Source organism: Zoogloea sp. (assembly GCF_041914405.1).
Classification (GTDB): domain Bacteria; phylum Pseudomonadota; class Gammaproteobacteria; order Burkholderiales; family Rhodocyclaceae; genus Zoogloea.
In genome coordinates this window covers 1-56,456 of the sequence record NZ_JAYSDK010000016.1, presented here as the reverse complement: position 1 = coordinate 56,456, position 56,456 = coordinate 1, and the positions used below count along the sequence as shown (strand labels likewise).

The 56,456-nt window shown below is 61.6% G+C and carries 55 protein-coding genes and 1 tRNA gene (1 of these 56 running past the window's edge); 25 read left to right on the top strand and 31 right to left on the bottom strand.

Annotated elements, in window-relative coordinates; all coding sequences use genetic code 11:
* From ACE3RX_RS11650 to ACE3RX_RS11580, 15 genes are all read right to left on the bottom strand, one after another.
* Window positions 1-595, bottom strand: partial view of an McrB family protein gene (locus ACE3RX_RS11650; RefSeq protein ID WP_374483578.1) — the start only. It extends 1,421 nt beyond the left edge of the window; 595 of the gene's 2,016 nt are visible here — the first part of the coding sequence; it begins with the start codon at window positions 593-595; the stop codon falls past the left edge of the window.
* 297 nt (window positions 596-892) lie between these two features.
* Complete coding sequence (locus tag ACE3RX_RS11645; protein WP_374483667.1) at window positions 893-2,848, bottom strand: ATP-dependent DNA helicase; 1,956 nt, start codon at window positions 2,846-2,848, stop codon at window positions 893-895.
* Between the two features lie 23 nt (window positions 2,849-2,871).
* Window positions 2,872-3,660, bottom strand: a complete 789-nt coding sequence (locus ACE3RX_RS11640; RefSeq protein ID WP_374483576.1) for a hypothetical protein — start codon at window positions 3,658-3,660, stop codon at window positions 2,872-2,874.
* A gap of 8 nt (window positions 3,661-3,668) precedes the next feature.
* Complete coding sequence (gene zapE / locus ACE3RX_RS11635) at window positions 3,669-4,787, bottom strand: cell division protein ZapE (protein ID WP_374483574.1); 1,119 nt, start codon at window positions 4,785-4,787, stop codon at window positions 3,669-3,671.
* A gap of 140 nt (window positions 4,788-4,927) precedes the next feature.
* Window positions 4,928-6,349: a dihydrolipoyl dehydrogenase gene (lpdA, locus tag ACE3RX_RS11630; protein ID WP_374483572.1), complete on the bottom strand. Its 1,422-nt coding sequence runs from the start codon at window positions 6,347-6,349 to the stop codon at window positions 4,928-4,930.
* A gap of 80 nt (window positions 6,350-6,429) precedes the next feature.
* Window positions 6,430-7,614 carry a 2-oxoglutarate dehydrogenase complex dihydrolipoyllysine-residue succinyltransferase gene (gene odhB, locus ACE3RX_RS11625; protein ID WP_374483570.1) on the bottom strand — a complete coding sequence of 395 codons (1,185 nt, stop codon included), beginning with the start codon at window positions 7,612-7,614 and terminating at the stop codon, window positions 6,430-6,432.
* Between the two features lie 39 nt (window positions 7,615-7,653).
* Entirely contained in the window at window positions 7,654-10,479 is a 2,826-nt protein-coding gene (locus ACE3RX_RS11620) for a 2-oxoglutarate dehydrogenase E1 component (protein ID WP_374483568.1), read from the bottom strand.
* Window positions 10,460-10,597 (bottom strand): hypothetical protein, encoded by a 138-nt coding sequence (locus tag ACE3RX_RS11615; RefSeq protein ID WP_374483566.1) that lies wholly within the window; start codon window positions 10,595-10,597, stop codon window positions 10,460-10,462. Before ACE3RX_RS11615 ends, ACE3RX_RS11620 begins: the two co-directional genes overlap by 20 nt.
* Window positions 10,598-10,640: 43 nt before the next feature.
* Window positions 10,641-11,936, bottom strand: a complete 1,296-nt coding sequence (gltA, locus tag ACE3RX_RS11610; RefSeq protein WP_374483563.1) for a citrate synthase — start codon at window positions 11,934-11,936, stop codon at window positions 10,641-10,643.
* 57 nt (window positions 11,937-11,993) lie between these two features.
* Window positions 11,994-12,230 (bottom strand): succinate dehydrogenase assembly factor 2, encoded by a 237-nt coding sequence (locus ACE3RX_RS11605; protein ID WP_374483561.1) that lies wholly within the window; start codon window positions 12,228-12,230, stop codon window positions 11,994-11,996.
* Window positions 12,227-12,940 carry a succinate dehydrogenase iron-sulfur subunit gene (locus tag ACE3RX_RS11600; protein ID WP_374483559.1) on the bottom strand — a complete coding sequence of 238 codons (714 nt, stop codon included), beginning with the start codon at window positions 12,938-12,940 and terminating at the stop codon, window positions 12,227-12,229. Before ACE3RX_RS11600 ends, ACE3RX_RS11605 begins: the two co-directional genes overlap by 4 nt.
* A 19-nt stretch (window positions 12,941-12,959) precedes the next feature.
* Window positions 12,960-14,753, bottom strand: a complete 1,794-nt coding sequence (sdhA, locus tag ACE3RX_RS11595) for a succinate dehydrogenase flavoprotein subunit (protein ID WP_374483557.1) — start codon at window positions 14,751-14,753, stop codon at window positions 12,960-12,962.
* Entirely contained in the window at window positions 14,754-15,101 is a 348-nt protein-coding gene (gene sdhD, locus ACE3RX_RS11590) for a succinate dehydrogenase, hydrophobic membrane anchor protein (RefSeq protein ID WP_374483555.1), read from the bottom strand.
* Window positions 15,095-15,484 carry a succinate dehydrogenase, cytochrome b556 subunit gene (sdhC, locus tag ACE3RX_RS11585; protein WP_374483553.1) on the bottom strand — a complete coding sequence of 130 codons (390 nt, stop codon included), beginning with the start codon at window positions 15,482-15,484 and terminating at the stop codon, window positions 15,095-15,097. Before sdhC ends, sdhD begins: the two co-directional genes overlap by 7 nt.
* 120 nt (window positions 15,485-15,604) lie before the next feature.
* Window positions 15,605-16,333 (bottom strand): GntR family transcriptional regulator, encoded by a 729-nt coding sequence (locus ACE3RX_RS11580; protein ID WP_374483665.1) that lies wholly within the window; start codon window positions 16,331-16,333, stop codon window positions 15,605-15,607.
* A gap of 224 nt (window positions 16,334-16,557) precedes the next feature.
* On the opposite strand from ACE3RX_RS11580, the gene ACE3RX_RS11575 reads away from it, so the two are divergent.
* Window positions 16,558-17,550: a malate dehydrogenase gene (locus ACE3RX_RS11575; protein ID WP_374483551.1), complete on the top strand. Its 993-nt coding sequence runs from the start codon at window positions 16,558-16,560 to the stop codon at window positions 17,548-17,550.
* A 114-nt stretch (window positions 17,551-17,664) separates the two neighbouring features.
* Window positions 17,665-18,660, top strand: a complete 996-nt coding sequence (locus ACE3RX_RS11570) for a CoA ester lyase (RefSeq protein ID WP_374483549.1) — start codon at window positions 17,665-17,667, stop codon at window positions 18,658-18,660.
* Window positions 18,661-18,727: 67 nt separating this feature from the next.
* Here ACE3RX_RS11570 and ACE3RX_RS11565 read toward each other — a convergent pair whose 3' ends face one another.
* Window positions 18,728-19,990: a nitronate monooxygenase gene (locus ACE3RX_RS11565; RefSeq protein WP_374483547.1), complete on the bottom strand. Its 1,263-nt coding sequence runs from the start codon at window positions 19,988-19,990 to the stop codon at window positions 18,728-18,730.
* Window positions 19,991-20,246: 256 nt separating this feature from the next.
* On the opposite strand from ACE3RX_RS11565, the gene ACE3RX_RS11560 reads away from it, so the two are divergent.
* Entirely contained in the window at window positions 20,247-21,140 is an 894-nt protein-coding gene (locus ACE3RX_RS11560) for an adenylate/guanylate cyclase domain-containing protein (RefSeq protein ID WP_374483545.1), read from the top strand.
* Here ACE3RX_RS11560 and ACE3RX_RS11555 read toward each other — a convergent pair.
* Together ACE3RX_RS11555 and ACE3RX_RS11550 are read right to left on the bottom strand one after the other, a co-directional pair.
* The gene (locus tag ACE3RX_RS11555; protein ID WP_374483543.1) at window positions 21,137-22,096 is read right to left on the bottom strand and encodes an alpha/beta hydrolase; all 960 of its coding nucleotides are present in this window, start codon (window positions 22,094-22,096) and stop codon (window positions 21,137-21,139) included. The genes ACE3RX_RS11560 and ACE3RX_RS11555 overlap by 4 nt on opposite strands.
* A gap of 483 nt (window positions 22,097-22,579) precedes the next feature.
* Window positions 22,580-22,664 (bottom strand) — tRNA-Leu (locus ACE3RX_RS11550).
* Window positions 22,665-22,710: 46 nt separating this feature from the next.
* On the opposite strand from ACE3RX_RS11550, the gene queA reads away from it, so the two are divergent.
* The 7 genes from queA to ispH all read left to right on the top strand — a co-directional run bounded on the left by queA (window position 22,711) and on the right by ispH (window position 30,578).
* Complete coding sequence (gene queA, locus ACE3RX_RS11545) at window positions 22,711-23,739, top strand: tRNA preQ1(34) S-adenosylmethionine ribosyltransferase-isomerase QueA (RefSeq protein ID WP_374483541.1); 1,029 nt, start codon at window positions 22,711-22,713, stop codon at window positions 23,737-23,739.
* Entirely contained in the window at window positions 23,736-24,848 is a 1,113-nt protein-coding gene (tgt, locus tag ACE3RX_RS11540; RefSeq protein WP_374483539.1) for a tRNA guanosine(34) transglycosylase Tgt, read from the top strand. Before queA ends, tgt begins: the two co-directional genes overlap by 4 nt.
* Before the next feature lie 75 nt (window positions 24,849-24,923).
* Window positions 24,924-25,856: a bifunctional riboflavin kinase/FAD synthetase gene (locus tag ACE3RX_RS11535; protein ID WP_374483537.1), complete on the top strand. Its 933-nt coding sequence runs from the start codon at window positions 24,924-24,926 to the stop codon at window positions 25,854-25,856.
* 15 nt (window positions 25,857-25,871) lie between these two features.
* Window positions 25,872-28,676: an isoleucine--tRNA ligase gene (gene ileS / locus ACE3RX_RS11530; RefSeq protein ID WP_374483535.1), complete on the top strand. Its 2,805-nt coding sequence runs from the start codon at window positions 25,872-25,874 to the stop codon at window positions 28,674-28,676.
* A gap of 27 nt (window positions 28,677-28,703) precedes the next feature.
* A complete protein-coding gene (gene lspA, locus ACE3RX_RS11525; RefSeq protein WP_374483532.1) occupies window positions 28,704-29,198 on the top strand; it encodes a signal peptidase II in 495 nt (164 codons plus the stop codon).
* Window positions 29,195-29,626, top strand: coding sequence for a peptidylprolyl isomerase (locus ACE3RX_RS11520; RefSeq protein ID WP_374483529.1), 432 nt, complete (start codon window positions 29,195-29,197; stop codon window positions 29,624-29,626). The genes lspA and ACE3RX_RS11520 overlap by 4 nt, the downstream gene beginning before the upstream one ends.
* A 19-nt stretch (window positions 29,627-29,645) precedes the next feature.
* Window positions 29,646-30,578: a 4-hydroxy-3-methylbut-2-enyl diphosphate reductase gene (gene ispH / locus ACE3RX_RS11515; RefSeq protein ID WP_374483527.1), complete on the top strand. Its 933-nt coding sequence runs from the start codon at window positions 29,646-29,648 to the stop codon at window positions 30,576-30,578.
* A gap of 129 nt (window positions 30,579-30,707) precedes the next feature.
* On the opposite strand, the gene ACE3RX_RS11510 is transcribed toward ispH, so the two are convergent.
* Window positions 30,708-31,811, bottom strand: a complete 1,104-nt coding sequence (locus tag ACE3RX_RS11510; protein ID WP_374483524.1) for an aromatic ring-hydroxylating dioxygenase subunit alpha — start codon at window positions 31,809-31,811, stop codon at window positions 30,708-30,710.
* A gap of 126 nt (window positions 31,812-31,937) precedes the next feature.
* Here ACE3RX_RS11510 and ACE3RX_RS11505 point away from each other — a divergent pair, with 126 nt between their 5' ends.
* The 4 genes from ACE3RX_RS11505 to folE2 all read left to right on the top strand — a co-directional run bounded on the left by ACE3RX_RS11505 (window position 31,938) and on the right by folE2 (window position 35,894).
* Window positions 31,938-32,168: an exodeoxyribonuclease VII small subunit gene (locus tag ACE3RX_RS11505; RefSeq protein ID WP_374483522.1), complete on the top strand. Its 231-nt coding sequence runs from the start codon at window positions 31,938-31,940 to the stop codon at window positions 32,166-32,168.
* The gene (locus ACE3RX_RS11500) at window positions 32,165-33,061 is read left to right on the top strand and encodes a polyprenyl synthetase family protein (protein WP_374483520.1); all 897 of its coding nucleotides are present in this window, start codon (window positions 32,165-32,167) and stop codon (window positions 33,059-33,061) included. The genes ACE3RX_RS11505 and ACE3RX_RS11500 overlap by 4 nt, the downstream gene beginning before the upstream one ends.
* A 50-nt stretch (window positions 33,062-33,111) precedes the next feature.
* A complete protein-coding gene (gene dxs, locus ACE3RX_RS11495) occupies window positions 33,112-35,001 on the top strand; it encodes a 1-deoxy-D-xylulose-5-phosphate synthase (protein ID WP_374483518.1) in 1,890 nt (629 codons plus the stop codon).
* An 83-nt stretch (window positions 35,002-35,084) separates the two neighbouring features.
* Entirely contained in the window at window positions 35,085-35,894 is an 810-nt protein-coding gene (gene folE2 / locus ACE3RX_RS11490; RefSeq protein WP_374483516.1) for a GTP cyclohydrolase FolE2, read from the top strand.
* An 83-nt stretch (window positions 35,895-35,977) separates the two neighbouring features.
* On the opposite strand, the gene rplS is transcribed toward folE2, so the two are convergent.
* From rplS to rpsP, 4 genes are all read right to left on the bottom strand, one after another.
* A complete protein-coding gene (gene rplS, locus ACE3RX_RS11485; protein WP_374483514.1) occupies window positions 35,978-36,373 on the bottom strand; it encodes a 50S ribosomal protein L19 in 396 nt (131 codons plus the stop codon).
* An 88-nt stretch (window positions 36,374-36,461) separates the two neighbouring features.
* Window positions 36,462-37,259, bottom strand: a complete 798-nt coding sequence (gene trmD, locus ACE3RX_RS11480; protein ID WP_374483511.1) for a tRNA (guanosine(37)-N1)-methyltransferase TrmD — start codon at window positions 37,257-37,259, stop codon at window positions 36,462-36,464.
* A complete protein-coding gene (rimM, locus tag ACE3RX_RS11475; RefSeq protein WP_374483663.1) occupies window positions 37,241-37,747 on the bottom strand; it encodes a ribosome maturation factor RimM in 507 nt (168 codons plus the stop codon). Before rimM ends, trmD begins: the two co-directional genes overlap by 19 nt.
* A gap of 40 nt (window positions 37,748-37,787) precedes the next feature.
* Entirely contained in the window at window positions 37,788-38,039 is a 252-nt protein-coding gene (gene rpsP / locus ACE3RX_RS11470; protein WP_374483508.1) for a 30S ribosomal protein S16, read from the bottom strand.
* 209 nt (window positions 38,040-38,248) lie between these two features.
* Between rpsP and ACE3RX_RS11465 the strand changes: the two genes are divergently transcribed.
* Window positions 38,249-39,724 carry a hypothetical protein gene (locus ACE3RX_RS11465; protein ID WP_374483505.1) on the top strand — a complete coding sequence of 492 codons (1,476 nt, stop codon included), beginning with the start codon at window positions 38,249-38,251 and terminating at the stop codon, window positions 39,722-39,724.
* Between the two features lie 10 nt (window positions 39,725-39,734).
* On the opposite strand, the gene ACE3RX_RS11460 is transcribed toward ACE3RX_RS11465, so the two are convergent.
* Window positions 39,735-40,973: a YihY family inner membrane protein gene (locus ACE3RX_RS11460; RefSeq protein WP_374483502.1), complete on the bottom strand. Its 1,239-nt coding sequence runs from the start codon at window positions 40,971-40,973 to the stop codon at window positions 39,735-39,737.
* A 36-nt stretch (window positions 40,974-41,009) separates the two neighbouring features.
* Here ACE3RX_RS11460 and wrbA point away from each other — a divergent pair, with 36 nt between their 5' ends.
* Window positions 41,010-41,606: an NAD(P)H:quinone oxidoreductase gene (gene wrbA / locus ACE3RX_RS11455; RefSeq protein WP_374483500.1), complete on the top strand. Its 597-nt coding sequence runs from the start codon at window positions 41,010-41,012 to the stop codon at window positions 41,604-41,606.
* Window positions 41,603-41,971: a DUF2069 domain-containing protein gene (locus tag ACE3RX_RS11450; protein ID WP_374483498.1), complete on the top strand. Its 369-nt coding sequence runs from the start codon at window positions 41,603-41,605 to the stop codon at window positions 41,969-41,971. Before wrbA ends, ACE3RX_RS11450 begins: the two co-directional genes overlap by 4 nt.
* Before the next feature lie 17 nt (window positions 41,972-41,988).
* Here the strand turns inward: ACE3RX_RS11450 and ACE3RX_RS11445 are convergent, their stop codons facing one another.
* The 5 genes from ACE3RX_RS11445 to ACE3RX_RS11425 all read right to left on the bottom strand — a co-directional run bounded on the left by ACE3RX_RS11445 (window position 41,989) and on the right by ACE3RX_RS11425 (window position 48,035).
* The gene (locus tag ACE3RX_RS11445) at window positions 41,989-43,521 is read right to left on the bottom strand and encodes a 2-isopropylmalate synthase (RefSeq protein WP_374483495.1); all 1,533 of its coding nucleotides are present in this window, start codon (window positions 43,519-43,521) and stop codon (window positions 41,989-41,991) included.
* 110 nt (window positions 43,522-43,631) lie between these two features.
* A complete protein-coding gene (gene pssA, locus ACE3RX_RS11440) occupies window positions 43,632-44,420 on the bottom strand; it encodes a CDP-diacylglycerol--serine O-phosphatidyltransferase (RefSeq protein ID WP_374483493.1) in 789 nt (262 codons plus the stop codon).
* 110 nt (window positions 44,421-44,530) lie between these two features.
* A complete protein-coding gene (gene ilvC, locus ACE3RX_RS11435) occupies window positions 44,531-45,547 on the bottom strand; it encodes a ketol-acid reductoisomerase (protein WP_374483490.1) in 1,017 nt (338 codons plus the stop codon).
* Window positions 45,548-45,615: 68 nt separating this feature from the next.
* Window positions 45,616-46,107 carry an acetolactate synthase small subunit gene (gene ilvN, locus ACE3RX_RS11430; RefSeq protein ID WP_374483661.1) on the bottom strand — a complete coding sequence of 164 codons (492 nt, stop codon included), beginning with the start codon at window positions 46,105-46,107 and terminating at the stop codon, window positions 45,616-45,618.
* 110 nt (window positions 46,108-46,217) lie between these two features.
* The gene (locus ACE3RX_RS11425) at window positions 46,218-48,035 is read right to left on the bottom strand and encodes an acetolactate synthase 3 catalytic subunit (protein ID WP_374483488.1); all 1,818 of its coding nucleotides are present in this window, start codon (window positions 48,033-48,035) and stop codon (window positions 46,218-46,220) included.
* On the opposite strand from ACE3RX_RS11425, the gene ACE3RX_RS11420 reads away from it, so the two are divergent.
* The 4 genes from ACE3RX_RS11420 to ACE3RX_RS11405 are packed head-to-tail and all read left to right on the top strand — an operon-like array spanning window position 48,034 to window position 50,150.
* Window positions 48,034-48,666 (top strand): RNA polymerase sigma factor, encoded by a 633-nt coding sequence (locus tag ACE3RX_RS11420; RefSeq protein ID WP_374483658.1) that lies wholly within the window; start codon window positions 48,034-48,036, stop codon window positions 48,664-48,666. The two genes, ACE3RX_RS11425 and ACE3RX_RS11420, sit on opposite strands and share 2 nt — an antisense overlap.
* Entirely contained in the window at window positions 48,663-49,037 is a 375-nt protein-coding gene (locus ACE3RX_RS11415) for a DUF3619 family protein (protein ID WP_374483486.1), read from the top strand. The genes ACE3RX_RS11420 and ACE3RX_RS11415 overlap by 4 nt, the downstream gene beginning before the upstream one ends.
* Entirely contained in the window at window positions 49,034-49,666 is a 633-nt protein-coding gene (locus ACE3RX_RS11410) for a DUF3106 domain-containing protein (RefSeq protein WP_374483483.1), read from the top strand. Before ACE3RX_RS11415 ends, ACE3RX_RS11410 begins: the two co-directional genes overlap by 4 nt.
* A gap of 7 nt (window positions 49,667-49,673) precedes the next feature.
* Window positions 49,674-50,150 carry an RDD family protein gene (locus ACE3RX_RS11405; protein WP_374483481.1) on the top strand — a complete coding sequence of 159 codons (477 nt, stop codon included), beginning with the start codon at window positions 49,674-49,676 and terminating at the stop codon, window positions 50,148-50,150.
* Between the two features lie 12 nt (window positions 50,151-50,162).
* Here the strand turns inward: ACE3RX_RS11405 and lptG are convergent, their stop codons facing one another.
* Window positions 50,163-51,239 carry an LPS export ABC transporter permease LptG gene (gene lptG / locus ACE3RX_RS11400; RefSeq protein ID WP_374483479.1) on the bottom strand — a complete coding sequence of 359 codons (1,077 nt, stop codon included), beginning with the start codon at window positions 51,237-51,239 and terminating at the stop codon, window positions 50,163-50,165.
* Window positions 51,239-52,315: an LPS export ABC transporter permease LptF gene (lptF, locus tag ACE3RX_RS11395; RefSeq protein ID WP_374483476.1), complete on the bottom strand. Its 1,077-nt coding sequence runs from the start codon at window positions 52,313-52,315 to the stop codon at window positions 51,239-51,241. Before lptF ends, lptG begins: the two co-directional genes overlap by 1 nt.
* 106 nt (window positions 52,316-52,421) lie before the next feature.
* Between lptF and ACE3RX_RS11390 the strand changes: the two genes are divergently transcribed.
* The 4 genes from ACE3RX_RS11390 to ACE3RX_RS11375 all read left to right on the top strand — a co-directional run.
* Window positions 52,422-53,909, top strand: a complete 1,488-nt coding sequence (locus ACE3RX_RS11390) for a leucyl aminopeptidase (RefSeq protein ID WP_374483474.1) — start codon at window positions 52,422-52,424, stop codon at window positions 53,907-53,909.
* A 19-nt stretch (window positions 53,910-53,928) separates the two neighbouring features.
* Window positions 53,929-54,363: a DNA polymerase III subunit chi gene (locus tag ACE3RX_RS11385; protein WP_374483471.1), complete on the top strand. Its 435-nt coding sequence runs from the start codon at window positions 53,929-53,931 to the stop codon at window positions 54,361-54,363.
* Window positions 54,360-54,806: a hypothetical protein gene (locus ACE3RX_RS11380; RefSeq protein ID WP_374483468.1), complete on the top strand. Its 447-nt coding sequence runs from the start codon at window positions 54,360-54,362 to the stop codon at window positions 54,804-54,806. Before ACE3RX_RS11385 ends, ACE3RX_RS11380 begins: the two co-directional genes overlap by 4 nt.
* Before the next feature lie 83 nt (window positions 54,807-54,889).
* On the top strand, window positions 54,890-56,456 hold a 1,567-nt coding region (locus tag ACE3RX_RS11375; protein WP_374483466.1), incomplete at its 3' end, for a valine--tRNA ligase.

Sequence of the window (56,456 nt, the reverse complement as noted above, 5' to 3'; positions counted from 1 at the left end):
GATAGCTAACAGGGTCGAGTCCCCCTCCGCTGAAGTCCCTCAAGCGAGAGCTAAACTGATCGGCATGCTTGATCAACCATTGCCTTACATCGTTCTCAGCAGGGGCATCAGTATGAGTTAGCGGATGTGGCATAACCCCTTGGCGAATGTCCTCGTGCACCCACAATCGAGGCCATTTACTGTTCGTTTCGATCCATAAATAAAGAACTGGTGCTCCTCTTAAAGCCTTACGCCCTCGTTTTCCGATGCGTATATCAACATACTGGTCAAGCCCGCCGGTCGCCCATACGTCGATTGCCGGGTATGTCGCGCGAATCGCATTGATTACACCATGCGCCCACGCCCGGGCTTTGTCGTTTGCAAGACGCGCGAAGAACTCGCGCGCACGGTCACATAGGTGTTGATCCCGCATTGACTCTTTCTGATTTTGCAGTAGCCGTGACGGCGAAACACCACAGCGCAACAGCCCCGAGGCAGGCGCGGATGCTATGCCAGAGTATTCGCCGGGGAAAGGCAGGTAGGTTACACCGGGACAAGAAGGGCTCGCCATCGGGACTGGGGCGCGATACAGGAAAAACGGAAAGAAGCCTTCCACTCTTCGAGCTCAGAGGCCGAAGTTTCGGACTATTTCATCGAAACTTCGACCTCTGAGCTCGAATACTCGGACTCGGACATCGAAATTTCGAGCTCATTCACCGAAACTTCGAATCCGGCCCTCCGAAATTCGACGGACTCGCCCGAAGATTCGATGAAAACGTCGAAATTTTCAGTTTTGCGGTCGCAAAACTGGAAGGAGTTCATCCATCAACGGATGATTGAATTCCGTTTTTCGGCAAATTTCATCGAAAAGTGCTTCGGCATCTACCGTTCTAGCGGACGCCCTGGCGAGATCTCAGCGCCCGCTGGCTGGCGGTGGCAGGTCTTCGAGGAAGGCGACGACTTCCGCCTCGACCTTCGAGCGGGTCATCGGCGGCAGGCTCTGCCAAACGCGCTTGCCATAGGGCTTGGTGAGCATGCGGGGGTCGCAGATGGCGAGGACGCCCTTGTCGCGTTCGGTGCGGATCAGGCGGCCGGCACCCTGCTTCACGTTGATGACGGCGCGCGGCAGCTGGTATTCCATGAAGGGGCTGCGACCGGATTTCTGCATGTGCTCGATGCGCGCAGCGAGCACCGGGTCGTCCGGCGGGGCGAATGGCAGCTTGTCGATAACGACCACCGACAGCGCGTCACCGGGCACGTCCACGCCTTCCCAGAAGCTCTGGCTGGCCACCAGGATGGCGTTGCCGAGGCGGCGGAAGCGGTCGAGGAGTTCGGTGCGCGAGCCCTCGCCCTGGATCAGCAGCGGCAGGTCGAGCTTTTCCCGTTCCAGGTAATCGCCGATTAGTTCATGGATGCGCCGCATGGCCTTCAGCGAAGTGCACAGCACGAAGGTGCGCCCCTGGGCGGCGCGGATCAGCGGAAAGGCCACCTTGGCGACGGCGTCCGGGTAGTCCGGGCTGTTGGGCTCGGGCATGCCCTGGGGGGCGTAGAGGACGGCCTGGGCGGGATAGTCGAAGGGGCTGCCCCACACGGCGGTCTCGATCGGCGGCTCGACCCAGTGCAGGCCCAGCTCGCGGCAATAGTGGCCGAAGTCCTTGCCGACCGCCAGCGTGGCCGACGTGAACACCCAGGCCCGCGGGTGGCCGTCCATCTGGCGCTTGAAGATGCTGGCGATGGACAGCGGCGTGGCGTTGAGGGACAGGGCCTGGCTGAAGACTTCCACCCAGCGCACCCAGTCGGTGTTCTCGGGCTTGATCCAGCGGGCCAGGATCTCCTGCAGCTCCTGCGTGCGGCGCAGGCAGTTGGCCAGCCCTTCGGAGCGCTCGGCCTGGGTCTCGACGATGGCGCCGAAGGCGGCCAGCTCGTCGCCGAGGGCTTCCAGCGCTTCGTGGAAGGGCTTGTTGTCTTCCATCTGCGCAAAGCCGAAGCGGGCATTCTCGGCCTGCACGGACAGGCGCAGGTCGCGGGTGGTTTTTTCGAGCTTGCGGGTGGCTTCGATGAGGTCCAGGCAGTCGCGGGCGGCCGCCACCGTCTCGGAGCGGGTGTCCCGGGCCAGTTCGAGCAGCTGGGACGTGGACACGCTCTCGCCGAAGAACAGGCTGGCGGTTTCCGGCAGCTGGTGGGCTTCGTCGAAGATCACCGCGTTGCAGGACGGCAGCAGCTCACCCATGCCTTCGTCGCGCAGGCTCACGTCGGCGAAGAACAGGTGGTGATTGACCACCACCACGTCGGCGTCCATCGCGTTGCGGCGCGCCGCGGCGACGAAGCACTCCTTGATGTTGGGGCATTCCTGGCCCAGGCAGTTGTCCCGCGACGAGGTGGCGAACATCCAGGCGGCAGCGTCTTCCGGCACCTCGGGGCATTCGGCCTTGTCGCCGGTCTGGCTGATCTCCATGAAGCGCCCGATGGCGCGCAGGTGGGTGGCGTCCTCGGGGGTCTGCAGGCGCGCGTCGGCCAGGTTGCGGGCCAGGTGGTAGTGGCACACGTAGTTGGCGCGGCCCTTCAGCAGCGCCACCGCGACCGGCACCTTGAGGGCAGCGCGGATGGTCGGCAGGTCGCGGTTGAAGAGTTGGTCCTGCAGCGTCTTGGTGCCGGTGGAGATGATTACCTTGCCGCCGTTCAGCAGCGCCGGCACCAGGTAGGCGTAGGTCTTACCGGTGCCGGTGCCGGCCTCGGCGACGAGCACGCGGTTCTCCTTCAGCGTGAAGGCGATGTGCTCGGCCATCTCCATCTGCTGGCGGCGCGGCGCGAATCCGGGAATGGCCTTGGCCAGGGGGCCATCGGGCGCGAAGGCTTGTTCGACGTTCATGGTACTGAAAAGCAAGGGGCGGCTCAGTCGAGGGCGTCGACCCGCAGCCAGACCTGGCCGCGGCTCTGACTGTCGCCCTGGCGGACGCCGCCGGTGCCGTAGTCGGAGCGGCGGCTGTCGGTTTGACTGCCGCCGAGGGATATCCATTCGCCGAGGCGGCCGCGGACCTGGGTGGACAGGCGGGAGGATTCGATACTGCCGTCAGGGCGGAGCTGCTCGACGGCCGGCGTGATGTCGATGCTGACCTGCTCGCCGATCAGTTGCGGCGCGGCCATGAAGCCGCTGCCCACGTCCAGGAAGCGCACGCTGTCCACGGCCTGCCAGCCATTGGGGCCGGCGCGCCACTCGCGCATGCCGACGGGCAGGGACTGGCCGACGCGAATCAGCGCGCTTCCGCCTTCCACCACCTGAACCTGCTGGCTGATCTGTTCGTTGCGGCGGGTGCTGCCGGCCCCGGCCTCGACGATCACGCGGCTGTTGCCGGGCGACAGGCGAGCATTGACGCCGGCGCCACCACCCTGCCCCGCCACATCCCGGTCCTGGCGCACGGACACCACGAGACGGCGCAGCGGCGTATCCAGCGCGTCGATGGCGGCACGCAGTTCGGCGAGGTTGGCCGGCGAGACGCGCAACAGCAACTTGTCGCCCATATTGGACAAGGCCCCGCCAGCCTCCACCAGCGGCCGCAGCGCCGGCAGGATCTGTTCGGCGGGCCGGTGGCGCAGCGTGACGATCTCCAGGCGCGGCTCCGCCCGGGCCGTGGCGAGCACGGCCAGCAAGGCAAGGGCGAGGCAGGCCTGGCGGCGTTTCATGTGGGGCTTCAGACTGCGGAGGTCCGGTGGGCTTCGGCGAGGTAGTCGCGGGAGCGCATCTCGATCAGGCGGCTGACCGTGCGGTGGAACTCGTTGGCCTGGCGGCCTTCCACGTAGAGGTCGTAGGCCTGGCACTCGGCGCTGACCAGCAGCTTGACCCTGTGGTCGTAGAGCACGTCGATGAGCCACGTGAAGCGGCGCGCCTCGGAGGCCATCGCGGCGCTCATCTTCGGTACGCGCGAGAGGATCAGCGTGTGGTACTCGCGGGCGATTTCCAGGTAGTCGTTCTGGGAGCGCGCGCCGCCGCACAGGGTGTCGAAGTCGAACCAGATCACGCCGGGTGCGATGCGCTGAACCTTCAGCTTGCGCTCCAGCACCTCGATCTCGCCGGGCTTGCCCTTGGTGCAGGCGATCTTCTCGAAATCCGCCGCCAGGTGCTTGTCGGCGGCTTCGTCGGCAGGCACCAGGAAGGCATCCATCTGCTCGAGCGTACGCAGCCGGTAATCGGTGCCGTGATCCACCTCGACCACGTCGAAGCGGCGCTTGATCATGTCGATGGTCGGCAGGAAGTTGATGCGCTGCAGGCCGTTGGGGTACAGGCCGTCCGGCGGGTAGTTGGAGGTCATCACGAAGATGGTGCCGCGGGCGAACAGCGCGTCGAGCAGGCGGCCGAGGATCATCGCGTCGGCGATGTCGGACACGTGGAACTCGTCGAAGCACAGCAGGCGGGTCTGGCGCGCGATGCGGTCGGCGACCTTCTGCAGCGGGTCGGCTTCGTTGTTGAGGTTCTTCAGGTCGTTCTGCACTTCCTGCATGAAGGCGTGGAAATGCACGCGACGCTTGCGCTGGTACGGGACCGAATCGTAGAAGCAGTCCATCAGGAAGCTCTTGCCGCGCCCTACGCCACCCCAGAAGTACACGCTGCGCGGCTGCTTGGGCCGCGACAGCAGCTTGCGGAGGGTGCCCTTGCGGGCCGCCTTGAAGGCGACGAGTTCGGTGTACAGGCCTTGCAGGCGCTGGGCAGCGGCGCGCTGGGCGGGATCGGACTTGAAGCCGCGGACCTTGAGGGTGGCTTCGTAGGCTTCGAGCATGCCGTGCTCGGCAACCTTGAGGATTCGATGGGGCATCGTCGTGGCAGGTGTTGTCTGGGCGCTCTAGGGTCGCGCCACTTATGGAAACGGGGGTGGTCAGGCATTTTACTGCCTGACCACCCCCGGGTGATGCGCGGAGCCGGCTACAAAGGACTACACAGCGCCGGCCGCCGTCATCAGAAGTGCAGAGGACGCTTGTCCACCGCCAGGGCGGCTTCGTGCACCACTTCCGACAGGGTCGGGTGAGCGTGGCAGATACGCGCCAGGTCTTCGGACGCACCGGCGAACTCCATCGTCACCACGGCTTCGCCGATCAGCTCGGAAGCATTGGAACCGATGATGTGCACGCCGAGGATACGGTCGGTGTTGGCGTCGGCGATCATCTTCACGAAACCGGCCGGGGTGCCGGCACCCAACGCACGGCCGTTGGCCATGAACGGGATCTTGCCGACCTTGTAGGCGGCGCCTTCGGCCTTGAGCTGCTGCTCAGTCTTGCCGACCCAGGCGATCTCGGGCGAGGTGTAGATGACCCACGGGATGGTGTCGAAGTTGGTGTGGCCCTTCTGGCCTGCGATGGTCTCGGCCACCGCGACACCTTCTTCCATGGCCTTGTGGGCCAGCATCGGGCCACGCACCACGTCGCCCACCGCCCACACGCCGTCCAGGTTGGTACGGTTGTGACCATCGACTTCGACGAAGCCGCGCTCGTCGATCTTGAGGCCGACCGCTTCGGCGTTGAGGCCAGCGGTGTTCGGCACGCGACCGACGGAGACGATCAGGCGGTCGAATTCAGCCGTCTGCGCGCCGTCCTTGGTTTCGTACTCGACGGTGACGGACTTCTTGCCGACGGTGACGGCACCAACCTTGACGGACAGCTTGATGTCGAGGCCCTGCTTGGTGAACAGCTTGAGGGCTTCCTTGGCCACGTCCTGGTCAGCGGCCGCGAGGAAGCTGTCCATCGCTTCGAGGATGGTGACTTCGGCGCCGAGGCGCTTCCACACGGAGCCCATTTCCAGGCCGATCACACCGGAGCCGATGAGGCCGAGGCGCTTGGGCACGGCGTCGATGTCGAGGGCGCCGATGTTGTCGCAGACCAGCTTGTTGTCGACCGGGATGCCGGGCAGGTGACGGGCGGTGGAGCCAGTCGCCACGATGACCTGCTTGGCTTCGACGACTTCCTCGCCGACCTTGACCTGCCAACCGGCGTCGGTCTTGCCGACGAAGGCGCCGTGGCCAGCCAGGAAGGTGACCTTGTTCTTCTTGAACAGGCCCTTGATGCCGGCGGTGAGCTGCTCGACGATCTTGGACTTGCGGCCGATCATCTTGGCCACGTCGATCTTCGGCGTGCCGACGGAGATGCCCTGCTCTTCAAAGGCGTGACCGGCTTCCTCGAACAGGTGGGAAGTGTGCAGCAGCGCCTTGGACGGGATGCAGCCGACGTTCAGGCAGGTGCCGCCGAGGCGGGGCTCGCCCTTCGGGTCGGCGTAGGGATTGGATTCGGCGCAGGCCGTGTTGAAACCGAGTTGTGCGGCGCGGATCGCTGCCACGTAGCCACCGGGACCACCGCCGATGACCAGCACATCAAATTGCTTCGCCATTTAGTCTCTTCCTTGTGCAGACAAAAACGCGGCACGGCTGCAGCCCTTGCGGGCCGCGACCGTGCCGACGGTTGGATAGATCAGACGTCCAGGATCAGACGGGCCGGATCTTCCAGGGCTTCCTTCATGGTGACCAGGCCCAGGACGGCTTCGCGGCCGTCGATGATGCGGTGGTCGTAGGACATGGCGAGGTAGTTGATCGGACGCACGACGACCTGACCATTCTCGACCACGGCACGGTCCTTGGTGGCATGGATGCCGAGGATCGCGGACTGGGGCGGGTTGATGATCGGGGTGGACATCATGGAGCCGAACACACCACCGTTGGAGATGGAGAACGTGCCGCCGGTGAGCTCTTCAATGGAGATCTTGCCGTCCTTGGCCTTCTGACCGAATTCAGCGATCTTCTTCTCGATGTCGGCGATGGACATGTTGTCCACATCACGCAGGATGGGCACCACCAAGCCACGGGGCGAACCGACAGCGATACCGATGTCGATGTAGCCGTGGTAGACGATGTCGTTGCCATCAACGGAGGCGTTCAGGATCGGGAACTTCTTGAGGGCGGCGACGGCAGCCTTCACGAAGAAGCCCATGAAGCCCAGACGCACGCCGTGAGCCTTCTCGAACTTGTCACCGTACTGCTTACGCAGCGCCATGATCGGAGCCATGTTCACTTCGTTGAACGTGGTCAGGATGGCGTTTTCGTTCTTGGACTGGATCAGGCGCTCGGCGATGCGGGCACGCAGACGGGTCATCGGAACGCGCTGTTCGACGCGATCACCAGCCGGAACGGCCACGGCCGGTGCCGCAGCCGCCGGCGCAGCGGCCTTCGGCTGGGCAGCAACGGCGTCTTCCTTGGTCACACGGCCGCCACGGCCCGAACCGGCGACGTCAGCGGCAGCAATGCCCTTCTCGTCGAGGATCTTGCGGGCGGACGGGCTGGCAGCGCCGGCAGCCGTAGCAGCTGCGGGGGCAGCGGCAGCCGGAGCGGCAGCAGCGGCCGGAGCGCCGGCTGCAGCCTTGGCTTCGGTATCGATGGTGGCGATCACTTCGCCGGAAGTCACCGAGTCGCCGCCGTTCTTGACGATCTTGACGAGCACGCCGTCGGCCGGAGCCGGGGTTTCCAGCACGACCTTATCGGTCTCAATGTCGATCAGGTTCTCGTCACGGGAAACGGCGTCGCCTTCCTTCTTGTGCCAGCTGACCAGCGTGGCTTCGGAAACGGATTCGGACAGTTGGGGCACTTTGACTTCGATCAGCATATCTTCTCCCTTGTTTTCAGTTCGGCGTGGACGTTTGCATCAGGCTTTGATTTCGCCAAACGCATTTTCGATGACTGCCTTTTGTTGCGCGTTGTGCTTGGCGTAGTAACCGACCGCCGGCGAGGCGGCTGCGGGACGAGCCACCAGCAGGAACTTGCGCTCGTCGCCGAGGGCGCTGTCCAGATGGTGACGGGACGCCAGCCAGTACCACACGCCCTGGTTGCGGGGCTCTTCCTGGCACCACACCACTTCCTTGGCGTTGGGGTACTTGTTCACTTCGGCCGCGAAGGCTTCGCGCGGGAACGGATAGAGCTGTTCCAGACGAACCAGGGCGATGTCGTCGATGTTGTTGGCGCGACGGTGGGCCAGCAGCTCGTAGTAGATCTTGCCGGAGCAGATCACCACGCGCTTGACCTTGTTGACGTCGAGCTCGTCCACTTCGCCGATCACGGTCTGGAAGGTGCCCTTGGAGAGATCGTCCAGGGAGGAGATCGCGTCCTTGTGGCGCAGCAGGGACTTCGGCGTGATGATCACCAGCGGCTTGCGCAGCTTGCGCAGGGCCTGGCGACGCAGCAGGTGGAAGATCTGCGACGGGCCGGACGGGATGCACACTTCCATGTTCATCTCGGCGCACAGTTGCATGTAGCGCTCGATACGGGCGGAAGAGTGCTCGGGGCCCTGACCTTCGTAGCCATGCGGCAGCATCATGACGAGACCACACTGGCGGCCCCACTTGGCTTCGCCAGAGCTGATGAACTGGTCCATCACCACCTGGGCGCCGTTGGCGAAATCGCCGAACTGGGCTTCCCAGATCACGAGCTGGTTCGGCTCGGCGGTCGCGTAGCCATATTCGAAGGCCAGCACAGCCTCTTCGGACAGCACGGAGTCGTAGCAGTAGAACGGGCCCTGACCTTCGCGGATGTTCTGCAGCGGGTAGAAGGTGCCATCGTGCCACTGGTCACGGTTCTGGTCGTGCAGGGCGGCGTGGCGGTGGAAGAAGGTGCCGCGGCCGACGTCCTCACCCGAGATGCGGATACCGAAACCCTGCACCAGCAGGCTGGCGTAGGCCAGGTTCTCGGCCATGCCCCAGTCGAAGGGCAGCTTGCCGGCGCCCATCGCCTTGCGGTCGTCGATGATCTTCTGCACGCGGGGGTGCAGCGCAAAGCCTTCCGGGGTGGTGGTCAGCGCGGTGGCCAGACGCTCGAGTTCGGCGGTCGGCACGGTGGTGTCGCACTTGTCGGTATAAGCCTTGCCGGCGTACGGAGCCCAATCCTGCGCAAACTGGCGCTTGAAGTCGGACAGTACGGGGTTGGACAGCAGCTCACCCTTGTCGAGAGCGGCGCGGTAGTCCTTGATGAACTGTTCCGGCTCATCGGCCTTGACGATGCCCAGCTGGGTCAGCTTGTCCGCGTACAGCTTGCGGGTGCCGGGGTGCTTGGCGATCTTCTTGTACATCAGCGGCTGGGTGACCATCGGCTCGTCGGCTTCGTTGTGGCCCAGCTTGCGGTAGCACACGATGTCGACGACGACGTCCTTCTTGAACTCCTGGCGGTATTCGACAGCCAGGCCCATCACGAAGGCCACGGCTTCCGGATCGTCACCATTGACGTGGAAGATCGGCGCCTCGCCCATCTTGAAGATGTCGGTGCAGTACAGGGAAGAACGGTAGTCGCGCGGATCGGACGTCGTGAAGCCGATCTGGTTGTTCACCACGATGTGGATCGTGCCGCCCGTGCCGTAGCCGCGGGTCTGCGCGAAGTTCAGCATTTCCTGGTTGACGCCCTGGCCGGCAACGGCCGCATCACCATGGATCAGGACCGGGATAACCTCGGCCTTGCCCTTTGCGCCACGGCGGGTCTGACGGGCATACACGGAGCCCTCGACAACCGGGTTGACGATTTCAAGGTGGGACGGGTTGAAGGCCAGGGTCAGGTGCACCGGGCCACCGGCGGTCATGACATCGCTGGAGAAGCCCATGTGGTACTTCACATCACCGGCCGACAGGTCGGACGCGGCCTTGCCTTCAAACTCGGAGAACAGCATGCTCGGCGACTTGCCGAGGGTGTTCACCAGCACGTTCAGGCGGCCACGGTGGGCCATGCCGATGACGATTTCCTGCACGCCCTTGCCACCGGCCACGCGGATCAGCTCGTCCATCGCAACGATGGTGCTCTCACCACCTTCGAGGGAGAAGCGCTTCTGGCCAACGTACTTGGTATGCAGGTAGCGTTCGAGGGTTTCGGCTGCGGTCAGGCGCTCGAGGATACGACGCTGCTGCTCGGCCTGGTAGCCGGGGCGACCCTTGGTCGGCTCGAGGCGGGCCTGGATCCAGCGCTTTTCACCGATGTCGGTGATATACATGTACTCGGCGCCGATGGAGCCGCAGTAGGTCTGGCGCACCGCGTCGAGGATCTCGCGCAGGGTGGCATGGTCACCGGGCAGGCCGTGGAAAGAGCCGGTGTTGAAAGTCTGGTTGAGATCCGCCTCGGTGAAGCCGTAGTGGGACAGCTCGAGTTCGTGGATCTCGGGACGCTCGGTGCGCTTCAGCGGATCGAGCTGGGCCCAGCGGGTGCCGAGAAAGCGGTGGGCATTGATCAGTTGCAGAACGCTGACCTGCTTCTGATCGACACCGGACGCCACGACGGTGCGGACCGGGCCACGCTTCGCCATGTCGGCGAAAGCGTTGATGATCGGGTAGTGGGCGACGTCGCGGCCCTTGCCGGGCACATTCTGCAGCGAGTCGAAATAGGTCCGCCATTCTTCAGTGACGGAATCCGGATTGTCGAGATAGTTCTCGTAAAGCTCTTCAACGAACGGCGCATTGCTGCCGAACAGTTGGGAGCTCTCAAAAAGCTGTTTCATCATGGGCGACCACCTGGCTTATATCTTGTCTTTTTGAAGGTACTTGCTTTCGGTGGGGAGAAATCCCTGTTTGATTCACTTCTTCAGAAAACGAAGCGGGATGGCCTGATGCTTCGACCATCCCGCGTTCGCTCTCCTGTTTCCCCCTCCCCTTCCGGGCAAACTTAGCCGCGTTGGGCCAGCGGGACGACGTCGCGGCGAGCGGCGCCGATGTACAGCTGACGCGGACGACCGATCTTGTACTCGGGATCGGTGATCATTTCTTCCCACTGGGTCATCCAGCCGACCGTACGGGCCAGAGCGAAGATGCAGGTGAACATCTCAGTGGGAATGCCGAGCGCCTTTTGGACGATGCCGGAGTAGAAGTCCACGTTCGGGTAGAGCTTCTTCTCGACGAAGTATTCGTCTTCGAGGGCAATCTTTTCGAGTTCCTTGGCCAGCTTGAACAGGCGGTCGTTCTCGAGGCCCAGTTCGCCGAGCACGTCGGCGCAGACCTTGCCCATCAGCTTGGCGCGCGGGTCGAAGTTCTTGTAGACGCGGTGACCGAAGCCCATCAGCTTGAAGGAGTCGTTCTTGTCCTTGGCGCGCTTGATGTACTCGCCGACGCGGGACACGTCGCCAATTTCCTCAAGCATCTGCAGGCAGGCTTCGTTCGCACCACCGTGCGCCGGGCCCCACAGGCAGGCGATACCGGCAGCGATACAGGCGAACGGGTTGGCACCGGAGGAACCGGCCAGACGGACGGTAGAGGTGGACGCGTTCTGCTCGTGGTCGGCGTGCAGCGTGAAGATGATGTCGAGGGCACGAACCAGAACCGGGTTCGGCTCGTACTTCTCGCACGGGTTGCCGAACATCATGCGCATGAAGTTGGCGGTGTAGTCCAGCTCGTTGTCCGGGTACATGAACGGCATGCCGGTGCTGTACTTGTAGGCCATCGCAACGATGGTCGGCATCTTGGCAACCAGACGGTTGAAGCTGATGTTGCGATGCTCGGAGTCGGAGAAGTCCATCGCGTCGTGGTAGAACGCGGACAGGGCACCGACCACGCCGGTCATGACGGCCATCGGGTGAGCGTCGCGGCGGAAGCCGGAGTAGAACTTGGTCAGCTGCTCATGGACCATCGTGTGGTTCTTGATGGTCTTTTCGAAGTCAGTCTTCTGCGTCGCGTTCGGCAGCTCGCCGTTCTTCAGCAGGTAGGTGACTTCCAGGAAGTTGCAGTTTTCGGCCAGTTGCTCGATCGGGTAGCCGCGGTACAGCAGTTCGCCCTTGTCGCCATCGATATAGGTGACCTTGGACTGACAGCTGGCCGTGGAAAGGAAGCCGGAGTCATACGTAAAGTACCCAGTCTTGCCACCCAGGGTACGAATGTCGATCACATCATTGCCATGGGTTCCCGACATGATCGGAAACTCTACGGCCTTGTCACCTACGGTCAGTGTAGCAGTACGTTGCGTGGTCATATTTTGATCCCTTTTCCCTGTTGAAACTCCAGCTCCCTATTGACTAGACCTGCCCGGCTACGGAGCCCGCAGCAGGTCCACCATTTCCTGCCAGCGCTCATTGGTGACCGGCTTGCTGCCGTTGACCATGGCCCAAAGGTCATGGTCTTCGACGAGCAAGAGGTCATCCAGATCGGCCAGCTGATCGTCGGTGAGACGATCGAAGTGCCTTTCAAGGAAGCGCGTGAACACCAGATCGAGCTCAAGGAGAGCCCGTCGGCACTGCCAGCGCACACGCCCCCGGTTGAGCGTCATACCGCGCGACGCACCATCATGTCTTTGATCTTGCCGATCGCCTTCGTCGGGTTCAGATGCTTCGGGCAGACATCGACGCAGTTCATGATCGAATGGCAACGGAACAGACGATACGGATCTTCCAGATTGTCGAGACGCTCGCTGGTTGCCTGGTCACGGGTATCCGCCAGGAAGCGGTAAGCCGCCAACAGGCCCGCCGGGCCGACGAACTTGTCCGGGTTCCACCAGAACGACGGGCAGCTCGTGGAGCAGCAGGCGCACAGGATGCACTCGTAAAGGCCATTCAGCTCTTCACGATCTTCCGGCGACTGCAGACGCTCACGCTCGGGAGCCGGCTCGTTGTTGATCAGGTACGGCTTGATCGAGTGGTACTGCTTGAAGAACTGGGTCATGTCGACGATCACGTCGCGAATGACCGGCAGGCCGGGCAGCGGGCGCAGCGTGATCGGCTGGGCGATATCGTCCATGCTGGTCAGGCAGGCCAGGCCGTTCTTGCCATTGATGTTCATGGCGTCGGAGCCACACACACCTTCACGGCAGGAGCGGCGGAAGGACAGGGAGTCGTCCTTGGCCTTCAGGCGCACCAGCGCATCCAGCAGCTTCTTGTCGGACTCTTCGAGCTCGACGGAAATGTCCTGCATGTACGGCGCGGCGTCCTTGTCCGGATCGTAGCGGTAAATCTTGAACTGTACGGTTCGCTTGCTGCTCATGTTCTATTCTCCGGAACGCTCAGTAGGTACGCTTGGCAAGGGCAATCGGCTCGACATCGGCCGACATCGGCTGCAGATTGACCGGCTTGTAATCAAGACGGTTGCCTTCGCTGTACCACAGCGTGTGCTTGAGCCAGTTCTTGTCGTCACGGCCGTTCGGCGTCTCGGCGCAATCGATTGCGTCGTCACGCACGTGGGCACCACGGGATTCCTTGCGGGCTTCGGCAGAAACCATCGTAGCCTTGGCGACTTCGATGAGGTTATCCAGCTCCAACGCTTCAGTGCGGGCGGTGTTCCAGACCTTGGACTTGTCCTTGATCTGGGTGTGCTTGGCACGCTCGGCGACCTCGAGGATCTTGGTAACGCCTTCCTTCAGCATGTCGGCGAAACGGAACACGCCAGCGTGCTTCTGCATGGTGCGCTGCATGGCGAGGCGAACGTCGTGGACCTCTTCGCCGTTGGTCTGGGCCTCCAGGCGCGCGATACGCGCCAGCGATACGTCGGCTGCATTTTCGGGCAGCGGCTTGAGGGTCAGCTGACCGGACTGGAAGTCGGCCACCACGGTTTCGCCAGCGGCCTTGCCGAAGACCAGCAGGTCCAGCAGCGAGTTGGTGCCCAGGCGGTTGGCGCCGTGCACGGAGGCGCAGGCACATTCGCCGGCGGCGTAGAAGCCAGCAACCGGGACGTTCGGGTTGCCATCCTTCGGCACCACAACCTGGCCCTTGTAGTTGGTCGGAATACCGCCCATCTGGTAGTGGCAGGTCGGCACGACCGGGATCGGAGCCTTGATCGGATCCACACCGGCGAACTGGATCGAAATCTCGCGAATACCGGGCAGACGCTTGTTGATCGTCTCGGGCGACAGGTGGGTGATGTCAAGCAGCACGTGGTCCTTCTCGGAACCGCAGCCACGACCTTCGTTGATCTCGGTGACCATCGAACGGGACACCACGTCGCGGGAGGCCAGATCCTTCAGGTTCGGCGCATAGCGCTCCATGAAGCGCTCACCGGAGGCGTTACGCAGGATGCCGCCTTCACCGCGCACACCTTCAGTGATCAGCACGCCGGCACCGGCCACGCCGGTCGGGTGGAACTGCCAGAACTCCATGTCTTCCAGCGGGATGCCGGCACGCGCCGCCATGCCCACGCCGTCGCCGGTGTTGATGAAGGCGTTGGTCGAGGAGTAATAGATGCGTCCGGCACCGCCGGTGGCGAAGATGGTGGCCTTGGAATGGAAGATCGAGACTTCGCCCGTTTCCATTTCCATCGCCGTCACGCCCAGCACATCGCCGTCGGCGTTGCGGATCAGGTCGAGCGCCATCCATTCGACGAAGAACTGGGTGTTGGCGCGCACGTTGCGCTGGTACAGCGCATGCAGCATCGCGTGGCCGGTACGGTCAGCAGCCGCACAGGAACGGGACACCGGGGTCTGGCCGTAGTTCTGCGAGTGGCCACCGAACGGACGCTGGTAGATCTTGCCATTGTCGGTACGGTCGAACGGCATGCCGTAATGTTCAAGTTCGACGACCACTTCGTTGGCCTTCTTGACCATGAACTCGATGGCATCCTGGTCGCCCAGCCAGTCCGACCCCTTGACGGTGTCGTACATATGCCAGTGCCAGTTGTCCTCGGTGGAGTTCCCGAGGGAAGCCGCCACACCGCCCTGCGCTGCCACGGTATGGGAGCGGGTCGGGAAGACCTTGGTCAGAACAGCAGTCTTGAGACCGGCTTCGGAGAGCTGCAGGGCGGCCCGCAGACCGGCGCCACCAGCGCCGACGATCACCGCATCAAAGGTACGCTTTGCGACTTTCACTTACAGCCTCCAGAGAATCTGAGCAGCCCAACCGGCGTAACCGATGAGCAGAAGAGCAACGACCGAATGCAGGGTCAGACGAATGCCGGTCGGCTTGATGTAGTCCATGAAGATGTCCCGCACGCCAATCCAGGCATGGAAGAACAGGGACATGAAGAATAGAAAGGTCGCGAACCTCATGAAGCCGCCGCTGAACACGCCGCGCCAGCTCTCATAGGAGCCATCGAAGGAAGTCAACACGGCAACAGCGAGAACGACGGTGTAGATCGCCATCACCACGGCGGTGATGCGCTGGGCGAGCCAATCACGGAAACCGTAATGGGCGCCGACGATGATGGGCTTTACCATAGCTTGGACACCAGAATGACAGTGAGGATGAGGCTGACGATCAGCACGAGACGGGCGCTGGACACGGCGGACTGCTTATCCACACCAACATGCACATCCAGCAGAAGGAAACGAATGCCTGCACAAAAATGATGCAGGTAAGCCCACACCAAACCCGACAGGATGAGTTTGACGAACACGTTATCCACGACTTCCTTGAAGGAAGCGAAGGACTCGGGCGAACCGACACTGCTACCGAAAAGCGACAGCAGAACCGGCAGCATCAGGAAGAGACCAGCACCGCTAACCCGGTGCAGGATCGAGACCTTGCCAGGCAAGGGCAGCCTAATCTCGTTCAGCGCCAGATGCTTCGGGCGCTGTTTTTTCAAAGTCACCTCTGTCATAGATTTTTCCCTCTAGCAATTGCGATCAACAAATCGCACTTTTCCCACACAAAATTATAAGTATATACCCTTACCCTGCATTGACAGGCCGGGCCCACCCATCAATTCACCCTGCTTAACCTAGCTGAGTTCATTCAGATAATAGTGTTCTGCCGTCGAATACAACCCGCGCCGCCACTCGACCGGACGGTCGCCATAGGTATAGGTCACCCGCTCGACCGACAACAACGGCACACCCTCGACAACCCCTAGGGTTTCACTGGTCATACGATCTGCGGCCACCGCACGAATACGCTCTTCCGCCCGAATCATACGGACACCGAAACGCGCTTCGAACAGACCATAGAGCGAGCCGTGCGTAGACTGAAGCACCTCCATGGTGAGCCCATGAAAGATTTCGCCTGGCAAATAGATTTCATCCACCACCACCGGCTTGCCTGAAAAACGCAACAGACGCCGCAGGATGGTTACCGGCGCGCCGAGCTCGATACCGAGCATCCGCGCCGCTTCATTACCAGCCTTGGCCTTCCAGCAATCAAGGGGAATGCTTTGCGGATGTGACAAGTCGCCATCCATAGGGACGAGCCGCAAGAACCGGAACATGGCCCGCGGATCATTATGGGAGGCAACATAAGTGCCCTTGCCCTGCTTACGGACAAGCAGATTCTCAGCAGCCAACTCGTCGATGGCTTTGCGTACAGTCCCTTGACTTACGTTAAATCGCAGTGCAAGTTCCTGCTCGCTGGGAATAGCCTGCCCCGGCCGCCATTCGGCGGACTGCAGTGCATTAATCATCAGATTTTTTATCTGACGATACAGGGGGCTGAAGGTGGGCGATTCGGGTCGCATTGGGTTATTGAAGCACACTTTTAGAAGACAGTCCACGGCACATCTTCTATCTTATATAAGACATAAGACATGAATTGACAGTCTCTGCAAATGCACCTACGATTCATGTGTTGACTGATCACCCATTGATCGCAACTTCGATTGCGCATCGCGACGACCTGTGGGAGGCCGCGCGAGTCTGCAGCATGGTGTCGATTCACTTCTTACTAGAGGGAGTTTCATAAATGGCAAAAGCCCCCGTTCGTGTCGCAGTCACCGGCGCCGCCGGCCAGATCGGCTACAGCCTCCTGTTCCGCATCGCCAGTGGCGAAATGCTGGGCAAGGACCAGCCTGTCATCCTCCAGCTGCTCGACCTCCCGCAAGCCCAGAAGGCCGTCAAGGGCGTCATCATGGAGCTCGAAGACTGTGCATTCCCGCTGCTGGCTGGTGTGATCGCCACCGACGACCCGAACGTCGCCTTCAAGGATGCCCAGGTTGCCCTGCTGGTCGGCGCCCGCCCCCGTGGCCCCGGCATGGAGCGTAAGGACCTGCTGACCGAAAACGCCAAGATCTTCACCGTACAGGGCGCCGCCATCGGCCAGTACGCTGATCCGAACGTCAAGGTCCTCGTCGTCGGCAACCCGTGCAACACCAACGCCTACATTGCCAAGGAAATCGCCGTCAAGTACGGCCGCGTGCAGGCCAAGAACTTCACCGGCATGCTGCGCCTGGACCACAACCGCGCACTGTCCCAGCTGGCGTCCAAGTCTGGCCGTGAAGTCTCCAGCCTGAAGAACCTTGTCGTCTGGGGCAACCACTCCCCCACGATGTACGCCGACTACCGCGCCGTGACCTCCAACGGCGACAACGTCAAGAACCTGATCAACGACGAAGCATGGAACCGCGATGTGTTCCTGCCGACCGTCGGCAAGCGCGGCGCCGCGATCATCGAAGCCCGCGGTCTGTCCTCCGCAGCTTCCGCCGCCAACGCGGCAATCGATCACATTCGCGACTGGTGGCTTGGCTCCAACGGCGAATGGGTCACCATGGGCATTCCGTCCGATGGCTCCTACGGCATCCCCGAAGGCATCATCTACGGCTTCCCGGTCACCACCGAGAACGGCGAGTACAAGATCGTCCAGGGCCTGGAAATCGACGAGTTCTCCCGCGACCGCATGAACAACACGCTCAACGAACTGCTTGAAGAGCGTGATGGCGTGAAGGATCTGCTGGGCTAATCCAAGCCAGGCAATCCAGCACCAAAAAACGCGGGGACGGAAACGTCCCCGCGTTTTTTCATGGCGCATTTTTTGTTACCCTTCGACCACCCCATTCCCAACAACATATCCGTCATGTCCGCCCTGCCCCACCCCGACCTCGTTCTTTTCCAGGGCGAAAAGCCCTTCCCGATCTTGCCTGCTGTCGATCATTACGCCGGCAGTGAAAAACTGATGCTCAAGGCTTTGGGCGTGCAGCAAGAACTCGGCCCGGTTTTCGACATCACCTGCGACTGCGAAGATGGCGCCCGGGCCGGAGCCGAGGCCGAACATGCCACGATGGCTGCGGACATCGTGATGTCTAACGAAAACCACTTCGGACGTGTCGGCGCTCGCATTCACGACATCACCCATGAGCACTGGGAAGCAGATGTAGACATTCTGGTTGGCAAGGCTGGCCAACGCCTGGCATTCCTCACCATCCCGAAGCCACGCAGTTCGGCCGACGTAGCCCGGCAGATCGAGGCCATCCGCAGCGCGGAATTGCGCCACGGCGTCGACCGGGCCATCCCGGTTCACGTCTTGATCGAGACCCATGGCGCCCTGCGCGAGGCTTGGGAGATCGCTGCTCTGGACCGCGTGGAATCTCTCGATTTCGGGCTAATGGACTTTGTCAGCGGCCATCACGGCGCCATTCCCGGCTCCGCGATGCGCAGCCCCGGTCAATTCGACCACCCGCTCATTGCGCGCGCCAAATGCGACATTGCTGCGGCCGCGCTCGCCAATGGGGTCGTTCCGTCCCACAACGTCACTACCGAACTGAAGGATATCGACTATATCCGCCGTGACGCCGAACGGGCTCGTCAGGAATTTGGCTACCTCCGGATGTGGAGCATCCACCCCAACCAGATCGCACCCATTCTCGAAGCCATGCGGCCAAACTTCTCCGAGGTCGAGGAAGCCGGCCAGATTCTCGCGGCAGCCCAGGACAAGCAGTGGGGACCGATCCAGCACGCCGGCAAACTGCACGATCGTGCATCCTATCGCTATTACTGGGAATTGCTGAAACGCGCCCGCGCCACCGGCATGAGCATTCCGGACGATGCAACGAAGCGTTTCTTCCTGCAATGAAAAATGGGGCGATTGACTCGCCCCATTTTTCTATTATGTCGGACAGCCGGTCCGGCCATTACCGTCTCTATTCACTGGTACTGCCCGCCTCCGGCAGAGCAATTGCATTATCAGTGCTGTACTGATAATCGTGAAATACGTGTTCGGCAGAAAGGATCTGGTAATTACCATCGGCAGACTTGCGCGACGTATCCTTGAGGCGGTAGGTGTAATGGCCGCAGGTCCAGACGTCAAAATTCCGCATATGGGTGCACAAGCAGGTCTTGTCGATTACCGAAATCTTCTTGACCCCGGGGTGCAGCGCCACCTGCTTGTTATAGGCGTCGATATAGGAGCAATTCCCGTTGCTGTCCAGCAAATAGCCGTACGCCTCGCAGTTCGGACGAATACCGGAGCCAATGGCGGGGCTTCCCGTCAGCATCCGCATCGGATAACCGGTAGGGGAAATCTGGTTGACGATGATCTCTTCTTCACTAGCCTTGAAGTAGTGCTGCTGGACATCCTCCGGCAAACCGCACTCCTTCGTCACCGTGAACCGGGTCGCCACCTGCACCGCACCTGCGCCATTCTCGAGGAACGCAGCCGCATCGCTGCCAGTGAAAATGCCGCCAGCGGGAATCAGCGGAATATCCAGCTTTTCGGCGATAAGCCAAGCACGGATTTCGGCCACAATGACCGCGAGGTCATACTTGGCCCAATCCATGCCAAAACCCAAGTGCCCACCGGCCAACGGTCCCTCCACCACCACGTAGTCCGGCAAACGGTTCGTACGGGCACTCTTGCGCAGGAACAACTGCAGCGCGCGCAAGGACGACACGATGATGCCCAGCTTGGCATCCCGGAAGCGGGGATGGTCCTCTATTAGGCCAAAGGAACCGAGGTGGAGCCCAGCGGCAAGAGTAATGCCATCCACCCCCGCATCCAGAGCGGCAGTCAGACGCACACGCAAGGTCTCCTTCGGCGCGTTCATCGTCAACTTTTCCATGCAGTTGACAAAGATCAGCCCCGGCCCACGCTTGGCTTCCATCGTCTTGCCGACGTGCAGCATCGTCGCCTCTGCCAGCTGCCCAAGATCAAACTGCACCACCGACTTGTCGGGGTTGGCCACGTTGTACTTGTACTGCTGCAGCTTGTCCTTCACATACTTGGTATTGAAGCGACGGTCAGCGACCGTCTTGACCATAGCATCCGAGATGTGACCGATCCCGCCCAGGCGTGCAGCCTCCAGCGCCAGATCCGCGGTGGAGATATCCACCCCCATCCCGCCGATCACGATAGGCACCAGCTCCTGCTTGCCAAAGCGCAGACGGAAATCATCAACTCGTTTCATGAAACCCCTTCCAGACAGACATGACGCGCCACGAGGAGACGGTTCCATTCGCGGCTAAACGTATCATTATCCCACTGCGCAGCCTCAATGCCTCTACTTAGATCAAGGAAAATGTACGGAAGTCCCCTCAAACCATAGCACCTGCGTTTTTCCCGGCCGGAAGACTCCCCGCAGTGCGGCAAATTTGTTACCTTGCCTATGCGGAAAATTTCACGGACTCCGCTAGAATCACGCCTCCTAAGCCTGCCAAGCCCAGATGCCGGACCCGACGCCGCCCGCTCAAGAATGCGCTGTAATGTTTGCCGACCTTGTTGGCAGCACACAGCTGTATCAGCGCGTCGGTGATACATCGGCATTCGAGATGGTCGATCGCTGCATCCGCTCCATGCGGATCTCGGTCGAAACCAAGGGGGGGCGCGTTGTTAAGCACACGGGAGACGGCCTGATGGCAGTCTTTCGGGATGCTGACAGCGCGGCCGACGCGACGCTTGCCATCCATCAGAGCGTCAAGGAACTTCCATCGCCGCCCGAGCAGCGACTGGCCGTCCGCATTGGCTTCCAGTTCGGCGCGGTCGTAGTCAGCGGAACAGACGTCTTTGGCGACACTGTCAACTTCGCGGCCCGCCTGGCCGAGCTGGCCTCTCCCGGCAAAGCCATCATCTCGGCCGAGACGGCACGCCGCCTGGGTCCGGAATGGCGCTCAGTCCTGCACCCACTCGCACCACGAGTCATCCGCGGCGTCAGCCGTCCGGTGGAACTATGCGAACTGATGTGCGAGGCAGTCGGAGAACTGACTATCGTGCAGAGCGACCACTTTCTGCTCGACGCGGAACCAGAACTCCACCTTTACGTGGGCAACAGCTCACTCGTCCTGAATTCGGCACACCCCAGCGTGCGGATTGGCCGGGATCCAGCAGCGGATATCGTGATCGGCGACAGTCAGTCTTCACGGCGCCATGCCGAAATTGAACTGCGCGGCGACAAGTTCGTTCTGATCGACCGCAGCAGCAATGGAACCTTCGTGCAGATCGAAGGGGAGCGGGAATTCCAGCTTTCCCGGGAAGAAGTCGTGCTGCGCGGCCGCGGCCATTTCTCCCTTGGCCGCAGCTGCGCCAGCAGCCCCCAGCTGATCAGCTTCGTCTGCGTTTAGGCAGGAGACTTCAGCGCTTCAGCCAGCGCCTTGCCCGCCAGCTCGACCGCCTCGCGTGCCTGCGGAAAGAACTTCCCGAGCGTGACAAAGCCGTGGACCATGCCCTCGAACTCATAGAGACGAACGACGTTCCCTGCCTCACGCAGGGCGTCAGCGTAGGCACGAACGTCATCGGTTAATGGATCGCAGCCAGCAACAATAAACGTGGCCGGAGGCAGGCCATCAAAACGCGGCGCAAGCAAGGGCGAAGCACGCCAGTCGCTCCAGTCGGAATCCGAAGGCAGATACTTTTCAAAGAACCAGGCCAAGCTCTCCGTATCCAGGAAATAGCCGTTTGAATACGCGCGACGTGACGGCCGCTGACTGAGAATGTCGGTGCACGGATAAATCAGCACTTGATGGGCCGCACTCGGGCCGCACTCATTGCGCAACTGCAGCGCCGTCACGGCACTCAGCGTGCCACCCGCGCTGTCACCCGCAAGAGCAAAGCGCGCCGGATCAACGCCTAGCAGCCCCGCATTGGCCAGGGACCAGACCACTGCCCGGTGAGCGTCCTCCACAGCCGCCGGAAACGGATGCTCGGGAGCGAGACGGTAATCCACCGAAAGCACCGCACATTCACTGTAATTGGCCAATTCGCGGCACAGAACGTCGTAACTCGGAATGTTGCCCACACACCAACCACCGCCATGGAAATAGAAAACCAGCGGCAGCACCGCGTCCGGCTCGGCATGCAAAGGGCGATACAGGCGCGCCATGATCACCCCGTCACGGGCATGAGCCTGAGGAATAGGCACGTCAGTCACCGAAGCAACGGCAGGCGCCTCCGGCCTCAGCGCGAATTGGAGCTTTTCAAATGAATGGCGAGCCTGATGCACATCCAGCTCATGGAAACGCGGCGCTCCAACACGGTAAACCATGTCGAGCAAGGCCTTGGCTTGAGGGTCGAGGGCCATGGAGGTCTGTCCGGGGAGATAAATACGGATTGAACAAGAAAGGCAAATCATTCAATAACTTGCCTTTTTAACGGCATTCTACCCGAGCTGCCGGTGGCGGTAGTGCCTCAGCCCCTGCATCCATTCACCGCAGCGAGTGACGGCAAGAGTGGCAACAACCTTGTGCGCATCCCCCATGACCGGGAACGCGGGCGCACCTGCCGGATCGACAATCGGCGGCATCAGAGAATAGCCCTTTACCGGACAGGCCGGCAGAGCGTAGAACGATGCACAAAGCCGCTCCAAGCCAACCGACCCGGAACCTGCCGAAGAGCAAACATGCGATCAAAGTGTGCGGCGTTATGCACAGCAGAATCTGTGCAACAGCGCGAAATCGGGCAAAGAAACTGCCGATTCATCGAGACGAGCATCGCCAACCAAAGCGTAATCTATTGATTATACGAAGAAAATAGACTAATTGGAGCAGGCTTGCTAGAGTATTGCTGGTGCCGGGAGGGGGACTCGAACCCCCACACCTTGCGGCGGCGGATTTTGAATCCGCTGCGTCTACCGATTCCGCCATCCCGGCACGGGAAGCCCTGCATTATCTACGAAACTGTTACCCGTATCAACCCATGGCGTTAACCCTCGACGATTTCGATTACCTGCTCCCCCCGGAGCTGATCGCCCAAGCCCCCCTCGAACGCCGCACCGATAGCCGCCTCCTCCAGGTTTCAACGGCATTGGCCGATCTGCGCTTCTCCAATCTGCCCAGTCTGCTGACGCCCGGCGACCTGCTTGTTTTCAATGACACCCGCGTGCTGCATGCCCGCCTGTTCGGCACCAAGGACACTGGCGGTCAGGTGGAAGTGATGATAGAGCGCCCACTCGGCGCCCATGAAGCCCTTGCCCAGATACGCGCAAGCAAGTCGCCCAAGCCCGGCACTCGCCTGCATCTGGAAGGTGCACTGGAGGTCGAAGTACTGGGCCGCGCCGGCGAGTTCTTCCATCTGCGCTTCCCGGCCACCGCAGACCTGGTCGAGCTTCTCGAACGCCACGGCCGCCTGCCACTGCCGCCGTACATCGAGCGCGCTGCCGGCAATACCGATGAGTCCCGCTACCAGACCGTCTATGCCCGCAATCCAGGCTCCGTCGCCGCGCCAACCGCTGGCCTGCACTTCGACGAGCCCCTCCTTACGCGCCTCGCCGAACACGGGGTGAACAGCGCCTACATCACCCTCAACGTAGGTGCCGGCACATTCCAGCCGGTGCGCGTCCAGGATCTGTCTGAACACAAGATGCACACCGAGGCCTACTTCGTACCCCAGGCCACGGTGGACGCCATTGCGGCCACCAAAGCGGCCGGCAAGCGCGTGGTATGCGTCGGCACCACCAGCATGCGCGCCCTCGAATCCGCCGCGCGCAGCGGCACCCTGCAGGCGGGCGAGGCCGAGAGCGATCTGTTCATCCTGCCCGGCTACGCATTCCAGGTGGCGGATGGCCTGATTACCAATTTCCACCTGCCCAAATCCACACTGCTGATGCTTGTGTCCGCCTTTGCGGGCATGGACGCCATCCGCCGCGCCTACGCACACGCCATCGCGCAGCGCTACCGCTTCTTCAGCTACGGCGACGCCATGTTCCTGACCCGGAATTCCCAATGAAATACGAACTCCTCGCCACCGATGGCGCCGCCCGCCGTGGCCGCCTAACCCTCAACCACGGCACCGTGGACACCCCGGCCTTCATGCCGGTCGGCACCTATGGCTCCGTCAAGGGCATCTCGCCGCAGGACCTGCGCGACATCGGCGCCCAGATCTGCCTCGGCAACACCTTCCACCTTTGGCTGCGCCCCGGCCTAGAGGTGATGGAAGCCTTCGGCGGCCTGCACCAGTTCATGGCCTGGGATGGCCCAATCCTCACCGACTCCGGCGGCTTCCAGGTGTTCTCCCTCGGCGCGCTGCGCAAGATCAGCGAGGAAGGCGTGCGCTTCAGCTCGCCGGTGAATGGCGACAAGCTATTCCTCACCCCTGAGGAATCGATGCGCATCCAGAAGGTGCTCAATTCTGACGTGGTGATGATCTTCGACGAATGCACGCCCTACCCCGCCACGGTGACCGAGGCTGCCGACTCTATGCGCATGTCCCTGCGCTGGGCGCAGCGCTCCAAGGACGAATTTAACCGGCTCGAGAACGACAACGCACTGTTCGGCATCGTCCAGGGCGGCATGTACGAAAACCTGCGTGACGAATCCCTCGCCGGCCTCGAGGAAATCGGCTTCCATGGTTACGCCATCGGCGGCCTCTCCGTAGGCGAACCCAAGGACGACATGCAGCGTATCCTGCACCACACCGCACCGCGCCTGCCCCAGCACAAGCCGCGCTACCTGATGGGCGTCGGCACGCCGGAAGACATCGTCTTCGCAGTGCAGGCCGGCATCGACATGTTCGACTGTGTGATGCCCACCCGCAACGCACGCAACGGCTGGCTGTTCACACGTCACGGCGACATCAAGATCCGCAACGCCCGCCACAAGTCGGACACGCGACCGCTGGACGAAACGTGCGACTGCTACACCTGCCGCAATTTCTCCCGCGGGTACCTGCACCACCTCAACCGCCTCAACGAGATCCTAGGCGCACGGCTGGCCACCATTCATAACCTGCACTACTACCAGCAGCTGATGCGTGACCTGCGCGACGCAATTGCCAGCGGCACGCTGACCGATTACGTCGCTCGCTTCCATCGCGAACGAGCCGGTCAGGGGGAGTAAGGCGCCTGTAAGGCCGGACTGCTTCGCCCGCCCGGCCCTTGCCGCTATAATCGCGCCTTTTACCAGCATCCTTCCATGCAGGTTTTTCGCGGAATTCCCGAACGCTCCGAACACGGCTGCGTGCTCACCATCGGCAACTTCGATGGTGTGCACCGCGGCCACCAGGCGCTGCTGGCGAAACTCACCGCAAAGGCACGCTCCACCGGCCTGCCCGCTTCGGTGCTCACCTTCGAGCCCCATCCGCGCGAGTATTTCGCCCACGAGAACCGGCCGCGCCGGCTCACCTCCCTGCGCGAAAAGATCGAGCTCCTCGCCGCTCAGGGCGTTGACCGCCTCTACATCGGCCGCTTCAACGCCCGCTTCGCGTCTCTCACCGCCGAGCAGTTCATCGAAGACATACTGATCCGCGGACTCGGCGTGCGCGATCTGATGATCGGCGACGACTTCCGCTTCGGCAAAGGACGCAAGGGCGATTTTGCGATGCTGCAGCAGGCGGGCCAGACCGCGGGTTTCACCGTCGAAGCCATGCACACCCTGGTCCATGAAGGCGAGCGCGTTTCCAGCTCGGCAATCCGCGAAGCCCTGGCCGAAGGTGACATGCCCCACGCCGCACGCCTGCTCGGCCGCCCGTACAGCATCAGCGGCCGCGTCATGCACGGCGACAAGATCGGCCGCACGATCGGTTTCCCGACCGCCAACATCCAGCTCAAGCACCGCAGCCCGCCGCTGATGGGCATCTACACCGTCAGCGTCGACGGCTTGGCCGACAAACCCTGGCCCGGCGTGGCAAGCATCGGCGTACGGCCCACCATCAACGACGCCGGCCGCGCGACCCTTGAAGTTCATCTGTTCGACTGGAGCGCCGACTGCTACGACGCCCATCTGCGGGTCAATTTCCTGCGCAAGCAACGGGATGAGGAGCGCTACGACAGCCTTGAAGCCCTCACCGCCCAGATCGCCCGCGACGCCGAAGAGGCACGCGCCTACTTCGCCCAGAATCCCCTCTGAATTCACGCACCGACCATGTCCGACAATCGCAAGACCCTGAACCTGCCCGACACGCCCTTCCCGATGCGGGGCGACCTCGCCAAGCGCGAGCCCGCCTGGATTGCCGACTGGCAACAGCGCAAGCTCTACCAGAAGATTCGCAAGGCATCCGCCGGTCGGCCCAAGTTCGTGCTTCACGACGGCCCCCCTTACGCCAACGGCAACCTGCACCTGGGCCATGCGCTGAACAAAATCCTCAAGGACATCATCGTCCGCTCCAAGACTCTGGCGGGTTTTGACGCACCCTACGTGCCCGGCTGGGACTGCCACGGTCTGCCGATCGAACACAAAATCGAAGTCACCCACGGCAAGAACCTGCCCGCCGACAAGGTCCGCGAACTGTGCCGCGCCTACGCCGCCGAACAGGTGGAAGTGCAGAAGAAGGAATTCATCCGTCTGGGTGTGCTGGGCGACTGGGACAATCCCTACCTGACCATGAACTTCGCCAACGAGGCTGGCGAGATCCGTGCCTTGGCCGAGATGGTCAAGAAGAACTATGTGTTCAAGGGCCTGAAGCCGGTGAATTGGTGTTTCGACTGCGGCTCTGCCCTGGCCGAAGCCGAAGTCGAGTACGCAGACAAGAAGTCCCCGACCGTCGACGTGGCCTTCCCGATCAGCGAAAGCGACGTTCCCAAGCTGGCAGCGGCCTTCGGCCTTGCCAGCCTGCCCAAGACCGCTTACGCGGTGATCTGGACCACAACCCCGTGGACCATTCCGGCCAACCAGGCCCTCAACATCCACCCCGAGCACGAATACGCCCTTGTCGACGCGGGCGACCGCCTGCTGGTCCTCGCCAAGGAGCTGACGGAGGAAAGCCTCAAGCGCCAGGGTCGCGAAGGCAACATCCTGGCGACCACCCAGGGCAAAGCCCTGGAAGGCCTGCAGTTCCGCCACCCCCTCTACGATCGCGTCGCCCCGGTCTATCTGGCCGACTACGTGGGCCTCGATGCCGGCACCGGCATCGTGCACTGCGCGCCGGCCCACGGCGTGGACGACTTCAATGCCTGGCGCACCTATGGTCGTGGCAACGACGAGATCATCTCCATCGTCAAGGGCGACGGCGTTTACGTGGATGACCTGCCCTTCTTCGGCGGCATGTCGATCTGGAAGGCCAACCAGGCCATCTGCGACAAACTCACGGAAGTCGGCAACCTGCTCTCCCACGGCAGCGTCATGCACAGCTACATGCACTGCTGGCGCCACAAGACCCCGGTGATCTACCGGGCCACCGCCCAGTGGTTCGTCGGCATGGACCGCCTGCCCACGGACGGCAAGTCCCTGCGCGAAAAGGCCTTGGCCGGTGTCGAGGCCACCGCCTTCTATCCGGCCTGGGGCAAGCCCCGCCTGCAGTCCATGATCGCCAACCGGCCCGACTGGTGCATCTCCCGCCAGCGCAACTGGGGCGTGCCCATTCCCTTCTTCCTGCACAAGGAAACCGGCGAGTTGCATCCCCGCACCGTCGAGCTGATGGAGCAGGTTGCTCAACGCGTCGAGAAGGAAGGTATCGAAGCTTGGTTCAAGCTGGACGCCGCGGAGCTGCTCGGCACCGAAGCCGCCCAGTACGACAAGATCAGCGACACCCTGGACGTCTGGTTCGATTCCGGCACGACCCACTGGCACGTTCTGCGCGGCTCCCACAACGACGGCCACGCGACCGGCCCTCGCGCCGACCTCTACCTCGAAGGCTCGGACCAGCACCGCGGCTGGTTCCATTCGTCCCTGCTCACCGGCGCCGCCATCGACGGCCACCCTCCCTACAAAGCCCTGCTCACCCACGGCTTCACAGTGGACCAGCAAGGTCGCAAGATGAGCAAGTCGCTGGGCAACACAATCCTGCCCCAGGAAGTCACCGACAAGATGGGCGCCGAGATCCTGCGCCTGTGGGTTGCCGCCACCGATTATTCCGGCGAACTGGCCATGTCAAAGGAGATCCTGGCCCGTGTCGTCGAATCCTACCGTCGCATCCGTAACACCCTGCGCTTCCTGATGGCCAACGTCGCCGACTTCGATGCCGGCACGGACATGCTGCCAGTGGAGCAATGGTTCGAGATCGACCGCTACGCCCTGGCCTTCACCCGTCAGCTGCAGGCCCAGGCCCAGACCGACTACGACCGCTACGAGTTCCACCGCGTGGTCCAGGCCCTCCAGACCTTCTGCTCCGAGGATCTCGGCGGCTTCTGGCTGGACATCCTGAAGGACCGCCTCTACACCACCAAGCCCGACTCCCTGGCCCGCCGCTCCGCCCAGAGCGCACTCTGGCACATCCTGCAGGCCATCGTGAAGCTGATGGCGCCGATCCTGTCCTTCACTGCTGAGGAAATCTGGCAATTGCTGAGCCAGGACGCGGAAGACAGCGTGATGCTGCACACCTTCCACCAGCTGCCAGCCCAGGACGCTGAAGAAGCGCTGCTGGAGCGCTGGAAGACGATCCGCGCCACTCGCGCTGATGTACTGAAGGTCATCGAGTCGGTCCGCACCGAAGGCAAGGTCGGCTCATCGCTGCAGGCCGAAGTGGAAATTCGTGCGGCCGGCGCCAAGTACGACACCCTGGCCAGCCTCGCCGACGATCTGCGCTTCGTACTGATTTGCTCAAAGACCGCTCTGGTCCAAGTCTCCAGTGAAGCCGACGAAGCCATCCTCGTCACGCCCTCCCAATACAAGAAGTGCGAGCGTTGCTGGCACTACCGCGCAGATGTTGGTCACGATGCAGCCCATCCGGAACTTTGCGGCCGCTGCACGTCCAATCTGCATGGCGCCGGCGAAGCCCGTTCGGCCGCCTGAGCCACGACACACAGCAGGAGCCCGCCCTTGAAACTACGCCTCGGCAACTGGATCGGCCTCGCGGCCATTGTCGTGCTCGCCGATCAGTGGACCAAGCACCTTGTCCGCGGCGCCCTGCGCAACGGCGAAGTCATCCGCGTTACAGATTTCTTTGACCTTGTGCTCGCCTTCAATCCGGGCGCTGCCTTCAGCTTCCTGGCCGACCAGGCAGGCTGGCAACGCTGGTTCTTCGTAGCCCTGGCGGCCGTCATCTGCGGCTGGCTGCTCCGCCTGCTGGCGCGCCACCAGCATGAACTGCTGCAACCGCTGGCCTTCTCGCTGATCATCGGCGGCGCCATCGGCAACGTCATCGACCGCTTCGTTTTCGGTGCGGTCGTCGACTTCCTGTATTTCCACATCGGCAGCTACGGCTGGCCGGCCTTCAACGTGGCGGACTCCGCCATTACGGTCGGCGTTGTTCTGATGATCGTCGCCCAGTTGCGCGAGCATCGCCACGCCCCCGCCCAAGAGAAACTTTCATGACACAGATCGTCCAGCCCGACAGCCTGCTGACCCTTCACTACCGGATTTCCCTGGAGAACGGGCAGCCCCTCATCAGCACCTTCGAATCCCAGCCCGCCACCATGCAGCTGGGCCATGGGGACATCGCTCCCGCACTCGAGCGTTGCCTGGCCGGAATCACAGTTGGCGAGCACCACACCTTCCTGCTCGAACCGGAAAACGCTTTTGGCGCCCACCGTGAAGATCTGATCGAGAAGGTCCGACTGGAGGACTTTCCTGCGGATGCCGAAGTGGCGCCAATGGTCATCATGGAGTTCACGGCACCTGACGGCACCCGCTACCCGGGCCTGATCCGCGAAGTCCTCGACACCCATGCCGTGATCGACTTCAACCACCCTCTGGCCGGCAAATCGATCCGCTTCGAAGTCGAAGTGATCGGCATCAACTGAACACAACCCGAGGTATCCGATGGAAGTCCTGCTTGCCACTCCCCGCGGCTTTTGCGCCGGCGTTGAACGTGCAATCGAGATCGTCGAACGCGCCCTCGCGCAGTTTGGCGCCCCGATCTACGTACGCCACGAAGTCGTGCACAACCGCTTCGTGGTGGATGGCCTGCGGGCCAAAGGTGCGGTCTTCATCGAGGAACTGTCTGACGTACCGGCCGGCAACACCGTGATCTTCAGCGCCCACGGCGTATCCCAAGCCGTTCGCACCGAAGCCGAAGCCCGCGGGCTACGGGTCTTCGACGCCACCTGCCCGCTCGTCACTAAAGTGCACCTTGAGGTCGCCCGCATGCGCGACCAAGGCCGAGAGCTAATCATGATCGGCCATAAGGGACACCCCGAGGTGGAAGGCACGATGGGTCAGGTTCGTGACGGAATCTACTTGGTGGAATCCGTCGATGACGTGGCAAATTTGCAGGTAAGCAAACCGGACATGCTCGCCTATGTCACCCAGACCACGCTGTCTGTCGATGACGCCGGGGCGATCGTCGCCGCGCTGCGCGAACGCTTTCCCGACATTATCGGACCGAAGAAGGACGACATTTGCTATGCCACGCAGAATCGGCAGGACGCCGTGAAGTTCATGGCACCGCAGTCCGACCTCGTACTGGTAGTCGGATCGCCCAACAGCTCCAACTCCAACCGTCTCCGCGAAGTAGCCGAGCTTCTGAACGTTCCGGCCTATCTCGTGGATAACGCAGAGGCCATCGATCCGAACTGGATTACCGGAAAGCAGCGCATTGGCGTAACCGCCGGGGCCTCAGCGCCGGAAGTTCTTGTGAACTCGGTGATCATGCGCCTCAAGGAACTGGGGGCTCAGTCCGTGCGCCAGCTCGACGGGGTTCCGGAAAAGGTAACCTTCCCCCTTCCGAAAGAGCTCCAGGGCACGCACAGTTAAGCATTGCTGCAGCCCCCAAAGAGCCGCGCCACACGCGTAAAAAGCACGAAGCCCCCGCAATGCGGGGGCTTCGTGCTTTGAGGTCATGCCTAGAGTCGCGTCGCCCGGCTCCCCATGGCAAGCAATTCTTTAAAGATGGGGCTGCATGATCCGCCGATAGAACTCGTGGAAATGCTGCATCCCGTCTTCATACGGCGACTGATAAGGCCCCACTTCATTCCGCCCAGCCTTCAGCAACGCGAGGCGACCACGGTCCATGCGCTCGCCGATATCGTCATCTTCGATTGCCGTTTCCATGTAGGCGGCCTGCTCGGCCTCGACAAAGTCACGCTCGAACTCGAGGATTTCTTCCGGATAGTAGAACTCGACCACGTTGGTGGTCTTGTTTACGTCCGTCGGTATCAGCGTGCTCACCACGAGCACATGGGGATACCACTCGACCATGATGTTGGGGAAATACGTCAACCAGATGGCGCCGTGCTTTGGCATTTCGCCGCCATGGTAGTTGAGCACGGCTTCGTGCCAACGCTTGTAAGCGGGCGAGCCCGGCTTCTTCAGCGAAGTAATGCCAACACGCTGCACGGAATACCATTCACCGAACTGCCAGGTCAGGTCGTCACAGGTAACAAACTGACCAAGCCCCGGATGGTAAGGCTCGACGTGGTAATCCTCGAGGTAGACCTCGATGAAGGTCTTCCAGTTGTAGTTGCACTCGTGAATTTCGACCTTATCCAGCTTGTAGCCCGCGAAATTGAGTTCGCTGGCCACCTGCATCCCAGCCAGATCCGACGACGCAGATCGCGGCCCCTTGAACAGAAGGCCATGCCAGCTGTCCAGTTTCTGGCGCTGCAGATTAAGGCAAGGATTCTCGGCAAAGTGCGGCGCGCCGATCAGCAAACCGTCCGGGTTATAGGTCCAGCGATGAATCGGACAGACGATATTGCGGTCGGCAACCCCGGAGCCCTGCAGCATGATTGCCTGCCGGTGGCGGCAGACATTGGACATCTGGTAGAAGCCGTCATCCCGATTGATCAGCAGGTTTGAATGGTCGAGCCATTCCAGGGATCGGTATTGATTGACTTCCGGCACCATCAGCTCGTGGCCGACGTAGCCGGGCCCTGCATCGAAGAGGAGACGCTTCTCCAATTCGAAGACCTTTTCGTCGAAATACCACGAGACCGGCAATTGGGAAACTGCCGGCGAAAGCTGTGCCTGAGAAGCGATGTCAGACATCCCGAACCCCCTGATTCAAAGCGAAAGCCCGAAACGTAAAGCTCGCTATTATATAGTATTACCCGTTTGACCTGTAGCCTTGGCATAGGCTATTTTTACGGTTTACTCCAGTCTAACCGGCCACCCATGGTCAAATCTGCCTCCGCCAAAACGCCTTCCAGTTTCGAGTCTGCCATTTCCGAACTCGAATCCATCGTCCAGGAAATGGAGAACGGGGCGCTGTCTCTCGAGCAGTCCCTCGCCGCCTACGAACGCGGCACAGTCCTTCTCCGCCACAGCCAGGACATACTGAACAAGGCGGAGCAAAGCATTCGCGTCGTCGAAGGCGCCGCCAACCCGGACACCCTCCAGCCATGAGCCACCGCAGTTTCAGCCAATGGATGGGTGACATCCAGCAACGCACCGAAACCGCCCTTGATCACGCCCTGCCGGCTACAGACATTGCCCCAGAGCGCCTTCATCAGGCCATGCGCTATGCGGTGCTGGGCGGCGGCAAGCGCGTCCGACCACTGCTGGTACACGCCGCAGGACAATTGGTGCAGGCCGACAACGCTCGCCTTGACCGGGTTGCCTGCGCGCTTGAACTGATCCACGCATACTCCCTTGTGCATGACGACATGCCCTGCATGGATGACGATGCCCTGCGGCGCGGCAAGCCGACGGTGCACGTGGAGTATGACGAAGCCACCGCCCTGCTGGTCGGAGATGCGTTGCAGACCCTCGCTTTTCAGCATGTCGCCGACGCCAGCCTCTGCGACGACCCAGTGCGCCACATCGCCATGATCCGCCAGCTTGCGATTGCATCAGGCTCCCGTGGCATGGCTGGAGGGCAAGCCATTGACCTGGCATCCGTCGGCCTTGAACTGAGCCTGTCGGAACTTGAGTTCATGCACATCCACAAGACCGGCGCCCTGATCCGGGCATCGATCGCACTTGGCGCACAGTGCGGCCAGCCACTGGACGACGAAGCCATGGCCAGCCTCGATCATGTCGGCAAGGTCGTTGGTCTTCTCTTCCAGGTTGTGGACGACATTCTCGATGCGGAAGCGGACACCGCAACCCTCGGAAAGACAGCCGGCAAGGACGCCGCCAACGACAAGCCCACCTACGTCAGCCTGCTCGGCGTGAGCCGAGCACGGGAATTGGCCGAAGAGATGTGCCAGGATGCTCTCGCCAGCCTCGCCCCCTTTGGCGACAAGGCCCAGCGCCTGTCCGAACTGACGCGCTTCATCGTTCGGCGCCAGTTCTAAAGCCGGCGGATCGACACAAAGAATACCCATTAACGACCCGGTATCCCGGAATGCCCTTTGCAACGCAGCCCGCCAAATCTCGCGCCAGCCTGCTGGACAGCATCACATCCCCCGCGGACCTGCGCCTGCTCGACCCCGGCGAACTCCCCAAGCTGGCCGACGAGCTGCGCAACTTCCTGATCGACTCGGTTTCCCGCACCGGCGGCCACCTGTCGTCCAACCTCGGGACCGTAGAGCTGACCATTGCGCTGCACTACGTCTTCAACACCCCCGATGACCGCATCGTCTGGGACGTCGGCCATCAGACCTACGCCCACAAGATACTGACCGGACGCCGCGAGGCCATGGCCGGCCTGCGCCAGTACCATGGCATATCAGGCTTTCCGCGGCGCTGTGAAAGCCCCTACGACACCTTCGGCACGGCACACTCGTCCACATCGATCTCGGCCGCCCTTGGCATGGCTGAAGCAGCGCGCCTGCGTGGCGAGGATCGGCGCGCAATTGCCGTTATCGGCGACGGTGCGATGTCGGCGGGCATGGCGTTCGAGGCCCTGAACAACGCCGGCGATATCAGCGACACAAACCTGCTGGTCATCCTCAACGACAACGAGATGTCAATCTCGCCCCCCGTCGGCGCGCTCAACAAGCACCTCTCCCGCCTGCTTTCTGGCCGGCTTTACAACGGCGCCAGGACCATCGGCAAGCGCTTCCTCGAAAACCTCCCGCCACCGGTATTCGAACTGGCCAAGCGCACCGAGGAACACGTGAAAGGCATGATGATGCCCGGCACGATGTTCGAGGAGTTCGGCTTCAACTACATCGGCCCGATCGACGGCCACGATCTCGAAGCCCTGCTGCCAACCCTGCAGAATCTGCGCACGCTCAAGGGCCCGCAGTTCCTCCACGTAATTACCCGCAAGGGGCAAGGTTACAAGCTGGCCGAAGCCGACCCGATCCTCTATCACGGCGTATCCAAGTTCGACCACGCAGCCGGCATCACGACCGGCAAGGGCGGCGGCAAGCTTACCTACACCCAGGTCTTCGGCGACTGGCTGTGCGACATGGCGGCGATCGACAAGCGCCTGGTGGCAATCACGCCCGCCATGCGCGAGGGATCAGGCATGGTGCGCTTCGCCCATGAATACCCCGACCGATACTACGATGTTGGCATCGCAGAGCAGCACGCACTGACTTTTGGCGCCGGCCTGGCCTGCGAAGGCTTCAAGCCGGTGGTAGCGATCTACTCCACCTTCCTGCAGCGAGCCTACGATCAACTGATTCACGACATCGCCCTGCAGAACCTGCCGGTGATGATGGCCATCGACCGCGCCGGCCTGGTCGGGGCGGACGGCGCCACCCACCACGGCGCCTTCGACCTTTCCTACCTGGCCTGCGTGCCCAACCTGACGATTTTCTGCCCGGCTGACGAAAACGAATGCCGCCAGATGCTTTACACCGCCTATCAGCATGACGGCCCGACCGCCGTGCGCTACCCGCGCGGCAGCGGCCTGGGCACCCAGCCTGAACAACTCATGCACCCCCTGCCGATCGGCAAGGGCGAAATCCGACGCCGCGGCGCACGTTACGCCCTCCTCGCCTTCGGCAGCCTGCTCGGCACGGCCCTTCAGGTCGCCGACACGCTGGATGCCACCGTTGCCAACATGCGCTTCGTGAAGCCCATCGACAAGGATCTCATCCTTGAGCTGGCAGACAACCACGAGATCCTGGTTACCCTCGAGGAAAACGCCATCATCGGCGGCGCCGGGTCAGAGGTGGTCCGGACCCTCAAGGAAGCTGGTAGAACTGTTCAGGTACTCCAGCTCGGCCTGCCCGACCGCTTTGTCGACCACGGCGACCAGCAACAGCTGATGGCAGAGGTCGGCCTGGACGCAGCAGGCATCCTGAAGCGCATTGAAGACACCTACCAGAGGAATAGTTGAGCGCTTTTGTCGGGAATGATAGGATCGAATCCATTGAGGGGCGCCAGATCCCTATTTCCCAACGAGAATCATCGAGAACAGCCATGACCACCTGCGAAGCCCCAACCCCAATCCCCGACGTACAAAACTCTGCCGACTCCCGACAGCTAGCCATCAACAAGGTGGGCATCAAGGCGATCCGCCACCCCATCAAGGTTCAGGACAAGAAGAGCGGCGGCGTGCAGCACACCATTGCGGTGTTCAATATGTACGTTGGACTGCCTCACAATTTCAAGGGGACACACATGTCCCGTTTCGTTGAGATTCTCAATAGCCACGAGCGCGAGATCTCTGTCGAATCCTTCGAACCAATGCTGCGGGAAATGGTCCGGAAACTCGAGGCCGAAACAGGTCACGTGGAAATGACCTTTCCGTATTTCATCAACAAGGCGGCACCTGTTTCCGGCGTCCAAAGCCTGATGGATTACGAGGTCACGTTCATCGGTGAAATTCGTGAGGGTGGCGGCTACGAATTCACGATGAAGGTTGTCGTTCCGGTAACCAGCCTATGCCCCTGCTCGAAGAAGATCTCGGAGTACGGCGCCCACAACCAGCGCTCCCACGTCACCGTAACAGCCACCACCAACAATCACCTATGGATCGAGGAGTTGGTCCAGTTGGTCGAGGAGCAGGCCTCCTGCGAACTCTATGGGCTGCTCAAGCGCCCGGACGAAAAATTCGTTACCGAGCGCGCGTATGACAACCCCAAGTTTGTCGAAGACATGGTTCGCGATGTTGCCGGAGCCCTCAATCGCGAAAGCCGTATCGACGCCTACGTTGTCGAGTCCGAGAACTTTGAATCAATTCACAATCATTCCGCTTACGCGCTCATCGAGCGCAACAAGCTCGCCTAAAGACACGCAGCAGCGCCCGACCACACCGGGCTATAGGCAAAAAAAACGGAACCCGAGGGTTCCGTTTTTTGTACCGCGGAAAATCAGGCCTTGGCAGCAGCCTTGGCAGCGAAGGACTTATAGTCCAGCTTTTCCTTGATACGGGCAGACTTGCCGGAGCGGCTACGCAGGTAGTACAGCTTGGCACGGCGTACATCACCGCGACGCTTCACTTCGATGCTGGCAACCAGCGGGGAGTAGGTCTGGAAAGTACGCTCCACACCTTCGCCGGAAGAGATCTTGCGAACGATGAAGGCGGAGTTCAGGCCGCGATTGCGCTTGGCAATCACTACACCTTCATAGGCCTGCAGACGCTCACGGGTACCTTCCTTAACCTTGACCTGAACGATAACAGTATCGCCAGGAGCGAATTCCGGGATCGTCTTGCCCTGGGTCAGGCGGGTGATTTCTTCCTGCTCAAGCAGCTGAATGAGGTTCATGCGTAACTCCTGAGAAAATATGGGCCAGTGGCCTTTCGTGCAGAGCAGGTCGCCACCTGGTGCACGGCTTTGTTATGGAAACCGGAAATCAGCTCCCCGGCTTCCCTTCTGTCTGCCGGAATTTCTCCAGCAAACGAATCTCTTCCTTGCTCAGAGGACGTTCCGCCAACAGGTCCGGCCGCCGCAACTCGGTGCGCCCGAGTGACTGCTGCAGACGCCATCGGCGGATTTCCGCATGGTTGCCGGACATGAGCACGTCCGGCACCAGCATTCCTTCATAATCGACCGGCCGCGTGTAATGCGGACAGTCGAGCAGGCCATCGACAAACGAATCCTCGACGGCCGAATCCTCATCGTTAAGCGCCCCTGGCAACTGCCGAATCATTGCATCGAGCAGGACCATAGCCGGCAACTCACCTCCGGAGAGGACAAAGTCACCCAACGAAATTTCCTCATCCACGCAACGCTCGATCAAACGCTGATCGATGCCTTCATAGCGACCACACAGCAACACCAGTGCCGGCTCGGACACCAGCTCGAGAACCCGCGGATGGTCCAGGGTACGCCCTTGGGGCGACAGATAGATCACTCGCCCTGCAACACCCACACTTCCTGCCTGACGCTCGCGCGCTGCCCGGATGGATTTTTCCAGCGGCCCCGGCATCATCACCATGCCCGGACCACCACCATAAGGACGGTCGTCCACAGTGCGATACCGATCTTCGGCAAAATCGCGGGGGTTCCAGCAATTTAGCTCATACAGGCCGCGCTCACGCGCTCGCCCAGTGATGCCAAACTCCGACAAGGCGGAGAACATTTCGGGAAACAGGCTAACAACATCATAGGCCTTGCGGCCGCCGACTGCCGTCACCAGTCTGCCTCCCATTCAACTACGATTCGCCGAGCGACTGCATCCACCTCCGTCACATAGCGTGCAACAAAGGGAATCAAACGCTCGATCTCGCCATCCTGCACCTCGAGCACATCATGTGCGCCCGTGGACAGCAGCCCCTTCACCACACCGAGACACACACCTGAAGCATTGACTACCTCCAGACCGATCAGATCGGCCCAGTAATATTCATCTTCGGCAGGTTTCGGCAGCGCATCGCGCGGCACGGCGATGTAGAGGCCATCAATGGCTTCAGCCGCATTGCGATCAGGCACCTCTTCGAAAGCCGCGACTAGAGCATCCGCCTTGCCGTGAGCCTTGCAGCCCTTCAGCGTGTACGGCTTCCAGTCGCTGCCTTCGGAATCGGCACCGAGCCACCACTGAGGCATTTTTTTCCACGACAAAGGATCATCCCCGAAAGGATGAACCTTTACCCAGCCTCCAACGCCATATGGGGCGACGACACGCCCCAGAACGATCATCTGCACGGCAGGCGGAAGACCGGGAGACTGCTCAGCCAACTCAGGCAGCAGCCTTGGCAGCCTGCTTGACCAGACGTGCGACGGTCTCGGACAGCTGAGCGCCGGTACCTTGCCAGTGAGCCAGGCGCTCGGCGTTCACGACGAGACTGGTGGCGTTGCCGGAAGCAACCGGGTTGTAGTAGCCGATACGCTCAATGAAACGGCCATCGCGACGATTGCGGGAATCGGCGGCAACGATGTTGTAAAAGGGGCGCTTCTTGGAGCCGCTGCGGGCGAGACGAATGACAACCATGACTGTTCTTGATCCGATGGAATGGAAAAACGAAGGATATTAAATCACAGCCGGAAAATCCGCAAGGAAGCAGATAGTCGGACAGCTTCAATGTCGGCCATACCACGCGACCGACCCGGCCTCACCACGCACTGTTATCCAGTCATATCAACACCTGTTTGCAGGGAAGTTATTTACAATATGCGCTTGGCTAAAATACATAGCAGGCAATGAGCGCCGCCGACTCTCCCCTTTCCGACCGCACAGCCCCTGTCCTCGACTGGCTCGCCACCGAGCTCACCGCCGACGCCGAGCTAGAACTGGCCGCCTTCGTGCGTCACGTGGAGGATCTGACGCGCCCCGAGGTTGGCCAGGGACAGCTCCAGCGCTGCCTGGATCCGCTGCAGGCGCGGGGCATCCAGATCAGCCGGATGTTCCGCCAAAAGCTTGCGGCAACAGCGCTGCCGCTCAATGTCAGCCTGCACCGCTCGGCCACCCGCATGGTTTCTGCCTTCGGCAAGCTCGCAACGGCCTACGAGGACAACGTAAAGGACGCCCACCTCCGGGCCGGCAAGGCTGGGCGCCAGCCCCCCCAGACCATCAGCGCCAAGGGCCTGGCGGTTCTTTGTGAGCAATTCGTCATTGCCCATCTGGCCGGCAACAGCGCCCCCTATGGTTTCTGGCTGCGGGCACACACGCTATTCCTGACAGGCCAGGCCAACAGCCACGGCGATACCCGGGACGCCGACGCCGCCTACAAATTCCTGCTGGCGCTCTATTCCGCCCAACCTGAAGGTCTGACCGGCCCCGAAACCTGCTGGCTGGCAGACCTTCTGGACTCCATAGCCGGCGACACGACCATCAGCTACACCCCGCCTGGCGACAACGACCTTGGCTGGTTCTGGATCGACCCGGACCAGGACACGCCTCCGATTTCCGACAAGCGTCGCCCCCCTCCGCCGGTAGAGGGATTGCTCTACTTCTCTGCCGAAGAGCTGGCACGCAAAGCCACGAGATGGATCGAGGCCCTCGACGCCGAAACACCCTCTCAAGACGGACTCCCGAAAGGGCTGGGAATCGCTGAAGCTGCCACGCTACTACGCCGGGTTCGGGAATACTGGGCTACGCCGCCACACCGCGAGCACTCCCGGCGTCGCAATCAGTATGCAGTGCGCGTCTGCAGCGGCCTCGAGACGATCTGGAAGATGCTGCGGGAAAGTGGCTCCGCAAGGCAGGAAGCACACACATCGGAATGGATGGTTGTCAACGAAAGCCCAACCGGTTACGCAATCATGCAGGTCACCGGAACGGCATCCGAACTGGTCGCAGGCATGGCCCTGGCGCTGCGGCGCAATGAGGACGATCCATGGACCCTGTGCGTCGTACGCTGGATCCGCACTGAAACACCCGAACAGGTCGAACTCGGCCTGCAGGTCATCGCCAATACTGCCAAGCCGGTCACGGTCGGCTTCCGCAGCGGAGGACAGACCCGACCGATGCGCCCAGCGCTGGTACTCCCCCCAATTGCCGCCCTCGGGCGCCAGCAAGCCATTCTGGCTCCAGCCGGTACCTATTCGGCGCGGCGCTTCATGCTGGTGTCAGACACCAACCGGCTTTATGTGGCGCAAGGCCGCCTGCTCAGCCTCGACATGCAGACATCTGCCATCGAACTGTTCCAGTACGAGATCGACCCCTACCCGCTTTAACACGGCACGGCTAGGAGCACAGGGACGCGATCGGCCGGGCTGTCGCCCGGCCCAGTGCCGCCAGAATTGCGTCCCAACACTCACAAACCTCGGCCGCCGAACCCGCTCCAGCTCGCCAGCCATCCGGCAAGTTCGCCCAACCAAACAAGCCGGCAATCTCCGCCAGTGGCACCGAATCCGCAGCCCTGGCCAACAGCCAGCCCCCCCCATCGAGACGCGCAGCAACCCCCGCTGATTCAAGCATTTCCAGCGTCCTCCGCATGTCGTCATGCCCCACCGCCGCCAACTCGGCAAGCTCCGCCATCGTCCGCGAAGCCCCCTCCCGCTGAGCACCCACCAACCCCCGCAACGCAAGCAGAGCCACGAAAAGTTCCCGCCCCGGAAAGTTTGGCAGCAAAGCGTGCATAAGCTTGCGCTCGGGCAGCACGGCAGCGAGAACCGCACCGAGCAAGATCACGATCCAGGACAGATAAAGCCACAGCAGGAAGATCGGCACCGCCGCAAACGCCCCGTACACCAGCGTGTAACTTGGAAAATGCGCCAAATAGAGGCCAAACAGACGCTGCATGACCAAGAAGCCCGTTGCTGCGCACAAGCCGGCAAACATTGCATCCCGGATACGAACGCTGCAATGGGGCACGACCAGATAGATCGTACCGAAGACGCCGGTCAGGACCGCCACGGCAATCAAGCGCACCCCAAGGCCCTCCAGCCAGGCTGCCGGCTCGCTCATGACATCCAGCGACATGCTCAGCATCGCGCTCGCGGCGAATACACAACCAGCCAGCAACAGCGGGCCTAGGGACAAGGCGGCCCAGTAGCCGACCAGCCGCGTGGCCCAGGGGCGTCGGCTATTAACCATCCAGATCTGGTTGATGACCTGATCGATCGTCTTCATCAGCATCATCGTCGTCGCAATCAGCACGAGTGCGCCCACGACGGTCAGGTTCGCAGCCTTTTCACTGAACTGCAGCGCATAGGTCGCAATCACTTTTCCAGCCTTGTCCGGCAGGAGGTTGTCGAGCAGGAAACCACGCAATGCATCACCGAAACGGGCCGACTGCGGCAGCTTGCTGAAGACAACCGCCACCAGGGTCACCAGCGGCACCAGTGACAGCAAGGTCGTGAACGCAAGACTGCCGGCAACCTGTGCACATCGACCGTCACGAAAGCGGCGCGCAACAGCAGACACCAGCGGCATCATCCCCGGGCGGCGAAACGAATGAGGAGAGTCAGGGCTCAGGTTCATTTACGTATAATGCGCTTCCGTTTTGCAGGCACTACAATGCAAGAAGTTCTTGTTCTCTATTACAGCCATCGCGGCTCTGTCCGGGCACTGGCCGAGCTTATCGCGCGTGGCATCGAATCCATTCCTGGCATGGCCGCCCGTATGCGCACAGTCCCACGGGTCTCGGCTGTCTGCGAGGCCATCGAAGACGGCATTCCCGACAGCGGCGCGCCTTATGCAGATATCCGCGATCTCGAAGAGTGTGTCGGTCTAGCCCTCGGCAGCCCCACCCGCTTCGGCAACATGGCCGCACCGGTCAAATACTTCCTGGACGGCACTGCCGGCCCCTGGCTTTCGGGTGCGCTCGCGGGCAAGCCGGCTTGCGTATTCACGTCATCGGCGAGTCAGCATGGCGGCCAGGAAAGCACCTTGCTGTCGATGATGACTCCACTGCTGCACCACGGCATGCTGATCGTCGGCCTGCCGTTTTCCGAACCAGACCTCACCCGAACCCGCAGCGGCGGCTCGCCCTATGGTGCCACTCACTGGGCTGGCAAGGACGACAACACCCTGATCACCGAAGAGGAAAAGCGTCTCGCCACCGCCCTGGGACGGCGACTCGCAGAAACCGCCAGAAAGCTCTCACGCCCATGAAACCCAAGAACCTGCTACTCGTCGCCAGCGTAACCCTGCTGCTACTGATTGCCCTTTGCCTGGCCTGGGAGGCCATTCTGGCCCCCCTGCGCCCGGGCGGCTCATGGATGACGCTGAAGGTGCTGCCGCTGATGCTGGCCCTGTTCGGAATCTTGCGCGGCAAGCGCTACACCTATCAGTGGAGCTCGATGATGATCCTGCTCTACCTGACCGAGGGGGTGATCCGGACCAACGACCCAGCTCCCGGCAACGCACTTGCACTGACAGAAGCCATCTTGAGCGTCATATTCTTCACCGCCGTCGTGCTTTACGCCCGCAACACAGCTCCATCCCGGCTGGCCAGGGCCGCCGACCGGCAGTCCTGACCCCCGGAGACCGGTGATCACACCTGGGGATTCACACGCTCCAGCCTGGACTGCAACTTATTGAGAGCATTGAGGTAGGCTTTCGCGGATGCGACGATGATGTCGGTATCCGCGCCCTGCCCATTCACAACACGTTCTTCCTTCGATAGACGGACAGTCACCTCGCCCTGGGCATCGGTACCCGTGGTGATAGCATTGACCGAGTACAACAGCAGCTCGGCACCACTGTCCGCCACCGCTTCGATAGCCTTGAAAGCGGCATCCACCGGCCCTGAACCACCCGACTCCACCTTGGCCTCCTTGCCATCGACGGATAGCGTCAGGCGCGCACAGGGCGTCTCGCCGGTCTCGGAATGGAATGAAGACGCCACCAAGCGGAAATGCTCCTGCGGCTCCGAGCTGTCATCGCTCATCAGCGCCTGCAAATCCTCATCGAAAATCTCGTGCTTCTTGTCAGCCAGCTCCTTGAAGCGGGCAAATGCGTGATTGAGCTGCTCCTCGGACTTGATCTCAACCCCAAGCTCGACAAGCCGCGAACGGAATGCATTGCGCCCAGAATGCTTGCCCATCACCAGCTTGTTGGTGGTCCAGCCCACATCCTCGGCACGCATGATTTCGTAGGTCTCTCTATGCTTCAGCACGCCGTCCTGATGAATGCCAGATTCATGGGCAAAAGCGTTTGCGCCGACGATCGCCTTGTTGGGCTGCACAGGAAAGCCCGTGATGCTGGATACCAGCTTCGAAGCCGGCACGATCTGCGTCGTATCGATGCGCGTATCACACAGGAAGATATCCTTGCGGGTACGCACCGCCATCACGACTTCTTCTAGCGACGCATTACCCGCCCGCTCGCCAAGGCCGTTGACCGTACATTCCACCTGGCGCGCACCAGCGCGCACGGCAGCCAGGGAATTAGCCACGGCAAGGCCAAGATCGTTATGGCAATGCACCGACCACACGACCTTGTCTGAGTTCGGCACACGTTCGATCAGTGTGCGGATCGTTGCCGCAAACTGCTCCGGCACGTTGTAACCGACGGTATCCGGTACGTTGATCGTTGTGGCGCCCGCCTTGATGACTTCTTCAAAAATACGGCACAGGAAGTCGATTTCAGAACGACCGGCATCCTCGGCTGAGAACTCGATGTCGCTGGTGTACTCCCGCGCCCAACCGATCGCCCGCACCGCTTGCTCGACCACCTGGTCGGGGCTCATGCGAAGCTTCTTCTCCATATGGATCGGGCTAGTGGCGATAAAGGTATGAATGCGTCCCGACGCCGCCGGGCGGATCGCCTCGCCGGCCCGCCGAATGTCGTTCTCGTTGGCTCTAGCCAGTGAACAAACCGTCGAATCCTTGATCGCCTCCGCCACAGCGCGGACCGCCTCGAAGTCGCCGTTGGATGCCGCAGCAAAGCCCGCCTCGATCACGTTGACCTTCATCCGCTCGAGTTGGCGCGCGATACGCAGCTTCTCGTCGCGCGTCATCGAGGCACCCGGACTCTGCTCCCCGTCACGCAAGGTGGTGTCGAAAATGATCAGCTGATCGCTCATGATTAGCTCCTGCCAGATTATTGATGTTTTGATTGAACGGTACGACCGCCGTTCCGTACCACGACGGGCAAACACGCCCGCCAGGCCACGGGGCCTACCGGAAGCCCTGCTCAGGAGTCCGCGTTTTCGGCGGGAGCCTTCACGGCACTGCGGCGTGTGCCCTTGAGCCAGGCCCAGGCACTCGTCACGTAGCCCGAAACGGCGTAACACAGGAACAATCCGAACAGCACCCCCGGCGGATAGCTGGACACCAGCAGGAACCCCAGCACAAAGGCGATGATCACAATGAACGGAACGCTACGGCGCAGGTTGATTTCCTTACCACTGTAGAACAGCACATTGCTTACCATCGATACGCCAGCAAAGATCGTCAGCGCGCAGGCGTACCAGCGCACATCCGGCCCGGCCACACCGTTGTCTAGCATCACCCACACCAGGCCGCTGACCAGCGCGGCCGCGGCGGGACTGGGCAAACCCTGGAAGTAGCGCTTGTCGATGACGTCGATGTTGGTGTTGAAGCGCGCCAATCGCAAGGCCGCGCCCGCACAATAGATGAAGGCCGCCATCCAGCCGAGCTTGCCCATGCCCTTCAGCGCCCATTCATACATGATCAACGCCGGTGCAGCACCAAAGGACACCATGTCGGACAGAGAGTCATATTCGGCACCGAAGGCACTCTGGGTGCGAGTCAGACGCGCCACACGACCATCCAGCCCGTCGAGGACCATCGCGATGAAGATCGCGACCGCCGCCTGCTCGAACAGACCATTCATCGCCTGCACGATGGCATAAAAGCCGGCGAAGAGTGCTGCGGTCGTGAAAAGGTTGGGAAGAATATAGATTCCCCTGCGACGCCGTTCGGGATTCAGCAGGGGCTTACGAGATTGCAGATCGGCCATGGAGGGGACGATATGTGGAGTCGGATGCGATTGTAACGCAGGTGGATGCGGCAGGCCCAGAAACGACTCGGGGGACTTTCGTCCCCCGATCTTGCTACCTGCCAGCCCGCTTAGTTCTTGGACTGATCGACCAGCTTGTTGGCCTTAATCCACGGCATCATGTCACGCAGCTGGGCACCGACGGTTTCGATCGGATGCACGGCGTTCAGACGACGACGGGCGGTCATGGACGGGTAGTTGGTCTTGCCTTCCAGGATGAACATCTTGGCGTATTCACCGGTCTGGATGCGCTTGAGGGCTTCGCGCATGGCGTAGCGAGACTCTTCGTTGATGACCTCGGGGCCGGTCACGTACTCGCCATACTCCGCGTTGTTGGAGATGGAGTAGTTCATGTTGGCGATGCCACCTTCGTACATCAGGTCGACGATCAGCTTCAGTTCGTGCAGGCACTCGAAGTAGGCCATTTCCGGAGCGTAGCCGGCTTCGACCAGGGTCTCGAAGCCCATTTTGACCAGTTCGACCGCACCGCCACAGAGAACAGCCTGCTCACCGAACAGGTCGGTTTCGGTTTCTTCACGGAAGTTGGTCTCGATCACGCCACCCTTGGTGCCGCCATTGGCAGCAGCGTAGGACAGGGCGATGTCGCGGGCCTTGCCGGACTTGTCCTGGTAAACGGCGATCAGGGACGGCACGCCGCCACCCTTCAGGTACTCGGAGCGAACGGTGTGGCCAGGGCCCTTCGGGGCAACCATGATCACATCCAGATCGGCGCGGGGCACAACCTGGTTGTAATGCACGTTGAAGCCGTGGGCGAAAGCCAGCACGCCACCCTGCTTGATGTTCGGCTCGACGTCGTTCTTGTAGACCTCGGGGATGTTCTCATCCGGCAGCAGGATCATGACCACATCGGCAGCGCGAACAGCCTCGGCCACTTCTGCAACCTTCAGGCCAGCGCCTTCGGCCTTCGCCCAGGAAGCGCCGTTCTTGCGCAGACCGACCGTCACATTGACGCCGGAGTCACGCAGATTCTGGGCGTGGGCATGGCCCTGGGAACCGTAACCAACGATCGTGACCTGCTTGCCCTTGATCAGGGAGAGATCCGCATCCTTATCGTAATAAACCTTCATTTCATGCCTTTCTGATACAAGAGGAGCAAATTACAGGGAAGTGCCGGCCATTCAGCCCGCCCCCTGCTTCACACTTTCAATACCCGGTCACCACGGCCAACGCCGCAGATACCGGAGCGCACGGTTTCGAGAATCAGGTCGGCATCGATGGCGCCGACAAAGGAATCAAGCTTGGCCTGGGTGCCGGTCAGCTCGATCACATAACTGGTATCCGTCACGTCAATGATGCGCCCGCGAAAGATGTCCGCCATGCGCTTCATTTCTTCCCGGTCCTTGCCGGTTGCCCGCACCTTTACGAGCATCAGTTCGCGCTCGATATGGGCCGACTCGGACAGATCCACCACTTTCACAACTTCCACCAGCTTGTTGAGCTGCTTGGTGATCTGCTCGACGATGTCATCCGAGCCGGAAGTGACGATCGTCATGCGGGACAGGGATGCGTCTTCTGTCGGTGCTACCGTCAGGGACTCGATATTGTAGCCACGGGCGGAAAACAGCCCGGAGACGCGCGAAAGCGCGCCGGATTCATTCTCGATGAGAAGGGAGATGACGTGTCTCATATGGATGTCTTGCTTGCTGACCATCAGCCCGCGCAACCAGTGGGCGTCGAGCCTTGGTAAGGATTCGGAAGCGGGTCGCAAGAAATTCCCCACGACACGCCCCCGGCGAATCAGAGGTCCTCGGCGGACAGGATCATGTCGGTCAGACCCTTGCCACCCTGAACCATCGGGTACACGTTCTCGGTCGGATCGACCTGAAAATCGAGGAAGACCAGGTCATTCTTGCGCTTGAACGCTTCACGCAGCGCATCCTCCACGTCCCCCGGCTTCTGCACGCGTAGGGCCACGTGACCATAGGCTTCGGCGAGCTTGGCGAAGTCAGGCAATGCGTCCATGTAGGACTCGGAGTAACGATTGCCGTGGAACAACTCCTGCCACTGGCGAACCATGCCGAGATAACCGTTGTTGAGCAGGATCACCTTGATCGGCAGACGGAACTGCTTGCAGGTCGACAACTCCTGGATGTTCATCTGCACCGAACCCTCACCGGTGATGCAGGCCACCTGAGAGCCAGGGTGCGCCAACTGAACGCCCATCGCGGCGGGCAGGCCAAAACCCATGGTGCCGAGTCCGCCGGAATTCACCCAGCGGCGCGGCTTGTCGAACTTGTAGTATTGGGCCGCCCACATCTGATGCTGCCCCACATCGGAAGTCACGAAAGCGTCGCCGCCGGTCACTTCCCAGAGCTTCTGCACCACAAACTGCGGCTTGATGACATCGCTGCCCTGATTGAACTTCAGGCAATCGCGACGACGCCACTCTTCGATCTGCTTCCACCAATCACCGAGCCCCTCCTGATCCGGGCGCTCGGTCGTGCCATCCAGCAGTGCCAGGAGTTCACCCAGGATTTCTCCCACATCACCGACGATGGGCACGTCGACCTTCACACGCTTGGAGATGGAGGACGGGTCGATGTCGATATGGATGATCTTGCGCGGCTCGGACGCAAAATGGGCCGGGCTGCCGATGACACGATCGTCAAACCGAGCACCGACGGCGAGCAGCACATCGCAATAGTGCATCCCCATGTTGGCCTCGTAGTTGCCATGCATGCCCAGCATGCCGACGAACTGACGATCGGTAGCCGGATAGCCACCCAAACCCATAAGGGTGTTGGTACAGGGGAAGCCAAGCTTGCGCACCAGCGCGGTCAGCTTGTCCGCCGCGTCGCCGAGCACCACACCACCACCGGCATAGACCATCGGGCGCTTTGCCTCAAGCAAAAGTTGCAGCGCCTTCTTGATCTGCCCGTGATGGCCCTTGACCACCGGACTGTAGGAGCGCATCGCCACCGTCTGCGGATACTCGAACTCGCACTTCTGGGCGGTTATGTCCTTCGGAATATCGACCAGAACCGGACCTGGACGGCCGCTCTTGGCGAGGTAGAAAGCCTTCTTGATGGTCGGCGCGATGTCACGCACGTCACGCACCAAGAAGTTGTGCTTCACACAGGGACGGGTGATGCCGACGGTGTCTACTTCCTGGAAAGCATCCTGACCAATGGCCGAAGACGGTACCTGACCGGAAATGATCACCATCGGAATGGAGTCACAGTAGGCAGTGGCAATACCGGTCACCGCATTGGTCGCGCCTGGGCCGGAGGTCACCAGCGCAACTCCGACCTTTTCAGTCGAGCGCGCATAGCCGTCTGCCGCATGGATTGCAGCCTGCTCGTGACGAACGAGCACATGGCGAACCTTGTCCTGCTTGAACAACTCGTCGTAGATGTAAAGTACCGCACCACCAGGATAGCCGAAGAGATAATCGACCTTTTCTTCCTGAAGACTCCTGATTACAATTTCCGCACCGGTAATTACCATCGCTGCACCCGAAGCTGTTTCGGCAATGTGAAACGTTGAACCATACCGCCGCCCAGTCGATTGGTCAAGGCGCCTCTGGCGGCATTGCGATCCAGCTACCGGGTGCATCGTTTTAATTGGCCCCCTCACCCACCAGAAAGAGGGATGCCACGCTCCAGCTGAGGATTCCCCCCTGCCTTCCCGTCTCGAATTATCGGACTTCCTCGCCAGTGTCGAGAAAAGGGCATTCAAACAGGCCTTGTTCGCGGTCCGCAACGAAGAGTCGGCCCTCGACATCGTTCAGGATGCGATGCTCAAGCTCGCCGAAAAGTATGGCGACAAGCCACTGGAAGAGTTGCCGATGCTGTTTCAGCGCATCTTGCAGAATGTGATCCGCGACCACTATCGCCGACAGAAGGTGCGCAGCATGTGGACCACGCTGCTGTCGGCCTTCTCCTCCAATTCGGAGGATGAGGACTACGACCCGCTGGAGACGCTCGAATCCGCCGACAGCGAACACAAGAGTGAATCACCCCAGACCCAACTTGAACAACACCAGACTCTATCGGTCATAGAAAAGGAAATCGAAAAGCTCCCAGCCCGTCAACGCGAAGCCTTCCTCATGCGTTACTGGGAGGAAATGGACATAGCCGAAACGGCTGCGGCAATGGGTTGCTCCGAAGGAAGCGTGAAAACACACTGCTCCCGGGCGACGCACACTTTGGCTGCAGCGCTTGCAGCAAAGGGCATCACACTATGAACGACCAGGAATTTCACCGCCGGGTCCGGCAACACCTCAACGCATCGGCGTGGAACCTTCCACCAGGTGCTTCGTCACGTTTGCACGAAGCGCGCCAGAAAGCCTTAAGTCGCCAGAAAGTCGCAGTGCGCGGCCTGAGCCTGGTCGGCTTCGGCCAGATGATCACCGAGCGCGTGTTGCCGCGAGGCAAGACCACCATTGCTATGGTTGCAGTCATTCTGGCGGCGCTAGGCAGCGCCCTGCTTGGGCAATTACAGCACACCGCTGACCTGGAGGAAGTGGATAGCGCACTGCTCGCCGACGACCTCCCGATCGACGCTTACCTGGACCGTGGATTCGACGCATGGGTGCAAAACGACTCGCCCGAGTGAGCCTTGCGCTCCTTCTGGGTTGGTCGGCCTCTGCCGTACCAGCCCCCCCCATAAGTGCACCGGGCTGGAGTGATCTGACGCCGGCGCAGCAACGCACCCTTGCACCACTGGCCAAGGAATGGCGCGACCTGCCCGACGAGCGCCGACGCAAGTGGGTCGGCATCGCAGACCGCTTCCCCGGATACACCCCGGAAGAACAGGAGCGCCTGCAGCGCCGCATGCAGACCTGGATCTCCCTCACTCCAGAACAGCGCACCATCGCGCGCGATCAGTATCGGAATCTCCAGCGCATTGCCCCGGAGAAGCGCGAAACGCTGCGGGAAAAGTGGAACGCGTACCAGGACCTGCCCAGCGACGAGAAGAAACGCTTCACCGAAGCCGCCACCAAGCAGCCAGTAAAACCAGCCATCCCCAAAACAGGCGCGCCGCCGATCAAACCATTGACGGCCCCGCCGCCGCCAGTACGGCCGAACTACCCGAAGATCAAGCCCGCGCCGTCTGTCGCGCCTGAACAAGCCGCAGCAACCACCCCAGCGCCGGCGGGTGTGGTGCCACAAGCCGCCGGACCCGCAGCAGTCGCAAGCACGGCTGAGGCTGCCCCCTCCCCGGCCTCCCCCACCAAGCCCTAGGCGTACCATGCCCCAACCAATTCTTGCCGCCGGCGCTACTCCGCCGGCCAGGCAGGCCGTCGAACTCGCCGGCCTGCGCCGCCGCTTGGCAAGCATGCTCTATGAAATCCTGCTGCTACTCGGCGTGCTTGCCCTCGCCTTCATGGTTCCCCTGCTGATTCTGGGTGCAGCCCTGAACTACACCCCCCCCGGTGGCCTTCTCTGGCTGTATGTATTCCTCGTCCTTGGTGGCTACTTTCTGTGGTACTGGCGCACCGGTGGGCAGACATTGGCCATGCAGACCTGGAAGCTGCGCATCGTCGACGCAAAAGGCGAGCAGATCTCCATTCGCCAGGGATGCATCCGCTACGCGCTGGCGTGGCCTTCCGTGCTGCTGTTTGGTATCGGCATCCTGTGGGCGCTGCTCGACAAGGAACGCCAGTTCCTGCATGACCGGCTGGCGGGCACCCGTATCGTGCTGCTGCTCAACAACGCCAAAGACTGAACCCGACCAAGCTCAGCGGCGCTCGACCCACCACATCATGAAGGCCGCCGCCAGGAAGAAGGTGACACTGGGGGTCAGCGCAGCCACTGCCGGAATCCATCCGTTGATCACGCCGAGATTGGAAAACAGGCCGTTCAGCAGATGGAAGCCCACCCCCATCATGATTCCGGAAAACACCTTCAGGCTGACCCCGCCCATCCGGGTTTGCATGTAGCCAAAGGGGAGCGCCAAGCCCATCATGACAAACGCCGCAAACGGGTACGCCAGCTTCTTCCACAGGGCAATTTCGTAGCGCGTGGTCTTCTGGTTGTTTTCCCGCAGGTGATGGATGTAGGAGTACAGGGTGGAAACGGACATGCGCTCCGGCACCACCATCAGCACCGACAACACCTCCGGCGTCAACTCCGACTTCCAAACCATCTCCGGCAGCGAGATCGTGGAGGTTCCCCCATCGGAAAAGCGCGTCTGCGCGATCTTGCGCAAACGCCAGCCGTCTTTTCCGTCGTATGCACCGGACTCCGCCTCGCTAATCGATACCAGTGCAGAACGCTCATCAAACTCGTAGATGCGTACCCCTTGCAGGCTGGTATCCGGAAGGACGCTGGTGACATTTACGAAACGCCGGCCATCGCGAACCCACAGGCCGGTGCGCAACTCCTGCGACACCATGGAACGGGTCGCCGCCAAACGCCATTGCTGCGCCGCCCGCTCGGCCGGTGGCGCCAGGTATTCGCCAAAAATGAAGGTCAGCACCACGAAGACGCCCCCCACTGCCAGTAGGGCCGATAGCAGGCGCCGGGTAGACAGGCCTGACGCACGCAGTACGGTGATTTCGGAATGGCGTGCCAGTGTGGTCAGCGCATAAAGCGTACCGATGAGCACGGCGATGGGCATCAATTCATAAACCCGCCCCGGCATGATCATCGCGACGTAAATCGCCGCATGATGGAGCATGTACCCACCCTTGCCAATGTCATCCAGTTCGTTCACCAGATCGAAAAAGGCGAACAAACCCAGGAAGGCCAGCAGCACGAGGGCCACCGCCGCATAGATCTCGCGGCTCAGATAACGGATATAGACGGGAATCATCAGCGTTTCCGCCAGCGCGCAAAAACGCTCAGACGTCGATAGAACAAAGCACCCAAGGCCGCCAGCATGATCAGGTGCGGCGCCCACAGACCCACATCGAAACGCAGCCGCCCCTGGCCAACCCAGGCCTGGCAGACGCTGAGGGTATTGCTATAGATCAGGTAGACAAGGATTGCCAGCACCAGGTTGTTGGTACGCCCGGCCCGCGGATTCACAAAGGACAGGGGGATTGCGAGGAGGGCCAACATCGTGGCCAACAAGGGCGCACTGATCCGGGCCAGCAGCTCTCCCTGATTCCTGCTATCCGGATTCTTGATCAGGGCCGGCAGCGCGAGGGTCTTCGGCTGCCGCTCAGAGGTGCTGGCCTCCTTCGACTCCATCCGGATGGAGTACTTCTCGAACTCCATCACCCGATAACTCGGCGTGCCCGGCGTCCCCTCGTAGCGCCGCCCATGTTCGAGCACAACGAAACGGTTGCCCGCCGCGTCGCTCTCCACATGCCCCTGTGCGGCGACCATCACCCCCAAACGCCCGTGCTGCATGCTGCTGGCAAAGACGTTGCGGACCCGCCCCTCCTCGCCGGAAAGGGCCTCGACGAAGAACACCCGCTCGCCGCCCGAGGACTCACGGAACAAGCCCGGCGCCACCCGGGAAACATCGTCCCGGTTGTTCAGTTGCTCCTTGTACTCGACGCTCTTCTTCTGGGCCCACGGCGCAACGAACAGGGACAGGCAGGCGATCAGCACAACCACCGGCAGCGTGAAACGCAGTACCGGCCGAACCCAGGCGGTCAGCGGCAGGCCACTGGAAAACCACACCACCATCTCGGAGTCCCGGTAGCAGCGGGACAGGGACATCAGAATCGCAATAAAGACGGTAAGCGACAGCACGACCGGCATCTGGGCGATGGCGCCAAACCCGATCAGAGCCAGCACCGCATCAGCCGGAACCCGGCCGCCAGCCGCCTGCCCGAGCAGACGAATCAGGACCGTGGAAATCAGGATTGCGAACAGCGCCACGAAGACCGCCACGGCGTTCTGCGTAAATTCGCGCTGGGCAGCTCGAAGAAAAATCATGCGGGAACAGTATTAGCGGCGACCGGTGGCCGTTTTGACGTGGGTCGGGGTGGCGGCCATAATGTGGCGCGATGTCCGATTGACGCGTATTTCCAAGGAGAAGCGGGTGGAATTTACCATAAAGGCCGGATCGCCGGAAAAACTCAAAAGCGGCTGCGTGGTGGTGGGCGTATACGCGGGCGGTGAACTCAGTACTGCCGCACAAGCCCTCGACAAGGCCAGTGCTGGCGCCCTGGCGACCATCCTCGCGCGCGGCGATCTGGACGACAAGGCCGGCGCCACCCTTCTGTTGCACAGTTTGCCTGGCGTCGCCGCCCCCCGAGTCCTGCTGGTCAGCCTCGGCAAGGTTTCCGAACTATCCGACAAGGCCTATCGCGATGCTGTGACGGCAGCCGCCAAGCAACTGGGCGGGCTCGCAGCCGACGACGCAGCCTTCACCCTCGCCGACATCGACGCCCCGCGCGACTTACCTTGGCGGCTCGACCAAGCGGCGCAGATCCTGCTGGACAGCACCTATCGCAGCGACACGCTGAAGTCTAAGAAGGACGACTCGAAAAAAGGCGTCAAGAAGCTCACCTTCATCGTCCGCGGCAAGGCTGGCGACGAACTCCAGGCCGCCCTTCTGCGCGGCGAAGCCGTTGCCGAAGGCATGGCCCTGGCAAAGCACCTCGGCAACCTGCCGGGCAATGTGTGCACGCCGGGTTATCTGGCGACTGCCGCCCGCAAGCTCGCCAAGGACCACAAGATCAAGGTCGAGGTGCTCGAGCGCACCGACATGGAAAAGCTCGGCATGGGCTCCCTGCTGTCGGTGGCCCGCGGCTCCCATGAACCCCCCAAGTTCATCATCCTCAACTACAAGGGTGGCAAAGCCAAGGACAAGCCGGTCGTGCTGGTCGGCAAGGGCATCACCTTTGACACCGGCGGCATCTCCCTCAAGCCCGGCGAGGGCATGGACGAGATGAAGTACGACATGTGCGGCGCCGCAAGCGTGCTCGGCACCTTCAAGGCCATCGCCCGCATGGAGTTGCCCATCAACGTGGTCGGCCTGATCCCCACCACCGAAAACATGCCCGGCGGCTCGGCCATCAAGCCCGGTGACATCGTCACCTCCATGTCCGGCCAGACGATTGAAATTCTCAACACCGACGCCGAGGGCCGCCTGATCCTGTGCGACGCCCTCACCTACGCCGAACGCTACGAGCCGGCCGCGGTGGTGGACATTGCAACGCTGACCGGCGCCTGCATCATCGCGTTGGGCAATGCCACTTCAGGCCTGCTTGCCAACGACGACGCACTCGCCGCCGAACTGCTGGCGTCCGGCCAGGCCGCTGGCGACAAGGCCTGGCAACTCCCCCTGTGGGACGAGTACCAGGACATGCTGAAGAGCAACTTCGCCGACATCCCCAATATCGGTACCAAGGGAGCAGGCACCATCACGGCGGCTTGCTTCCTGTCGCGCTTCACCAAGGCCTACAAGTGGGCTCACCTGGACATCGCCGGCACCGCCTGGAAATCAGGCGGCGACAAGGGAGCCACCGGCCGCCCGGTACCTCTGCTCACCGAGTTCCTGATCGGCCGCGCCGGCGGTCGCTGAATCCAACCGCGAGCCCGGCGTGACGAACGAGATCCGCTTCTACCACAATGCTCCCGACCGCCTGCGCGTGGCCTGCGTGCTGACCGCCAAGGCCTGCGCGCGCGGGCACAAGGTCTCCGTCTTCGCGCCGGACAATGGCACCGCACGCCATTTCGACCAGATGCTGTGGGGCTTCCAGCCCCTCGCCTTCGTACCCCACGTGGCCGCGGCTTCGCCGCTGGCGGCGGAAACCCCGGTCGTCATCGGCAACACACTGGACGTGCTGCCCCACGACGAGGTGCTGGTCAATCTTGGTGACGAACTGCCCCCCTCCTTCGAGCGCTTCCAGTTGGTGCTAGAAATTGTTGGGCCCAGCGAAACCGAGCGCCAGGCAGCCCGCCGCCGATACCGCAACTACAAGGAGCGCGGTTACGCCCTCAGCGCGCATGACCTTGCTCAACGGAGTGGCGAATGACGCAAACTGACAAACCAGATTTCGAAATCTCCCTCGACGACGAGGAAACGCCCCCGCTCGACGCGCTGGACGAGGGCGAGGATCTGCCGCTGCTGACCGACGTGGTCGAGGAACGGATCGAACCCTATATCGGCGAAGCGACCCCCATCATCCTCGAGCCCGTCGATGGCGAGACAGCCCTGGTGGCGGAAGCGCCTCCTCCCCCATCTTCGCCCAGCATGCAGCACGAGCTGCTGGCCGAGCGCCTGGTCGCCCTCGACACGGCCATCAGCAGGCATATTGAGGAATGGGTCAATAACGAATTGCCCCAACTCGTTTCGCGTGAGCTGGATGAGCTGGCTGAAAGGCTGCGCGAGGCGGCCGCCGCCCATCTGCGCGCCACCCTCATCCCAGCCCTGTCCGCAGAGATCGCCGACACCCTCGACGACAGCCAGCAAGGCTGATCCTTCCAGCGCACCTACAGTCGCCGGAGGTCGAGCCGGGCGCATCCGCTATAATCCGCGTTTTGCCTTAAAAGACAGACCCCATGGAACTGGCCAAGAGTTTCGAGCCGGCGGAGATCGAACGCCGCTGGTATGAACACTGGGAAGCCAGCGGCTACTTCGCCGCCGGCCTCGATCGCAGCAAGCCTGCCGAACAATCCTTCTGCATCCTGCTGCCGCCGCCGAACGTCACCGGCACCCTGCACATGGGCCACGGCTTCAACCAGACCATCATGGACGCGCTGACGCGCTACCACCGCATGCGGGGCTGGAACACCCTGTGGCAGCCGGGCACCGACCACGCTGGCATCGCCACGCAGATCGTCGTCGAACGCCAGCTCGACGCCCAGGGCATCTCCCGCCACGACCTCGGCCGCGAGAAGTTCCTCGAGAAAGTCTGGGAGTGGAAGGAATACTCCGGCGGCACCATCACCAAGCAGATGCGCCGGCTGGGCACCAGCCCTGACTGGAGCCGTGAGCGCTTCACGATGGATGCGGGCCTCAACAAGGTCGTCACCGAGACCTTCGTACGCCTCTACAACGAAGGCCTGATTTACCGCGGCAAGCGCCTGGTCAACTGGGATCCCAAGCTGCACACCGCCGTCTCCGACCTGGAAGTGGTCCAGGAAGAGGAAGACGGCTTCATGTGGCACATCCACTATCCGTTCAGTGAAGGCCAGATTGGCGAACTGACCGGCCTGACCGTCGCCACCACCCGCCCCGAAACCATGCTCGGCGACGTGGCCGTGATGGTGCATCCGGAAGATGAGCGCTACGCCCACCTGATCGGAAAGACCGTCCGCCTGCCCCTGTGCGAGCGCGACATCCCGATCATCGCCGACGACTACGTGGACCGCGAGTTCGGCACCGGCGTGGTCAAGGTCACCCCAGCCCACGACTTCAACGACTATGCCGTCGGCCAGCGTCACAAGCTTGCCCAGATCAGCATCCTGACGCTGGATGCCAAGATCAACGAACACGCCCCTGCCAAGTACCAGGGCCTCGACCGCTTCGACGCCCGCAAAGCCATCGTGGCCGACCTGGAAGCCGCCGGCGTGCTGGTGGACACCAAGCCCCACAAGCTGCAGGTTCCCCGCGGCGACCGTACCGGCGTGGTCATCGAGCCGATGCTCACCGACCAGTGGTTCGTCGCCATGTCCAAGCCGGGCGAAGACGGCAAGTCGATCACCGAGAAGGCGCTGGAAGTCGTCAGCTCCGGCGAGATCGAGTTCGTCCCCGGCAACTGGGTCAATACCTACAACCAGTGGCTCAACAACATCCAGGACTGGTGTATTTCCCGCCAGCTGTGGTGGGGCCACCAGATTCCAGCCTGGTACGGCATCGATGGCGAGTGCTTCGTCGCCCATAACGAGGAAGAAGCCCGCGCCCTGGCCGACAAGGCCGGCTATCCCGGCCCGCTGACTCGCGACCCGGACGTGCTCGACACCTGGTACTCGTCCGCCCTGTGGCCGTTCTCGACCCTCGACTGGACGTCGGAGTGGCCCGCCAAGTCCAACGACGCGCTGGACCTCTATCTGCCGTCCACAGTGCTCGTTACCGGCTTCGACATCATCTTCTTCTGGGTGGCGCGCATGGTCATGATGACCAAGC

Bases quoted from the DNA above. Each gene is read 5' to 3' on its own strand.
- ACE3RX_RS11645 (WP_374483667.1), bottom strand. From the start codon at position 2,848: ATGAACGTCGAACAAGCCTTCGCGCCCGATGGCCCCCTGGCCAAGGCC.
- ACE3RX_RS11640 (WP_374483576.1), bottom strand. From the start codon at position 3,660: ATGAAACGCCGCCAGGCCTGCCTCGCCCTTGCCTTGCTGGCCGTGCTC.
- zapE (WP_374483574.1), bottom strand. From the start codon at position 4,787: ATGCCCCATCGAATCCTCAAGGTTGCCGAGCACGGCATGCTCGAAGCC.
- lpdA (WP_374483572.1), bottom strand. From the start codon at position 6,349: ATGGCGAAGCAATTTGATGTGCTGGTCATCGGCGGTGGTCCCGGTGGC.
- odhB (WP_374483570.1), bottom strand. From the start codon at position 7,614: ATGCTGATCGAAGTCAAAGTGCCCCAACTGTCCGAATCCGTTTCCGAA.
- ACE3RX_RS11620 (WP_374483568.1), bottom strand. From the start codon at position 10,479: ATGATGAAACAGCTTTTTGAGAGCTCCCAACTGTTCGGCAGCAATGCG.
- ACE3RX_RS11615 (WP_374483566.1), bottom strand. From the start codon at position 10,597: ATGGTCGAAGCATCAGGCCATCCCGCTTCGTTTTCTGAAGAAGTGAAT.
- gltA (WP_374483563.1), bottom strand. From the start codon at position 11,936: ATGACCACGCAACGTACTGCTACACTGACCGTAGGTGACAAGGCCGTA.
- ACE3RX_RS11605 (WP_374483561.1), bottom strand. From the start codon at position 12,230: ATGACGCTCAACCGGGGGCGTGTGCGCTGGCAGTGCCGACGGGCTCTC.
- ACE3RX_RS11600 (WP_374483559.1), bottom strand. From the start codon at position 12,940: ATGAGCAGCAAGCGAACCGTACAGTTCAAGATTTACCGCTACGATCCG.
- sdhD (WP_374483555.1), bottom strand. From the start codon at position 15,101: ATGGTAAAGCCCATCATCGTCGGCGCCCATTACGGTTTCCGTGATTGG.
- sdhC (WP_374483553.1), bottom strand. From the start codon at position 15,484: ATGACAGAGGTGACTTTGAAAAAACAGCGCCCGAAGCATCTGGCGCTG.
- ACE3RX_RS11580 (WP_374483665.1), bottom strand. From the start codon at position 16,333: ATGCGACCCGAATCGCCCACCTTCAGCCCCCTGTATCGTCAGATAAAA.
- ACE3RX_RS11575 (WP_374483551.1), top strand. From the start codon at position 16,558: ATGGCAAAAGCCCCCGTTCGTGTCGCAGTCACCGGCGCCGCCGGCCAG.
- ACE3RX_RS11570 (WP_374483549.1), top strand. From the start codon at position 17,665: ATGTCCGCCCTGCCCCACCCCGACCTCGTTCTTTTCCAGGGCGAAAAG.
- ACE3RX_RS11565 (WP_374483547.1), bottom strand. From the start codon at position 19,990: ATGAAACGAGTTGATGATTTCCGTCTGCGCTTTGGCAAGCAGGAGCTG.
- ACE3RX_RS11560 (WP_374483545.1), top strand. From the start codon at position 20,247: ATGCCGGACCCGACGCCGCCCGCTCAAGAATGCGCTGTAATGTTTGCC.
- ACE3RX_RS11555 (WP_374483543.1), bottom strand. From the start codon at position 22,096: ATGGCCCTCGACCCTCAAGCCAAGGCCTTGCTCGACATGGTTTACCGT.
- queA (WP_374483541.1), top strand. From the start codon at position 22,711: ATGGCGTTAACCCTCGACGATTTCGATTACCTGCTCCCCCCGGAGCTG.
- tgt (WP_374483539.1), top strand. From the start codon at position 23,736: ATGAAATACGAACTCCTCGCCACCGATGGCGCCGCCCGCCGTGGCCGC.
- ACE3RX_RS11535 (WP_374483537.1), top strand. From the start codon at position 24,924: ATGCAGGTTTTTCGCGGAATTCCCGAACGCTCCGAACACGGCTGCGTG.
- ileS (WP_374483535.1), top strand. From the start codon at position 25,872: ATGTCCGACAATCGCAAGACCCTGAACCTGCCCGACACGCCCTTCCCG.
- ACE3RX_RS11520 (WP_374483529.1), top strand. From the start codon at position 29,195: ATGACACAGATCGTCCAGCCCGACAGCCTGCTGACCCTTCACTACCGG.
- ispH (WP_374483527.1), top strand. From the start codon at position 29,646: ATGGAAGTCCTGCTTGCCACTCCCCGCGGCTTTTGCGCCGGCGTTGAA.
- ACE3RX_RS11510 (WP_374483524.1), bottom strand. From the start codon at position 31,811: ATGTCTGACATCGCTTCTCAGGCACAGCTTTCGCCGGCAGTTTCCCAA.
- ACE3RX_RS11505 (WP_374483522.1), top strand. From the start codon at position 31,938: ATGGTCAAATCTGCCTCCGCCAAAACGCCTTCCAGTTTCGAGTCTGCC.
- ACE3RX_RS11500 (WP_374483520.1), top strand. From the start codon at position 32,165: ATGAGCCACCGCAGTTTCAGCCAATGGATGGGTGACATCCAGCAACGC.
- dxs (WP_374483518.1), top strand. From the start codon at position 33,112: ATGCCCTTTGCAACGCAGCCCGCCAAATCTCGCGCCAGCCTGCTGGAC.
- folE2 (WP_374483516.1), top strand. From the start codon at position 35,085: ATGACCACCTGCGAAGCCCCAACCCCAATCCCCGACGTACAAAACTCT.
- rplS (WP_374483514.1), bottom strand. From the start codon at position 36,373: ATGAACCTCATTCAGCTGCTTGAGCAGGAAGAAATCACCCGCCTGACC.
- trmD (WP_374483511.1), bottom strand. From the start codon at position 37,259: ATGGGAGGCAGACTGGTGACGGCAGTCGGCGGCCGCAAGGCCTATGAT.
- rimM (WP_374483663.1), bottom strand. From the start codon at position 37,747: ATGATCGTTCTGGGGCGTGTCGTCGCCCCATATGGCGTTGGAGGCTGG.
- rpsP (WP_374483508.1), bottom strand. From the start codon at position 38,039: ATGGTTGTCATTCGTCTCGCCCGCAGCGGCTCCAAGAAGCGCCCCTTT.
- ACE3RX_RS11465 (WP_374483505.1), top strand. From the start codon at position 38,249: ATGAGCGCCGCCGACTCTCCCCTTTCCGACCGCACAGCCCCTGTCCTC.
- ACE3RX_RS11460 (WP_374483502.1), bottom strand. From the start codon at position 40,973: ATGAACCTGAGCCCTGACTCTCCTCATTCGTTTCGCCGCCCGGGGATG.
- wrbA (WP_374483500.1), top strand. From the start codon at position 41,010: ATGCAAGAAGTTCTTGTTCTCTATTACAGCCATCGCGGCTCTGTCCGG.
- ACE3RX_RS11450 (WP_374483498.1), top strand. From the start codon at position 41,603: ATGAAACCCAAGAACCTGCTACTCGTCGCCAGCGTAACCCTGCTGCTA.
- ACE3RX_RS11445 (WP_374483495.1), bottom strand. From the start codon at position 43,521: ATGAGCGATCAGCTGATCATTTTCGACACCACCTTGCGTGACGGGGAG.
- pssA (WP_374483493.1), bottom strand. From the start codon at position 44,420: ATGGCCGATCTGCAATCTCGTAAGCCCCTGCTGAATCCCGAACGGCGT.
- ilvC (WP_374483490.1), bottom strand. From the start codon at position 45,547: ATGAAGGTTTATTACGATAAGGATGCGGATCTCTCCCTGATCAAGGGC.
- ilvN (WP_374483661.1), bottom strand. From the start codon at position 46,107: ATGAGACACGTCATCTCCCTTCTCATCGAGAATGAATCCGGCGCGCTT.
- ACE3RX_RS11425 (WP_374483488.1), bottom strand. From the start codon at position 48,035: ATGCACCCGGTAGCTGGATCGCAATGCCGCCAGAGGCGCCTTGACCAA.
- ACE3RX_RS11415 (WP_374483486.1), top strand. From the start codon at position 48,663: ATGAACGACCAGGAATTTCACCGCCGGGTCCGGCAACACCTCAACGCA.
- ACE3RX_RS11405 (WP_374483481.1), top strand. From the start codon at position 49,674: ATGCCCCAACCAATTCTTGCCGCCGGCGCTACTCCGCCGGCCAGGCAG.
- lptG (WP_374483479.1), bottom strand. From the start codon at position 51,239: ATGATTCCCGTCTATATCCGTTATCTGAGCCGCGAGATCTATGCGGCG.
- lptF (WP_374483476.1), bottom strand. From the start codon at position 52,315: ATGATTTTTCTTCGAGCTGCCCAGCGCGAATTTACGCAGAACGCCGTG.
- ACE3RX_RS11380 (WP_374483468.1), top strand. From the start codon at position 54,360: ATGACGCAAACTGACAAACCAGATTTCGAAATCTCCCTCGACGACGAG.